General features: G+C 35.4%; 46 protein-coding genes (1 of these 46 running past the window's edge). 12 read left to right on the top strand and 34 right to left on the bottom strand.

Translation table 11 applies throughout. The annotated features are described in order from the left end of the window. The 18 genes from EQG68_RS09620 to EQG68_RS09530 form a co-directional block, all read right to left on the bottom strand. Positions 1 to 588: the 5' portion of a helix-turn-helix transcriptional regulator gene (locus tag EQG68_RS09620; RefSeq protein ID WP_129464676.1), read on the bottom strand. It extends 249 nt beyond the left edge of the window; only the first 588 of its 837 coding nucleotides appear in the window; the start codon lies at positions 586 to 588; its stop codon lies off the left edge, out of view. Positions 589 to 681: 93 nt separating this feature from the next. Further along, on the bottom strand, positions 682 to 1,293 hold the full coding sequence (locus EQG68_RS09615) for a hypothetical protein (protein WP_129464675.1): 612 nt from the start codon (positions 1,291 to 1,293) through the stop codon (positions 682 to 684). 182 nt (positions 1,294 to 1,475) lie between these two features. Beyond that, the gene (locus EQG68_RS09610; RefSeq protein WP_164975426.1) at positions 1,476 to 2,465 is read right to left on the bottom strand and encodes a hypothetical protein; all 990 of its coding nucleotides are present in this window, start codon (positions 2,463 to 2,465) and stop codon (positions 1,476 to 1,478) included. Between the two features lie 379 nt (positions 2,466 to 2,844). Beyond that, positions 2,845 to 5,517: a UvrD-helicase domain-containing protein gene (locus EQG68_RS09605; RefSeq protein WP_129464673.1), complete on the bottom strand. Its 2,673-nt coding sequence runs from the start codon at positions 5,515 to 5,517 to the stop codon at positions 2,845 to 2,847. Between the two features lie 140 nt (positions 5,518 to 5,657). After that, on the bottom strand, positions 5,658 to 6,503 hold the full coding sequence (locus EQG68_RS09600) for a competence protein CoiA (protein WP_129464672.1): 846 nt from the start codon (positions 6,501 to 6,503) through the stop codon (positions 5,658 to 5,660). Positions 6,504 to 6,578: 75 nt separating this feature from the next. Further along, a complete protein-coding gene (locus EQG68_RS09595; protein WP_129464671.1) occupies positions 6,579 to 7,118 on the bottom strand; it encodes a hypothetical protein in 540 nt (179 codons plus the stop codon). A gap of 244 nt (positions 7,119 to 7,362) precedes the next feature. After that, complete coding sequence (locus EQG68_RS09590) at positions 7,363 to 7,767, bottom strand: hypothetical protein (protein WP_129464670.1); 405 nt, start codon at positions 7,765 to 7,767, stop codon at positions 7,363 to 7,365. Beyond that, positions 7,768 to 9,828, bottom strand: coding sequence for a DUF262 domain-containing protein (locus EQG68_RS09585; RefSeq protein ID WP_129464669.1), 2,061 nt, complete (start codon positions 9,826 to 9,828; stop codon positions 7,768 to 7,770). Continuing rightward, positions 9,815 to 10,549, bottom strand: coding sequence for a hypothetical protein (locus EQG68_RS09580; protein WP_129464668.1), 735 nt, complete (start codon positions 10,547 to 10,549; stop codon positions 9,815 to 9,817). The genes EQG68_RS09585 and EQG68_RS09580 overlap by 14 nt, the downstream gene beginning before the upstream one ends. A gap of 1 nt (position 10,550) precedes the next feature. Then, positions 10,551 to 10,754 carry a hypothetical protein gene (locus tag EQG68_RS09575; protein WP_129464667.1) on the bottom strand — a complete coding sequence of 68 codons (204 nt, stop codon included), beginning with the start codon at positions 10,752 to 10,754 and terminating at the stop codon, positions 10,551 to 10,553. 7 nt (positions 10,755 to 10,761) lie between these two features. Beyond that, a complete protein-coding gene (locus EQG68_RS09570; protein WP_129464666.1) occupies positions 10,762 to 12,333 on the bottom strand; it encodes a hypothetical protein in 1,572 nt (523 codons plus the stop codon). Next, a complete protein-coding gene (locus EQG68_RS09565) occupies positions 12,330 to 13,121 on the bottom strand; it encodes a RipA family octameric membrane protein (RefSeq protein WP_129464665.1) in 792 nt (263 codons plus the stop codon). The genes EQG68_RS09570 and EQG68_RS09565 overlap by 4 nt, the downstream gene beginning before the upstream one ends. 30 nt (positions 13,122 to 13,151) lie before the next feature. Further along, the gene (locus EQG68_RS09560) at positions 13,152 to 13,631 is read right to left on the bottom strand and encodes a hypothetical protein (protein ID WP_129464664.1); all 480 of its coding nucleotides are present in this window, start codon (positions 13,629 to 13,631) and stop codon (positions 13,152 to 13,154) included. 3 nt (positions 13,632 to 13,634) lie between these two features. After that, entirely contained in the window at positions 13,635 to 14,978 is a 1,344-nt protein-coding gene (locus EQG68_RS09555) for a restriction endonuclease subunit S (RefSeq protein ID WP_129464663.1), read from the bottom strand. Then, positions 14,965 to 17,289 (bottom strand): restriction endonuclease subunit M, encoded by a 2,325-nt coding sequence (locus tag EQG68_RS09550; RefSeq protein WP_129464662.1) that lies wholly within the window; start codon positions 17,287 to 17,289, stop codon positions 14,965 to 14,967. The genes EQG68_RS09555 and EQG68_RS09550 overlap by 14 nt, the downstream gene beginning before the upstream one ends. A gap of 136 nt (positions 17,290 to 17,425) precedes the next feature. Continuing rightward, entirely contained in the window at positions 17,426 to 17,815 is a 390-nt protein-coding gene (locus EQG68_RS09545; RefSeq protein ID WP_129464661.1) for a hypothetical protein, read from the bottom strand. Between the two features lie 405 nt (positions 17,816 to 18,220). Continuing rightward, entirely contained in the window at positions 18,221 to 18,862 is a 642-nt protein-coding gene (locus EQG68_RS09535; RefSeq protein WP_129464659.1) for a DUF6266 family protein, read from the bottom strand. Positions 18,863 to 19,497: 635 nt separating this feature from the next. Next, the gene (locus EQG68_RS09530; RefSeq protein WP_129464658.1) at positions 19,498 to 19,782 is read right to left on the bottom strand and encodes a helix-turn-helix domain-containing protein; all 285 of its coding nucleotides are present in this window, start codon (positions 19,780 to 19,782) and stop codon (positions 19,498 to 19,500) included. A 450-nt stretch (positions 19,783 to 20,232) separates the two neighbouring features. On the opposite strand from EQG68_RS09530, the gene EQG68_RS09525 reads away from it, so the two are divergent. Then, positions 20,233 to 21,954 carry an SEL1-like repeat protein gene (locus EQG68_RS09525; protein ID WP_129464657.1) on the top strand — a complete coding sequence of 574 codons (1,722 nt, stop codon included), beginning with the start codon at positions 20,233 to 20,235 and terminating at the stop codon, positions 21,952 to 21,954. A 611-nt stretch (positions 21,955 to 22,565) separates the two neighbouring features. On the opposite strand, the gene EQG68_RS09520 is transcribed toward EQG68_RS09525, so the two are convergent. The 9 genes from EQG68_RS09520 to EQG68_RS09485 form a co-directional block, all read right to left on the bottom strand. Beyond that, complete coding sequence (locus tag EQG68_RS09520) at positions 22,566 to 23,960, bottom strand: hypothetical protein (protein WP_129464656.1); 1,395 nt, start codon at positions 23,958 to 23,960, stop codon at positions 22,566 to 22,568. 15 nt (positions 23,961 to 23,975) lie between these two features. Beyond that, positions 23,976 to 25,094, bottom strand: coding sequence for a hypothetical protein (locus EQG68_RS09515; protein WP_129464655.1), 1,119 nt, complete (start codon positions 25,092 to 25,094; stop codon positions 23,976 to 23,978). 2 nt (positions 25,095 to 25,096) lie between these two features. Then, positions 25,097 to 26,374, bottom strand: a complete 1,278-nt coding sequence (locus EQG68_RS09510; protein ID WP_129464654.1) for an OmpA family protein — start codon at positions 26,372 to 26,374, stop codon at positions 25,097 to 25,099. Positions 26,375 to 26,386: 12 nt separating this feature from the next. After that, entirely contained in the window at positions 26,387 to 27,550 is a 1,164-nt protein-coding gene (locus EQG68_RS09505) for a C39 family peptidase (protein WP_129464653.1), read from the bottom strand. Positions 27,551 to 27,552: 2 nt separating this feature from the next. Further along, positions 27,553 to 27,711 carry a hypothetical protein gene (locus tag EQG68_RS15050; protein ID WP_164975425.1) on the bottom strand — a complete coding sequence of 53 codons (159 nt, stop codon included), beginning with the start codon at positions 27,709 to 27,711 and terminating at the stop codon, positions 27,553 to 27,555. 142 nt (positions 27,712 to 27,853) lie between these two features. Beyond that, a complete protein-coding gene (locus EQG68_RS09500; RefSeq protein ID WP_129464652.1) occupies positions 27,854 to 30,604 on the bottom strand; it encodes a response regulator in 2,751 nt (916 codons plus the stop codon). A 600-nt stretch (positions 30,605 to 31,204) separates the two neighbouring features. Further along, the gene (locus tag EQG68_RS09495) at positions 31,205 to 32,587 is read right to left on the bottom strand and encodes a serine hydrolase domain-containing protein (protein WP_129464651.1); all 1,383 of its coding nucleotides are present in this window, start codon (positions 32,585 to 32,587) and stop codon (positions 31,205 to 31,207) included. Between the two features lie 33 nt (positions 32,588 to 32,620). Further along, positions 32,621 to 33,514 (bottom strand): tetratricopeptide repeat protein, encoded by an 894-nt coding sequence (locus EQG68_RS09490; RefSeq protein ID WP_129464650.1) that lies wholly within the window; start codon positions 33,512 to 33,514, stop codon positions 32,621 to 32,623. A gap of 32 nt (positions 33,515 to 33,546) precedes the next feature. Then, a complete protein-coding gene (locus EQG68_RS09485; RefSeq protein ID WP_129464649.1) occupies positions 33,547 to 34,137 on the bottom strand; it encodes a hypothetical protein in 591 nt (196 codons plus the stop codon). A gap of 495 nt (positions 34,138 to 34,632) precedes the next feature. On the opposite strand from EQG68_RS09485, the gene EQG68_RS09480 reads away from it, so the two are divergent. The 6 genes from EQG68_RS09480 to era all read left to right on the top strand — a co-directional run bounded on the left by EQG68_RS09480 (position 34,633) and on the right by era (position 42,899). Continuing rightward, on the top strand, positions 34,633 to 35,085 hold the full coding sequence (locus EQG68_RS09480; protein WP_129464648.1) for a KTSC domain-containing protein: 453 nt from the start codon (positions 34,633 to 34,635) through the stop codon (positions 35,083 to 35,085). 208 nt (positions 35,086 to 35,293) lie between these two features. Then, positions 35,294 to 36,739 (top strand): hypothetical protein, encoded by a 1,446-nt coding sequence (locus tag EQG68_RS09475; protein ID WP_129464647.1) that lies wholly within the window; start codon positions 35,294 to 35,296, stop codon positions 36,737 to 36,739. A 99-nt stretch (positions 36,740 to 36,838) separates the two neighbouring features. Beyond that, positions 36,839 to 38,191, top strand: coding sequence for a T9SS type A sorting domain-containing protein (locus EQG68_RS09470; RefSeq protein ID WP_129464646.1), 1,353 nt, complete (start codon positions 36,839 to 36,841; stop codon positions 38,189 to 38,191). 120 nt (positions 38,192 to 38,311) lie between these two features. Then, positions 38,312 to 39,055, top strand: a complete 744-nt coding sequence (locus EQG68_RS09465; RefSeq protein ID WP_129464645.1) for an MORN repeat-containing protein — start codon at positions 38,312 to 38,314, stop codon at positions 39,053 to 39,055. A gap of 3 nt (positions 39,056 to 39,058) precedes the next feature. Next, positions 39,059 to 41,902 carry a CHAT domain-containing protein gene (locus EQG68_RS09460; RefSeq protein ID WP_129464644.1) on the top strand — a complete coding sequence of 948 codons (2,844 nt, stop codon included), beginning with the start codon at positions 39,059 to 39,061 and terminating at the stop codon, positions 41,900 to 41,902. Positions 41,903 to 42,014: 112 nt separating this feature from the next. Then, the gene (era, locus tag EQG68_RS09455; protein WP_129464643.1) at positions 42,015 to 42,899 is read left to right on the top strand and encodes a GTPase Era; all 885 of its coding nucleotides are present in this window, start codon (positions 42,015 to 42,017) and stop codon (positions 42,897 to 42,899) included. A gap of 437 nt (positions 42,900 to 43,336) precedes the next feature. Here era and EQG68_RS09450 read toward each other — a convergent pair whose 3' ends face one another. After that, entirely contained in the window at positions 43,337 to 43,831 is a 495-nt protein-coding gene (locus tag EQG68_RS09450; protein ID WP_246011708.1) for a hypothetical protein, read from the bottom strand. Between the two features lie 161 nt (positions 43,832 to 43,992). On the opposite strand from EQG68_RS09450, the gene der reads away from it, so the two are divergent. After that, positions 43,993 to 45,303 (top strand): ribosome biogenesis GTPase Der, encoded by a 1,311-nt coding sequence (gene der, locus EQG68_RS09445; RefSeq protein WP_129464642.1) that lies wholly within the window; start codon positions 43,993 to 43,995, stop codon positions 45,301 to 45,303. Between the two features lie 222 nt (positions 45,304 to 45,525). After that, entirely contained in the window at positions 45,526 to 48,315 is a 2,790-nt protein-coding gene (locus EQG68_RS09440; protein ID WP_129464641.1) for a TonB-dependent receptor, read from the top strand. Positions 48,316 to 48,366: 51 nt separating this feature from the next. Here EQG68_RS09440 and EQG68_RS09435 read toward each other — a convergent pair whose 3' ends face one another. The 5 genes from EQG68_RS09435 to EQG68_RS09415 all read right to left on the bottom strand — a co-directional run bounded on the left by EQG68_RS09435 (position 48,367) and on the right by EQG68_RS09415 (position 51,553). After that, complete coding sequence (locus EQG68_RS09435) at positions 48,367 to 49,146, bottom strand: TPM domain-containing protein (RefSeq protein ID WP_129464640.1); 780 nt, start codon at positions 49,144 to 49,146, stop codon at positions 48,367 to 48,369. Beyond that, positions 49,147 to 49,584: a TPM domain-containing protein gene (locus EQG68_RS09430; RefSeq protein ID WP_129464639.1), complete on the bottom strand. Its 438-nt coding sequence runs from the start codon at positions 49,582 to 49,584 to the stop codon at positions 49,147 to 49,149. A 3-nt stretch (positions 49,585 to 49,587) separates the two neighbouring features. Next, on the bottom strand, positions 49,588 to 50,172 hold the full coding sequence (locus EQG68_RS09425) for a LemA family protein (RefSeq protein WP_129464638.1): 585 nt from the start codon (positions 50,170 to 50,172) through the stop codon (positions 49,588 to 49,590). A 71-nt stretch (positions 50,173 to 50,243) separates the two neighbouring features. Next, positions 50,244 to 50,573, bottom strand: coding sequence for a MerR family transcriptional regulator (locus tag EQG68_RS09420; RefSeq protein WP_129464636.1), 330 nt, complete (start codon positions 50,571 to 50,573; stop codon positions 50,244 to 50,246). Continuing rightward, complete coding sequence (locus EQG68_RS09415) at positions 50,573 to 51,553, bottom strand: M23 family metallopeptidase (protein WP_129464634.1); 981 nt, start codon at positions 51,551 to 51,553, stop codon at positions 50,573 to 50,575. Before EQG68_RS09415 ends, EQG68_RS09420 begins: the two co-directional genes overlap by 1 nt. Before the next feature lie 180 nt (positions 51,554 to 51,733). On the opposite strand from EQG68_RS09415, the gene alaS reads away from it, so the two are divergent. From alaS to EQG68_RS09400, 3 genes are read left to right on the top strand one after another with little or no spacing between them, the layout of a single operon-like run. After that, positions 51,734 to 54,370, top strand: a complete 2,637-nt coding sequence (gene alaS / locus EQG68_RS09410) for an alanine--tRNA ligase (RefSeq protein WP_129464632.1) — start codon at positions 51,734 to 51,736, stop codon at positions 54,368 to 54,370. A gap of 19 nt (positions 54,371 to 54,389) precedes the next feature. After that, the gene (locus EQG68_RS09405) at positions 54,390 to 54,824 is read left to right on the top strand and encodes a lipocalin family protein (protein WP_129464630.1); all 435 of its coding nucleotides are present in this window, start codon (positions 54,390 to 54,392) and stop codon (positions 54,822 to 54,824) included. 35 nt (positions 54,825 to 54,859) lie between these two features. Then, positions 54,860 to 55,810 carry a GSCFA domain-containing protein gene (locus EQG68_RS09400; RefSeq protein WP_129464628.1) on the top strand — a complete coding sequence of 317 codons (951 nt, stop codon included), beginning with the start codon at positions 54,860 to 54,862 and terminating at the stop codon, positions 55,808 to 55,810. A 146-nt stretch (positions 55,811 to 55,956) separates the two neighbouring features. Here EQG68_RS09400 and EQG68_RS09395 read toward each other — a convergent pair. Further along, positions 55,957 to 57,671: Ig-like domain-containing protein (locus EQG68_RS09395; RefSeq protein WP_129464626.1), on the bottom strand; the 1,715-nt coding region annotated here is incomplete at its 5' end.

Below are 57,671 nucleotides of genomic sequence, written 5' to 3'. Positions count from 1 at the left end.
GATAGGGTCGAGGTAATGGGCATCAATATAATATTTGCTTTGCAATAGATTGCGGAATACTTCTTCCTGCACCTCTTGTTTTTTGTAGTTCAGTTTTGAAAATTGCTCAAAAATCAGCGACTGGTCATGCACAATTTGTTCACCGATACTGTAAAACAATTCGGTTGTAAAGAGGGTAGGTGTAGTCTCGTTGAGCAATGAATTTGCCACTTGGTGCAAACTGTGTCCCAAGCCGGTATGTTGGGCATGGTATTTATTGACCAAAAACTTATCCGTAATCATAAACTCTTCCAAGTCGGTATTGTCAAATTTATCTTGAATGATTTCAGAAATAATATCGGTCGAAATATCTACACACAAACCTTTGGTCTTGCTTTGAATGGTGACTTCTGAAAGCAAATTATTGTTGCCGATGATGTATTCCCCTTGTTTGACCTGAAACTTTTTACCGTTTACATAATAGGTTTCCTGACCGCTCACCACAAATTTGGCGGCTACGTGTTGAAAGGTAGTTTCCCCTTCAAAGCGTTCAAATTCCGATACCCGAACGGCATTGTGTTGTGGGTCATGGTAAAGGTTGTTCTTCATCAGGAATTGAATTCTTTCTTTAAAAGGACTAAGATAAGAAAATGGTGGGAAATTTCAACCTTCTTAGGGTTCCAATCCCTTCGAGGGTTGAAATCATTCAACAATAAAGTCAATAATTTCAGTCGAATGATGATTAATACTATGATATTCGATAAAGTTTTCTTTATCGCTAAATAGCTCTAAAACTTTCGCTCGTTTAATCATGGTCGGTTTTTCAGAAATAATCGATTCATACGATGACCAAGGATACAAACTCATTTGTTTTACCAAACCATGATGAACAGGATTGTTGTGAATATAGAAAATCAATTGTTGAAAATACCGTTCAGAAGTAACCAACTTTCGTTCAAAGCGGCCTTCAAATAAACTGCCGGTTCGGTGGTGTCGTTTATTTACAGCTTGTGTGTACGCATTAAACAAATGCGAAAACTGTCGGTACGGTTCAATAACTTTTGGTTTTTCAGTTGTATTATAGGTCAATTTATTTTCATTAATCGCTGTTTTTTCCTTGATTCTAACCAGAAAGTGAAAGTGATTTTTAAGTAAACACCAAGCATACGTATCGGCTATCGGATCTACATATTTGGCATATAAATTTAGGAAGTGATAATAGTTATCCGTTTCGAAGAAAATAGGCGAACTGTTATTACCACGGTTGTAAATGTGATAATAATGCCCATGCAGTAAATGGGTTTTGGTTTCCATAATTGATTTTGTTTGGCTTATACATTTCAAAAGTTAGTAACGCTCAAAGCGTTTGCTTAACTACTTAATTAATTCATAATTCAAAAATAAAAAAGAGGGTTAACAAAACCAAAAAAATTCTTCTTTCTTCCTCACCCCAACCCTCGAAGGGTTCCAAACCCTTCGAGGGTTGGGGCGGAAGCTTACTTCTTTTCCTTCAATTGAAACACATGCGAATAGACAACACTGGCCGGTTTATTCTTAATCATTCCCGGTTTTAGTTTTGGGATTTTTTTAACTATGCGTTGAAGTTCCGCTTCAATGGAGGGGTGTGAAACACGAATGCCTTTTGTCTGTACTGAACCATCTTTTTCAAAAAGGAATTGTACAAAGATTTTTTTGTTTTTATCCGCCGGTGGAGCTTCTTTCGGATACTTAAAATGTTGATCAAAAAAAGCATTAATCCCTTTGATTAAGCAGGCTTTGATTTCTTCTTCAGTAGTCAGCTTTTCGCAACCCGGAAATACAGGTGACTTTTCGATTACTACAAAAGGCACTTCGGTATACAACCCTTCTTCAGATTCTTCTCGAGGAACCTTTACAACCGGAATCACTTCTGAATAAGCAACATAACCGTCCTCTCCGGGAAGATAGCTGTTATAATTTCGAACAAATTCTGTAATAGCCGCTATGGTAAAAGGAAGTTGCTGCAAATCTTTATCTTTATATAAGGCACTTTTAAAATCGGCTCTGATTTGGTCTCTATAGTCCAATGCTTTGCCGTTTGGGGTGTCAGCAGATGAAGGAGGAACCAATTCGATAAACCGATTGGACTTTATTTGGTAAACAATCCGTTGGGTTGTTCCTTCGTAATAGCTAAAAAGACTGGCTTTTCCATAGCCAATCACTTGTAAAAAAGCGGTTTCTTTTTGAGTATAATTCAATTGCGAAGCGTTGGCAACCCGAACAGGTGCTTTCCAAATCATTTCACGCACAAATGTATAGTGTGGCGAAATAGTCAATTGCTTCAATTGAGCGGTTGACAAGGTTGTAGGCTTATCATTTAGGTTTGTTTTCACTCGAATCGATTCAAAAGGGGAGTTCCAATTACCATCCGTTTCAATGTAGGCATCTTTGGTAATGCCATCAAGTGTGGTGTAGCTCCCTTTGCCATAACCGGTTTGGGCTTGCATAAGGGTCGTACAGCATAAAAAGTAAACAAACAACAGTCGTTTCATAATCGAAATATATTGGAAAAAACAAAGGTAGTAAATTAAAGACCAACCACAACCCACCCGGCATTCCAAACCCTTCAAGTGTTGATTCCACTTCCATTGTCATGCTGACGCAGGAAACATCTCAACCCAACCCTTAAACTTTTAAACTCTTAAACTTCTCAACATTTTTCCATCCCCTTTGTCATGCTGACGCAGGAAGCATCTCATTGACAAGTTATTCAATTATAAAAACCAACTCTCTTCCCCGGCACAACCCAACCCTTAAACTTTTAAACCCTTAAACTTCTAAACATTTTTCCACCCCCTTTGTCATGCTGACGCAGGAAGCATCTCCTCACCCCAAATCAATCGTATTCCTACACTTCGGATAATTAGTACACCCTAAAAAATCGCCATAGTGACCTTTTCGCTTGGTCATAAAACCACTTTCGCAACTCGAACAAAGCAGTGTGTTTTCTAAAATGGTAATATCGTTGAACGTTTGGTTACAACTCGGATAATGAGAGCAACCCAAAAAGTGATTGTTCTTGATTGGGTTTTGTCGGACAACGAGGTACCCTGTTTGACAATAAGGACAATTAGTTTTATTTACCTTTTCATCGTTTGCACTAAATAAAAAAGCATTGTCGGTGAGTAATTCTTCCGCAAAAAGGGAAACATCAGTCGGAATCAACAAAACCACTTCGTTTTTGGTTCGTGTTAAGGCGACATAAAACAAGCGACGTTCTTCCGCAAAGCGATATTCCTCATCATCACTTAACAATAAGGCCAACATGGGATCATCCGTCATTTTATTTGGAAAGCCTAATAAGTGATTCTTTAGGTTAAGAACGATTACATTGTCGGCTTCCAGTCCTTTTGATTTGTGCACCGTGATGTAGTTGATGTCGAGGTCTTCCAACCCTTTTATGGTTATGGTATCGTTGCGTTCATTGTATTTTATTCTGCTGTTGGGGGTGAGCTTGATAAATTCATTGATGTCAAAACTATGTCGACCCAAAACCAAAATAGGCTTATGACCCATTTTCTGGATGAGTTGTTCAACCGCTCTGATAAAAACGTCATCGGCGTTATGGGGAGAATAATAGACAAATTGAATCGGATTTTCCAACGATTCCTTTTGAGAGGTTGGGTTTTTAGGAATTTGTTTCTTGTTTTTTTGAATGTACTTCGAAGTAATATCAATCAGCGATTGGGAATTGCGATAGGTTTGTTCAATAAATAATTTTTCATGTTTGCCCACGTACTTTTCAAAATGACTGAACAATGAAATATCACTTCCGGCAAAGCGATAAATGGATTGCCAATCATCACCCACACAAATCAATCTTGCTCCCGATAGTTCCCGAATGGTTTTGATAAGATGAAACCGCGAATACGAAATGTCTTGGTATTCATCAATAATGATATACTGATAAGTAAGAGTGGGTTGGTTGTGTTGAATGAGCTGGGTAGCCAAATTAATCATGTCGTTAAAATCAATTTCATTGGCATCATTCAACGCTTGGTCGTATTTTTTTAGAACGGGAAGGGCAAACTGTAAAAAAAGTTGTTGCCTTTGAAGCATGTAATCATTTTTAGTTTTGTTTTTATCCAAAAACAATTGTGTGATAGACGCATAATCCAACTGTCTTGACTTGCTCAGGTTGATAAAAGTCTCAACCAGTTTAGTGATTTCTTGACCAAAATTCTTTTCATTTTCGGTGACTTTTGTATAAATACTTTTGACATCCCTGGGCTTAAAAATGACCTGTTCCTTCTCTAAAAGCTCTTTGAGTTTGTCGAGCAAAACCTTATCGCGATTGTAATAAGAATACGTTTCTATCAGTTTGGTGTGATAAGTTTTGTGCGTCTCCCTTTTTAGCTCCATTTCAGCAATATATTTTTGCTCATTATACGGAGTAAGCCATTTGGCAGTATTATCCTCATTCACCCCAAAATGTTCCAGGTAAATGTCGTAGTCCTTTAAATAAAAATCAGGTTGATAAACTACATCGCCATAAGGGTAGCGTTTCTCATAGTCGTATTCAATACCGTTTAAGTATAAAAAATTGGCAATCGTAAGTTCTTCCACACTTCTCACTTTTTCTCCTTGCATGGTGTCCAGAGAAGCCTTTGTCACTTTATTCAGCGGTTCCGGTTCACATTTTGATTTTAAGGTCTGAAAATCTATCCCTTTTTCAGTATCCAGTTTTTCCCCTAACGAATCATAGCTGTCATGTTCCTCCGGAATATTCATAAAACAGGCAACATATTCCACGAAGGCTTGTAAGGCTTCGGGATGGTCTAAGAGTTCTTTTTCAAAAAACGACTTGATGAGTTTACCGGCAGTATTCTCATTGGTCACCGCCGGAACAGCAGATTGAAATCGCTTGATACTATCATAACCCAATTTATGAAAAGTAGTGGCACGTGTTGCAAGCCCTATTTTTTGCAATCGTTCATTGAGTTCCTCCACCGTTTTTTTGGTAAACGAAAGCAATAATATGTTTTCAAGTTTCACCTTTTTCTGTTCCAAGAGGTATTTTACTTTACCCAAAATAGTCAAGGTTTTTCCCGAACCGGCTCCGGCAATGATTAAGTTGGAATATTCATCAGTGAGGATAGCGGTTCGTTGTTGGTCGTCTAATTTTTTGCCTTCTACCTCATCAAAATAATCACGTAGTTTTTCTTTTTGCGACTGCACATAGTTTGTATTGTAATGGACAATGTAGTGGTCAAAATCCTGAAAAAGCTCATTAAACGCCTTTACTTTGGACTCTTTTTTATAATAGGATGTTTTGGATTTAAAGTACTTCCCAACTGCTTCAAACTGTTTTTTGAGGGCATCCCGATGCACCCAGGTGACATAGTCATCCAATTGGTCGAGGGTGTCAAAAAACAATGAAATTTGTGCTAAGTGAGTAAGGTATGTAGGGTTTTGGTATTTTTTCTGTTTTAACCAAGGCAGAAAAATTACAAAGTACAGTAAGGCAATAATCAATAAAATACCAAGTATAAATATCATAGTTGCTTTTTAATAGTTTGCAATAGGTTTTAAGTTGTCACCGGAAGGAGAAGTTTGTGATGTGAGGAAAAAAACTTAATGTGCTTAATCAACGATTGAAAAATTAATTAAGATACATATAAACTAAAGATAATAAACTGTTATCTTCTTTTATTCCAAAAAATGCGTTTTTTGTATTCTTTATTGCCTCCAAAAAGTGGAATTCCTCTCCATGTATATATTACTCTATTGATTGAGTGAGATACTGTTTGATGTTGTTCTATTTTATTTTGTTTTATATAGTCATTCATAAATCCTTGTACACGCAATGACCATTCTCCATTGGTAGTTGTATTAATAAAAGCCTTACGTGAAATCTCAGCAACTCTGGCATTTCTTCCAACTTGTGGAAACAAACAATAAAGTTTTTTTCTCATACCTTTCGGGTCTTCCATTGTGCCATCACCCAGAAAATCAAATATAACAGGGACTGAGCTTTTTAGCCAAGCTTCTTGGAAACAAAACTCAGGAAAAGACACTTTAAATATACCCGATTTTTCAGTTTGGCTAACTTCACTAATCTCTCCTTTTTTCCACTCTTTAAAAAAACGTGGATAATCTCTTTTGAGGCGAGTGCCGTCAACTACCCAAACCATATTTTTATAAAACTTTTCTCGTAAGTATCGTTCTTGTGGGGTAATATGAGAATGTTGAAACTCAATAACTAGTCCATTTTCAGTGCGAACATCGGCAATATGTTTTTCTTTAGTTTGAGTATCAAACAAAATAAATTCTTGCCATTCAATTGGAAAATTATTTTTCCAAGATCGGTGCCATTCGGTTTCAGATTCCCACCATGAATCGCAAGTACGAGTGTTTTTATGTGCCCAATGGTTTATTTTTTGCACACCACATTTTGCAATCAGCTCTGAGCCGCAACTTGGACAAATACCTTTAATTCCTTTTAAAGCTTCTGATTTAATACCATTAACTATCGCAAACTTCATCTCTAAGTTTTTTTGTAGTATTAATTTTTAGGTTTTTTTTAAAGTTTAATAAATTTAATTAAAAATATTAACTATTTATAGTTCTCTCCATTCCTTTTCTTTATAAACAAAACCTTTCCAGCAAAAATCATCTTCAAAACCTAAAATCAACAAAAAATTTTCCTTTTCTGAAATTTCATTTTGATTTGTTACTCCTTTTATAATTTCATGCAAATATTCTAATATTTTTTCCTCATTTTGATTAGGATAGGTTACTAAAACTTTTAAATGACTATTTGTAATTAATAAATGTGAAACTTCTTGAAATAAGTTTTTATTGAAATTATTTTCATGTTCAAATGCAACTTCTATTTCTCTAAACCAAAAGGTATTTGTTTTAATATTTGGAACTAAAAATTCTTCTTTATAGAGAATTGCATCTAGAGAATAATAATTACGTTCATAACATTTCAAATTTAATTCTTGTGCTACTTGAATAAGAATCGAATCATCATCAGAAATTATTGCACTAGTATATTTTGACCACTTATGCCAATTTTGAAGTAATTTATTTTTATTATTTGGCTTATCTACAATTGATAACCAATGATTAAAAAAAACGCTTGAATTAGTCATTGAAAATTTTTTAATTAATTAATTCTTTTGAAATTTCAAATGATCTGAACTATTTATAAATAAACTAATATTTACCAAACAAAGGCTTTAATAGTAAGGATAAAAACTTTTCAATTAGGTTCAAGTAAATATCTGCATTCTTTGGTAATGCAATCACTTTTACTTTAATTTTATGCTTACACCAATGTGCAAAATTTACACCTTGTGTAGTTTTTATTTTATAATATCCAAAATGGATTGCCAATCAACCGGCAATTTTTGAAAAACTATCTTTCTTTCGTATACCACCTTGACGAACTCCAACATAATTGCAATCACTAATTTGATATTTAAATTTATTAAAATTAATAGGAGGGAGCGACACTGTCGGATTGGATATTTTAAACCGTTCAAAATCTGCTATTACCTCTTTTGCATCTTCTTTGTTTTCTAATTCAAACCAATAAATGCATGGTTTGTCAATTTTCATTATTTCATGAATCATTGGTAATATTTCAGATACATACCCTAATGATTCAATCGAATAATCGGGTTTTGCTAAATTATTACAGTCTATTGAATACTCAAAATAGTCAACATTACTCTTAAAAAGTTGCTCTAAGGTAGGATTTGGTTTTTTTACAATTTTATTTAGTTGGATAGTTTTCATTTATTCATATTTAAACGTTAATTCATCCTCTAACTCCAAAGCGGTTAAAACTTTTTTTAAACGAACAAACTTAGTATTACTATCGTTATTGGTTTCCAAAAAGTAATTTTCTGTTATTGCGTAAGCACTTCGTAACGACTCTTTATTGGTCGTAATTTGTAAAATATCTTTCAATTCACTCATTAAAAACTGAGATGGATTTTCATTAAACAATTGAGTCAAAACAAAATGATACATTTTAGAAAATTCAGAAGTAAAAATCATTTCTTCTCGAAAAGTAAAGTACTCTAATTTTCGGTTTTTAGGTTCCGGTGCATCATAAAGATTGTATTCGTTTTCATCTTCTTCAGAAATAACAATGGTTGGATATTTCCAAATTTCAATAAACTTGTTATAAAGTAATTTGAATCTCTTTTCATAGGCATCTACATTCCAAGTGTCAATGACTTTTAAATATTCATTTAACCATAAGTTGCTGTATTTATAACCTTGCCTACCTTCTTCTTTATTCATGTCCCTTTTTTCAATAAATATTTTATTGCCCAAAGAACCATTATTACCTGATAAAGTTAAATTGGCTACTGTATTTAAGTATTTATCCATAAATAATTTATATTCAGTTTCGCTTAAATCAGATTTCCATTTTATATCCGGATTTTGAGGGAAAATGTGTTCAATAGTTATAGAAGTATTAGATAAATCTACTCGTTCAGGATTTTTGAAATGCTCTATTTGCTCAAAATAATACAGCCTATTTTTGGCTTGGGAATTATAAAGGTCTTTATCCTTTAATGATACTTCAATTTCAGTATCAGAAGGAAAACGTTGAATCCCTTTTTTCTTTAAAAGTGATATTTCAAGTGAAGGATAATAATTTTCTTTTTTAATATCTGAATACAAAGTCATGAAGATTTTATTTAAAGCATTAGTAGGTAATCCCACAATAAAACGTCTCCAAACATAAGACTGAATCAACCTTAAAATAGCAATTAATGTATTTTTATCTATGATATGTTCTAAAAAGTCTTTATAAACCGGAAGTAAAAAGGGGTAGGAAACATTAATTTCCATTTGCTTTATACTTCGTAATTCTATACTAATTTCTTTGTCCGATTCATGAGAGGTGTTCAAAAACTTATGATAAATACCGGAATATAATTTTATTTCTTGTAGAGTAGTAGAATAGAATGTCTCATCCCTATTTTTAAATCTGTTTTTAAACTCTTCATAGACCTTGCTTTTATTTGGTATTTTTTTGTTTACAATAGTCAGATAATCTCTTATAAATTCTGACACCTTGCTTTCATGTGAGTTTTCTACTTTAGCATTATTTTCAATAATTTCCCAATAAGTTTCAAATATTCTTACTTGCTCTTTAGGTGCCAACCCCATCAATATATAATTGCGAATCAAATCGGCTTGCGAAAGCTCTAAACCGGTTGAATTCAAACTTTCAAATATACGTTGAGGGTCATCTTTACCACGTTCTAATGATATCTCCACAAAGAGTAATCGATTTAGTCCTTCTGTAATAATCGAAAAATTATCCACATTAATAGTGTTTAAAAAGAAACTATAATTTTCAATTACTTTTGAATATTCTGTATAATCACTTGGGGTATTATTGTTCATCAAAAACCGAAATGCTTTTGCATTTACATCTGTTTGCTTGAGCTTTAATTTACTATTTTCTTCTTTTACAAAACGATTAATTAAAATGGTTTCATTAATCTCAGCCGCTTTTTCATCTAACCCATTAGCATTAGCAAAGTGATATAATGCTAAATAAAGCAGAGTCATAGTAGTTAAACGTTGTTGACCATCTATGATAACCAATTGCTTTACATCTGACGAAGTATATACCCCGTCATGAATAAATACTATACTACCAATAAAATGGGTATCTTCATTATGTTTTTTATTCCCTACTTCAATTATGTCTGTCAATAACTGTTTGCACTGTGTGGTAGTCCAGTCATAATTGCGTTGATAAACCGGAATAACAAACTGGGTTTTGTTTTGGGTTAAAAAGTTTTTAAAAACGGTTTCAGTGGCTTTCATGATTCTTATTTTTATCTTTAGAATTATTTATAGGAACTACTACATTTTTTATATAGGATTCAAATTCACTACTGTCAATAGTTGGATTGTCGTAAAAAATTAGCAACTCTTGAACTTCTCTTTGTGTCTTTGAATCTAATCTGGATGTAATTGAATGTATAACTTCATCAATTTCCATTATAATTTTATGTTCAAAATGGGGAACAAATAATTGTTCAAACAAATAAAAATCTACTTCATTTTTATATTCTGTCAGAACTTTTTCTAAAAACATTGTTTTTATTTCACTGTTGTAGTCTTTTAACGATAATGAAAAAAGTGGGTCAAATTCAATGTAATCAGTCAATATTACTTCAATACTTTTTTTTGAATTTTCGGCTTCATTTTTTAGTTTATTAAATAAAGACTCACTTATTAAACTAAATTGTTTTTCAACTATTTCTTTTGTATTCATATTTGAAAATTCTTCTATTGAATAACCTGTTAGTTCTCTTAAAAATTTTTCTTGTGCTTCATTAATTTGATTTAATCTTTTTTTAAAATTTAATTTGTCACTTGATGTTTTTCTTACAATTAACAAATGATATAATAACTTTCTAAGTTTCTTTTTCTTTTCATCTTTTTCCTTTGAACGAATAGATTGAATACCAAAATAGTAAGCTAAATAAGCAGAAAGAAAAAGGGTAACTATACTTATTGTTATTTGTAAATAGATATTCATTTTATAAAAGCTTAAAACAAATCACTTTTTCATCGTTTGCAATTAAAGTAAATCCATGATTTAAAACTAATAACCTATTTACCTCCATTGGAGTATTTGGAATTCCATTTTCAAAATAATTTGGCTTTTGTTGTGCAAATTCCAAAGTTGGTATTTCAGCAATAATACCAAATTGATTTCTGTAAATTACGTAATGACTTCTCATCTTATATTTAAATTAATTCGTAATATTCTATAATTGATTTTTTTAACATATTAACCAATTCCAAATCTGATTTAAAACGTAGTTGTTGAAATGGTCTTATGTTGAAACCTATGTCAGAATCTTTTGATTTTTTATCTTGTTTCTTAATCAATATAAAATTTTCCTGTTTTAAACCTTTACCTTGATTTAATCCCATTAGATAACCTAATTCTTGATAAACATTTATATTTTTTGAAGATAAATCAGCTATTAACAATCCACTTTCTTCAATTAATCTTAATATTTCATCATCAATTTTATAGGAATGTCCAATATTAAAATGATCAATTCTGATTTCTCTTAATTTTATTTCTAAATTATACTCATTGTTCACCTCATTTACAGCTTTAACAATCGCATTATAATGTGGCTTAGTTTCTTCATCAAATTGCATGGAAACAAAAACCTGTTTACTTTTAGCTTCCCTTATTTTTTGATAGATTTTAATTAGTGATTTAGAAGTAAGACCTTCAATTTCATCAATATGATTTTTAAATAACCATTTTATAAAAAGTTCAATATCATTTTCTTTGCTAATATGTAAATAAGTTGCTGCTACAACAAATGCAATTCCTTTAGTCTTTTTTAATCTTGGGTGATTTCCAAAAACTTGATTAACATTTTTTAATGCCTCATTTACTAAACTAATGCTTCTTTCACTACGATTTACTTTTTTATTATCAACTAAAAGTTTTACAATGTCTTTAGAAACACTTCTAGGTTTTTCTAAAAAATCTTTCCCTAAGTTTGGATAAACATTCACTAAATCTTTAGGTAACTTTTTAAAAACCTTTCTGATAGCATAGTATTCCCATCCAAACTTTTCTTTTAAGTATTCATCAGTAAAATTTTTTTCATCATCAAGTATTACTCTTAAATTCTCTTCAGATGTTAATGGAATTGTTTTGGTATTAATGTTATGAAAAACAACTCTCTCAAATTTCTCTCCCAAATACTCGTGTGTTTTGTTAGTTGAACCATCTTTAAACTCTTCATAAATCAATTCTTCAGATAAAATAATACAAAACGGTATAGTCATTCTGTTTACTTTTTCAGATTTTGCTACTTCACCAGCTTTTAACCTATGATTTCCATCTACTCTGCTAAATGGCTCTTGATTTTTTTTAATTAAATCATTTAATATTGTATCATCAAGATTCAACTCAACTACAATGATATTTTCTACTCCTCTAAGATCAGATGAATTCTTATATGTAACTTTTTTAGTTTTTATTGATGTATTATCTACATTAGATTTAAAAAAACCTTTAGCCTCAAGTTCTTGTAAAGGGGAAAAACGATTTGTAGTTTTTAATTTTGAATAATCAATTTTTACTTTATAATTAAGGATAACTTCAGGGAAAAATAAATAATCTTCATTGTCTAAAAATGTTGAAATTACCTCTTGTTGCTCGTAAATAGGATTTCTTTGATAGGAGTAATCAGCTTTTGAAATCCGAGCCAATTCTTTTATAGGAGCAAATCCTCTAATACATAATTGACTACTTAATGACCTATCTAAAATACCTCTAATTATCATAAATCTTTTGTGCTAAAATTACGTTTGAAAAATTTAACTTTTCTTTCGCCAAATCTTCCTCTGCCATACCCAAAAAACATTGTGCCAATAAAATAGAGGGTTACAATTATTGAAATAAAGATTAACCAATTAAAACCATTATTATCTATTGGGTTTAAAGTCAAATGGTCTGTAAAATATTTAATGCTAAGTAAAGCCCAGATGAAAACAAAAAATCTACTAACCAAATCATTAATTTTTGATACTGAAAATGTTTTTGAAGTAGTTGCAATTTTATACAGAGGACCTGTTATTTTTTCTTCTAACATATCAACATGAATTTCCCAATGTCTTTGCCAAACCTTACTACCTTGATTTATTAGAGCCCAAGCTAAAGATGTAATTAAACCAATACAAACAACAAAAAATAATACTTCGGGATGTTTTGGAATATCAGCAGTATAGTTATTAGAATTTAATACTCCAAAGTAACCTGCAAAAGCAGCAATTTGAAATGCCCAAAAATATTGAGCTCTTTTCCAGTATAGTTCTATTTCAAAATTTTTTGCATTCCATGCTTGTTGATAACTCAATTTCAATTCATCAACACTTCTATCTTTGATAAAAAGATTATGATATTCTTTCTCAGACATTTTTGTTAAACCATCTTTGTCTTTTTCAATAAGAAAAAAAATAAGGTCCTGCAACCAATATGAGTTTCTAATCGAATCACAAGAACTTTTATAGATTTCACCTATGGCCTCTTTGGTATCTTTACGTTTTTGTTTGTATATTTCTTTCTTATCCATCAATTAAGATTTACTTTCAAATGTATAAATTCAATCCACTTCATTTTGTGTAAAATACATAACAAGTTCATCCGTGCCAGTATTTTCAGACTTATTATGTTTGATATCAAAAAAATCTAAAAATAACTGTTCTACATATTTTGCTTTCCTATTTTCTAATTCATAATACGTGAAATACACTATCATTTCTTCAGAAAAGTTTTTGTGCTTAAAATGCTCCTGTATGCGTTTGAATACATTACCCTTTCCAATATACAAAGCCCGCATAATAAACAAATCGTGAACAGAGCAATAATCTTCCTTATGCCATAAGAAATAAACACCAAAAGAAGCATCCTGAGACCATTGGTTTAACATTGATTCTTTACAGATCTCTTTATCTGTAAACCAACCAATATTGGCATGGCATAATTCAGTAATTGTAACAGGTATGTTTACTTCATTTTTAAGTATGTTATTGAAATGGTCATACTTTTGTTGGCAATTATATTCACACTTAAATATTTCCATAACTTACCCGATTATCATCTTTTCAACCTCTCTCTTCGCTTCCTCCAAAACCAATTTAGCTTCCTCTTGCAATTGTTTAGCTTGTGTTCTAATGGCTTGTATAAAATTGGTGATTTCTGTTTGCTTTTCTGGAGGAGGGAGAGGGATATTTAATTTTTCTAGATCTTTGGCATAGACATGAGGTTGTCCTGCACCTTGTTGCAAATGATAAATTTCCTTTTGTTTTGTTTTCAATATCTCTGACAAGTATATAGTGGTAACTTCTTTTTCATTTTTTGATTGTATTACGGTACAGTCTGAGGCAAAAATAGGAGTAGTGTGATACCATACATAACCTGAGTAAGCACCAGAGGCACTAATAGTTATTACATTACCTTGATAATTGAAAACATTATGATTATATGGACTAGTTTGTCCCCCAGCAATAACAGGATATTCTCCTTCAATTATATTTTCAGAAGTTATACTTTGTCCTTTATCTAGACTAGCAATCTTCTTTAATCTCTTATTTGGATATTTACCTCCATCAATTCTATAATCTTTATTTATTATTGCAAATACATCAAACCTACCACCACTCACCTCACTAAACATCGTTGTAAAAATCCTACTCTGTAAACTCGTATCTTTCTCTGGCAAAGTAATACCCAACTCGTTTAGTAAATAAGTATCTATACTTGCTAATAATGCTGCTGCTTGGGCTTCTTTTTGTTGTTTTTGGGTGTAGGCGGTTTGGTATAAATCTATGATTTCTTTTTGGATATGTTTTGGTGGTAGTGGAATTTTTAAGGTTTTCAATGCTTCTTGTGAAAGACTTCCCATAATAGCACCAATAGATACACGATTAAATTGCTTTTGTCCAATATTTGAATTAAAAAAGATTTCCAAATATTTTGAATCAATCAGATCTGTTTTTAATTCTATATAAAATACTTCTGAACTAATCACATAATTATATTCTTTATCAAGTGACAATGCATTCCCGTAAGTGCCTTTTCTGGTTAATAATATATTACCTTTTTTTAACTGTATATTTTTAGTTATTTCTTCTGATGAAAAATCAATATATTGTATTTTGTTAAAATCAAATTCACCTTGTTTTACATTTGCAACTTTAATATAGGGAATACCATCATCTTTATAATCTCTAAAATCAAATCCATTATTGATTGACTTAATTATTTTTTTAAATGGTACAGTTTCAAATTTTGAATTATTAAGACTTTGAATCATTAATTGAAAATCATACTTATAAAAATATGAATCAAAGCGTCCTTCGAGATTCGATTGATTAACTAAAAATACTTTATTCTTATCAGCGTTATTTGATAAACTAAATCCTTCCATTTTCCACAGCTGTTATAAAGTTTCTCAATTCTTTTAAAATACCCGCTTCCACAATTTCTTTTTTGGTAGAAAGTTCTTCTTTATCATCATGCAAGTCGTATTTTTTGGTAATCTTTTCGTCATACAAATCATGGCTTAATTCTTCGGTTACCAATTTGTAATTGCCTTCTATGATTTCATTTTTACTTAATAACTTAGCAGAGGTTTTACCTGTAGCATCGTACCCAATATTTTCTGCAATGGCCATAAAAATAGGATAATCAGGTAATTGTTTGGCACGCTCTTCTTGATAGCGAGTGGTCATTTCTTCTTGTAGCTCACTTATTTTATCACTGTAAAATTGGTTTACTTCTGTTTTCCACTTTTTGTATTCTTCACTGGCTTTTATTTCTTTTATATTAGTTAAACCCGCAGGATGGGTAAAACCATCCATTTTATCTAACTTGGTTTTCTTTTCTTTTTCCCATTTGGCAATGGTATTTAAATAATCAAACTTGGTTTTAATATCATTTTGTATTGTTTCTTTCAATGTTTGTAGGTATTCAGTGTGTATTTTAGAATGTTTTTTAACAAATAATACCGAGCTTTTTACACCAGCACCCGTAGCAGAAAAAGCCGTTTGAGGCATACTTATTACAGCTACTAATCGATACCAATCTTCAATAACATCACGTACATATTGCAAACTGCTATTAGTTAAAATACCATCAGGAATAACTACAGCCAAGTAGCCACCTTCACGTAAATAGTTGTAGCATTGTTCTATAAACAATACTTCCGTGCTTTGGTTGTTTCGATAAGTTTCCTTGCTGTTTTTATAATCCAACCAATCTACTTGTTTGGTTCCTAAAAAATACCTTCTCAAATAATGTTTTTCATTATCTTTCACATTGCTACCGAAAGGAGGATTGGTAATGATATAATCAAAACGGTTGTACTGAAATCCTTGATTTCCTGTAGTTAAATAGGTTTCTTTATCACTCAATAAACCATCTACAGAAATTACATTGGTATGTCCGTCATCATGAATAATCATGTTCATTTTAGCGGTACGGGCAATTTGCTCGTTAATTTCTATGCCATACAAATTGTTTTCCGCAAAGCTATGCCAGTAATCATGCCATGCTTTGTGGTCTTCAATATCGGTTTTGTAATCAGGATATTCTTTATCAGCTTGTCGCCTTACTTTATCTAATGCATGTAATAAGAAACCACCACTACCACAAGAGGTATCTAATACTAAAGAATTATTGTCTATTGGTAAAGCTTCAACTATGAACTGCACTATCACACGAGGGGTAAAATATTGACCGAATTCACCTCTAAAGAAACTACCCATAAAGGTTTCAAATGCACGGCCTTTGCTATCTAAATCGGTAGACGATAAATTAATTTCTTGCAAATAGTTAACAATAGTTCTGATGCGTTCGTTACTCAAACGAATATCATCTTTAAAAACCTCTTTGTCAAAGCTTTTTCCGGCTGCATAAATAGCTTTAATTCTTTTAGCAAGTGAATCATTTGTTTTAGCATCTGTAGCTTCTTTGATGACTTGAAAGTCATAAATCTCTCCTTTTTTGCGTGGTTTTAATTTACCATCTACAATATTATATTTTTCATCCCAAATTTTACAGAAAATCAATTTATCTAATTCATCAAATGCTTCAGAAGGGTTTAATTGTCCACCAGCCCAAAGGGCATCATGAGCTTGCTTAAAACGTCGAGTTAATTCTTCTTCTGATACCGTTCTAATATCTTTAAATATTTGAACTTGTTTGTTACCTTTACTATCAACAAATGGATGATTACCACCACCTTTTACATAGTTATACGGTGCTACAGAATCAGTACCATAATGTGGTAAATCTGATAAACCTTCTCTAAAGTCTTTTTCTTTATCAAATCGAAAAATGGAGCTTAGTACCTCAGAATAAACCCAAACATATTTAATTGTACCAGAAAGTGCATTTGCATAACTAAAAGCTTGATTGATAGCCTGATTGAATTCTTGTTGTGTAACCTCTTGCTTTTTACATTCAACTATAATTTTAGGTTTTACGTGTTTTGCATCTTCATAAACAATGATATCCGCTTCACGTTTATCAGCACCCATAGTTACAGTTACAAACTGCTCAATATGTTCAACAGGATATCCATATTCTAAGACAAGTTTTAGAAAAGCTTCTAATTGAACTTTTTCCTCCGGATTCCCTAGGTTTCTAGATTTATTTTGATGTAAATATTTTACAGTCTTATTATCTTCACTAATGCTAATAAGCCCTTTATCAATACCTTGTTGAAGTAAACTCATCTTTAAAATTAAAATTTATATATAATTCTCAAACCTACCAATTTTTACCCACATTATCAATCCCAACAGGCAAATAATTCCACAAAATAAACACACATTTTATTGCCTATTTTACGGATTCCCGTATTCTTAATAATCAATGCATCATCTTCATCGCCTCTTCCAAATACAACACGGCTTGTCGAATCCGGTTATTTTTTCGGCGGATATAGCCCAAAAACAAACCAACAGCCAGAAAACTTAGGGGTATTAAAAACAAAATAGCTTTTAAACCCACCATGATATTAAATAGTTTTTTAGATTCCACAACGGTATGTAAAGTCGTGTCATGGTTGAGGCTCTCATCATAAGCTATGGGGTTGTTGGGAATGGAAAAAATACCAATCATTAAAACGAAAAATAGTACATAACTCAGTAATTCAAATAAAAGTAACAATCCCTTTTTAAAGTAGTAGTAATAGTTGTTTTGCTTCAATAAAGTATGAGCAGAACCAATAGATGATTTAAGCTGAAAGTTAGATTCCATAAAACAAAAAAAAGATGAATTAGATTTCCGTAGTCAATACAGGAAAATGCATAATAATTTCCCACCACCCGGCAGGTTTTTGTTTTTGGAAATGCTAAGATAGTGAAAAAAGTTGGAGTTGGGAGAAAAAAGTTGGGAGTATGGAGTATGGAGTTGGGAGTTGGGAGTTTGGAGTATGGAGTAGAATCAACCGACAACCGACAACAGACAACCACCAACTGAAAACAAAATAACCGCGAACAAAACTCAGCCACTCAGCTACTCAGCCACTCAGCCCCTCAGCAAAAAAAAAAATCCCCCACCATAGCAGCAGGGGAAAAAACAAGAAATCTAGAATATTGTTTTTACCTATGTAGGTACCATACACAGGAGATTTGAGGAGAAAGGGTTTTCAACCCTCAGCACTTAATCCAACGTAATGGTGTTGAGGTACTGGCTGGTGGCATATTTCTTGCCGTCTGCGGCTACTACCGCAATCCAAACATGTACCGCCAAACCACTCCAGTAGGCAGGAAGTGGTAAGGTCACCGTTTCCGTGTCGCGAGTCGCAATCGCCTCTGCCGACCAGATTAATCCTGAGGTTTCCTCATAGGCTACGGCCAAAACCGTGTCCGTGGCATCGGCATTGCCTTGTCCGCTGTTGTTGGTCCAGTTCACCGTTACCGTTTGGTTGGTGTCGGCTACTCCGGTCAACGAAGGCAATCCCAATAAATCACCACGGGTCAACAGAATCTTCGGGAAATCCCAATAGGCTTCTGTACCGTTGTGTAAGGCGGCTTGCTTCATCAAGTAAGACATCGCCTGGTTCTTCTGGGTCTTTAACCCACCTTTTGCTCCAAAATACCGCCCCGGTATCGTGGAAATCGGCAAAAGGAAATTAGCAACTAACGTGAACTTGTCACGTTGGATTTGTTGGAGCAGGGTTGCTGCTCGATTCGAACGACGAGGTAAACTACGCATCACGTCTTTTCCTCGCCAAGTGGAACCAATAACAGTTCCTACTTTTCCATAGAAGGCACCTAATATGCCCTTGTTGTATGTCCCCATAATTAAAATTTTTTAGGGTTTGACAATAATAGAATTTGTTGCTTCGCCGTGCACTGCTCATTCAACGAGGTCAAAGATAGAAAAGTAAAATGAATAAATTTTGTAAGTGCTAGAATATCAGGTTAATGAAGTTAAAAAATGCCATTTAATGTCAACTAAAAATTTCTGCCAATTTGAGACGAGTAGAGGAGAAAAATAACGCTTCATAAAGGTTATTTTTTATCAAAAAAGAGTGTTGAAGACAATTGACGTCTGACGCCGTTCCTGACAGGTTTTGACGTGTATTGAAACAGAATGAAGGCATCATCGATAAAAATAGGGGTTTTGTTCGGGTCAAATGGCACATTTGTTCGAACGCTCTTCGGAAAAAGGGGGTGTTTTCCGAAGGATTTCCGAACAAATATCGAACGAAACCCGAAGCAAACCCCTATAAAAGTAGATTTTTTATAAGCGAATACCTACAAAATGAGTAATTGCCGTACAAAAACGGAAATAGAAAAATGATAAAATTGTGAAAAATAAAAGGGGATAAAAGGGTAGCGGGAGTAACAAATACTCTCGAGAGGGAAATTTTCAGGCTAAAATGAACTGAGTTAGTAAGTTTTTTTGGGGACTAACGAGGTGCCTATGTTCTTTTATTTATAGGAATCATCTTGATTGATGCTCTTAAAATAACTTTCCGGATAAAAATATTTTTTGCCTATTTTTTTAAATGGAATTTGCTTATTTTTCCTCAGTCGATACAACGTACTTTCACTTATGTGGAGCATTTGCATGGCATCATAATTATCATATAAAATAGGAAGTTTGCGTTCCAGTTTTTCCGGTTTTTTAGGTCTTCCTTTTCGTTGTTTTTTTTCCGGTGTCGATTGGTTTTCGGTACTAAGCCCCTTCTGCTCGATGTCTTGTTCTTTTATCATAGCCTAAAATTTTTAATAATGGATTAGTGAGGATTTCCATAAAATTTAATTTTAATTAATTAATTGTTATTATTTTAACTTTTATACTACAAATTTTATAAATTGAAATGGTAAATGAAAGTCAAACTTATTCACAATTGAGCATAGTTTTTAACAACGGTTAGTTTTTTTCCTACTTTTAAAAAGGGAATGTAAATACCTGTAAAACAGTATTTTAAATGAGGTTTACTTGACGTCACATTGAAAAAAGTGTCACTTTTTCTGAAATCATGACAAGGAAATTTTCCTTCCTGTCAAGCTAAGAAACATCACAAAAGCACAAGCCTTAGTTCCAAAGGTTTCCTTTCTATTCTTAATTCATTCCAAAATAGGGCATTTTACGTATTGACCACAAAAAGGGAAAGTATTACTTTTAAAACTTTATTTTATAATCACTAAACCGTTAAAAAGATGAAGAACAAGTTTATACTCCTACTGCTTGTTGTGGTACTGCTCGTTCCACCATTAGCCATTGGTCAAACAGACGATGGTACAGCAGAATATACCAAAGCAAAAAAATACCAATACCAACCGCAATTGCGGTTAGAACTATTGCAAACAGCCATTGCTAAAGGAAACTCTGACGCCATGGTAGACATGGGCATTATCTATTATAACGGTTATGCCCATATAAAAAAAGGGAACTATGCCGAAGCACTGAACTATTGGACAAGGGCAGCCAAGCAAGAGAATCCGGACGGTTATTTTAATCTTGGGTTGCTCTATTTGTATGGCTATGGTGTAGAAAAAGATGTACAAAAAACAATTGCAAATTGGACACTTGCAGCAAACAACGGGAATACCAATGCCATGGCTCAGTTAGGACATCTCTTTTTACAAGGAAAATATGTACCAAAAGAAGTAGTCAAAGCCCACGAATGGTTTAAAAAAGCTGTGGATAACGGAAACACCAAAGTAATTCCGGAAATGCTGACCTCAGAAATAATGGTTAAGGCAACCAAAACACTACAAAATCCAAATGCAACCGATTTTGAAAAAGGGGTAGCTCATTTTGAGTTAGAAAATAAAAAAGAAGCCTTTAGTTGGCTGGAAAAAGCAGCCAAAAGCGGAAATCATCAGGCGATGACTGCCTTGGGTTTAACCCACGAAAAATGGGGCGATTTTCGCAAGTACGAAGACGCGGCACGTTGGTATAAAAAAGCAGCTAAAAAAGGAAATGAAAAGGCAATGTATCATTTGGGTAAATTAATTGAAAGAGGAAAAATAGGCAATGGAATGATTGATTTTACCGATGCCATGGAATGGTATCAAAAAGCAGCTGAAAAAGAGGATACCGATGCCCTTATTGCCATGGGCTGGCTTTATAACAGCGGTAAACACGATGTGAAACCAAACAACATTTACAGCCGAAAAGGACCTAATCAATACAAAGCATGGGATGCTTTTTATAAAGCGGCACAATTAGGAGACCCCGAAGGCTATTTTAACTTGGGCTACCTGCTGGAATTTGGCTTAACAATTTTTAAAAACCAACAAAAATACAGCTTTGAACATGCCGGTGAATGGTATGAAAAGGCAGCCGACTTGGGATACAGTGAAGCCGAAGTTGCTCTAGAAAGATACAACAAAACCTTTGACTTTAAAATGGGTGAAAAAATGTATAAAAACAAAGACTACAAAGCAGCTCACCAATGGTTTGAAAAAGCATATGAAAAAACAAAATCCATTGTAACGGCTATGTATTTGGGTGAACTTTATGAAAAAGGAATGGGTGTTGAAACGGATAGAGAGAAAGCATTTCACTATTACCTCTACGCAGCAAGGTTAGGAGACGTTAGAGCTAAATCAAAAGTAACGCAATTGTATGATAATAATCCTAAATACAAATCATTGGTAGAAGAATTCAAAAAAGATGTAGCCAAATCTGTCGAAGATTTAACCAAAAAGAGAATGGCTGAACTAGAGAAGATAAAAAAAGAAGAAGCGGCCTACCAGGAAATGCTCTATCAACAAAGCCTGAACAGAGGCCGAGGGTACTCTCGTTCGCAATGGGAAGGATTTTCGTATGATGCGGCAACCAAAAACAGCTATAACCGAACCAGTGCCCAGAACAAAGCAAAAGTGGAAACAGCAAACTACAAAAGGTACCTGGATTATAAATTCGGGCAATAATTGAACCTTTAAAATGATTCAACAACCCTCGAAGGATTTCGCTCCTTTCGAGGGTTAACCTTCTTTGCTCCCGAAACTTCAGGACTGCGAGAAACCCAACCAAGCGAAGCGTCCATTCCGTGTTTTCCGTGCTTTCTGTGAGAGAACTAAATCCATTTTTCATTTCCCCATCCCTGTATTCCATTGACACATTTCCGAATTGATCCATTGCCCCATTGATGGATGAGATTCCTCCTGCGTCGGAATGACACAGTCGGGGAAGGGAGCCGTTGATATAACAGAAAATGATAACCCAAACGAATCCGTTTCCATCCGCTTTCGCAAGGCGAATCCATAAAAAAATCCGCGTTCATCTTTTCCATCCGCGGCATCCGTGTTCCATTGACACATTTCCGAATTGACCCATTGCCCCATTGATGGATGAGATGTCTCCTCTTGTCGACATGACACAGCCGGGGAAGGGAGCTTTTGAAATAAGAGAAATATTTACGTCAAAGCAAAGCATCTCTGCGTTCTTTGTGCCTCCTTAGTGCCCTTTGCGGTTAAAAAAAAGAAATACTACCTCTCCCTAAAGCAATGTATGTAATTTCAAACCCAATGAGAAAAGCCTATTAATTAATGCGATAAGCGATAATGGTATTTTCCTGCCACCAATTGCCCCCAAAATTCTCAAGGGTGTTGGTCGAATTAACAATTTCAACCGCACCGGCAATGTAATAATAGGTTCGGTTGCCGGCAGTGGTGTTATTGATGACCACTGTTCCTTGCACCAACGAATAGAGCGATGAACCCGGGTAATTGCCACTTACATAATAACTTCCCACAATATCACCTGTGATTAGCGGATTTGCAAAGGGAGAAGTTGAAAAGGATGTACGAAGCCAAAAAGAGGAGTTGTTGGGTGTAAAAACGCCCGTACCGCCTGTTCTTCGCATCAGCATGGTCACGTTTACGGCCCACCTTCCGGGTGGTAAGACAATGTAGGAACCTGTTTGTAAAAAATTAGCCGTGGAAGAGGGTATATTGATACCATTCGTAGGCAATACCCCCACCACGTTGTTGATGGAGATGGGTTGCCAACTGGCAATTCCAGTGGCATCAGAAGTAAGTACTCGTCCATTTGCTTGCGTACCGTCTACAATACGTACCGTACCATTCACATGCAGGGGTTGGGTTGGGTTAGTAGTGCGAATTCCCACATTCCCTCCCAGCGGTTGTAAACTCAACGGGTCTGCCAAACCACTAAAACCGGATTGAATCCATGCCGCAAAATTATCGGCAGCCAATGCCTTCCCAATGTCTAAACCTTCTGTGCCGCTTACCCCCAAACGCAAAATACCGTTGCTGGTTGCGTTGGGAAAGGCCGGAGCATTCCGAACGCCTAGTACCGAGAGTCTGGCCGGTGCAGCGGTGGTACTTAACCCTACGTTGCCGGTATCAAAAATGCGTATTCGCGAAACCCCGCCGGTTGACATATCCAACACATTGGCTGCCGGACGCCAAAGGCCCGTATCTTCATCGCCCATCCAAGAAAAGGTAGGTTGAGTTGCCAAACCGTTATCGTAGGCCCTGAGCCTGCCGTTATTGGAAAAGTTAAATCGTAAGGCATTGTTGGTGCGTAAACGAAAATCGACATTGTCAGTGGTGCCAATAAAATGGGTGTTTGCATCGGTACCGTTATTTCCGGTAATGCTCCAATCCCTGCCATCTGCCCCTACTGCCACCCATCGTGAACCGTTCCAATAATAAAAACCGGCGACCACATCATTCGGACTAACGCCAGCCGGAGTAGTGTTATAGACCAAGGTAGAAGTGACCAAAGCACCCCCTTGCGGATTGACAACCGTAGTATTGTCGGTGGCAGAAAGCAACGCCACACGGGGAATCAACATACCCTGGTCGGTAGAAGTGATGTCGATCATGGCATTGGGGTTGGTGGTATTTACACCCACTTGTGAAAAGGAGACAAAAGGGTAAATGAACAATAAAACCAGTATTTTTTTCATAAGGAAAGGTGTTGATTAGTTAGTAGTGATTGGAGGCATGTAGCGTTTCCCTAATTCGGTTGCTTGGGTTGCTATTTCCTCTTTGAGTTGTTTAATTCGTTGGTCAATTTCTGTCCGACAGGCTCTTCCGGCTTGGTATTTTGGACAGTTTTTGCGTTGGGCACGCAATGCTAAAATTTCATTTTGCTTGTTTTGATACCATGTCATGATTTCATCCACTTTGGCTTTTCCACTCGGCAAATGATAATCAAAGACAATGGGACGGTAGTTTTTGGTTTGAATGCCCCACGTATCTATTTTTTCAAGATGCAATAATTTCATCACCCCATCTTGGGTTTCCGTAACGGCTAAAAATTGCTGTCTTTGTTCCGGTACATTTTTGAATATGCCTACGCCAAACCCCATGAGCGGCACCCCGGTAGCAATTTGGGCTTCTTCTTTGGCCATCCAAAGGGTGATGTCTTTTTTTTGCCCATTTTCGTCCGTAAATTGGCCTTTGTAGGCTTCCAATGGGGCATTGTTGATTCCTTCAGCGGCATTTGCTTTGGCGGAGTTCAATACCTCCAAGTTTTTTAGATGATGGTCAGCTACTACGCTTGAAAAACTAAATCCGGAAGGCATTTTGACAAATAATTTGCCTTCTTCCGAATGCGTCATGAAACACATCCAATCGTTTTGAGCATTGCGGATGAGAAATTCAAATTTGTATTTTCGTAAGTGTGGATTCGAACGCAAAGGGCTAAAGAGTGGATTTTCGGTAATATCGCTCCCGTGGATGTACATGGAATTATCGTTGCTGTTCACTTTATACCGAAGGTTGCCGGATTTTCCATCGATGGAAAAATACTGTTCGATTTCATAATCAAATTGAAAAACCCCGTCTGTTTCAATCGGATTGGGAGTAATCGTGGGTTGCATCGAAAAGTATTTTGCATCATCAAAAGGAATTCCTTGCTCAATAATGGGCAGTGTTTCTACTTTTCCATCGTGATTCCAACGTACTTTCATTTCATGTACCCGATGGCTAGCTGCCGCTTCGTGTTGATCAGGAAAAGGATTAGGAATTACCCCAAATACCATTCCGGCTGCTGTAGCGGTGGCCAATCCGATGATGATTTTAACGGAGGTTTTCATCGTTACAAGGTTTTGAATTCAACACGTCGGTTTTGAGCTTTTCCATCGGCAGTAGCATTGGAAGCAATCGGTTCGTTTTCGCCTCTTCCTTGCGACTGTAATCGTTTTTTGTCTATGCCCATTTCATCAATAAAATAGTTCATCACCGCAAATGCACGTGCTTTTGATAAAGTCATGTTTTTCACTTCGTCACCGTCACTATCGGTATGCCCGATGATCATGATGCGAAGCGACGCATCGTCTTGCAACACTTTTCCGATTTTCTGAAGCATTTCAAACGATGCCGTTTTCAATTGATCGGAACCGGAATCAAACAAAATTTGATTGGTACTGAATCCGCCTTTCAAGATTTTGGAGCGAATGTCTTCGCCTTCCTCAGTGATGACGATGTTGGAAAGTGCTACGATATGGTTTTGCTTGGGGTCTGTTCCTTTGAGATAGAATTGGATGTAATTGCCAAAGGAGTTGCTCAAAAAGGACGGCAAGTCAATCGCTTTTTCATCTTCTATAAAAACACGCAATCTGTTTTTGTTGACCACGATGGTAAAATGTATTTTTCCGTTTAGCTTTTCTTGTAGGTTAAAAGGTATGGTGTTGTCTATTTTTCCATTGTTCTTTCCCCAGTTTTGTACGTTGATTTGGTTAGAGATGTTAGAGCCTTTCCACAGTGAAAAACCAAATTTACCTCCGTTTTTGGGTTTGTTTAGTGTTGATTCTCCTGAAAAAACCAAACCGAAGTTTGAACCGGCAAGCCCTTTGTAGTCTAAGTTTTCAGTGATTAAATCAAATTCTAAGGCATAATTTTCCGGAAGTTTTCCGTGTTTGGCAACATAGTTACCATTCGGATTCATTTTTAGGGCTTTAGTACCATTAATGCTGATGATTTCACCACCGGAATTGGTCTCCCAATTGGCAGGAAAGTCACCGAGAGCATCTGCTGAAAAATCCTCAGCAAAAAGTAGTTGTCCATTGGGAAAGAATGCACTGGCCGTTTGAATAGACATGCCTTCACTAGGTTCATTAGAGGAAGATGTAGTTTCAGCCTCTGAATCTTTCTCCTTTTTATTCTTTTTTCGCTGATTGTTTACTTTTTTAGGTGCGTTAAAGATGCTGTCAACCGCTTTTTCAGTCTGTTGTTCAGTCTTTTCTTCTACTTTGCGTTCAAGGGTTCGTTCGGCAGAAGCTTTCGCCTTTTTACCCAATTTTTCAATGAACTGTGCTTGTATTTGTATGGAATTCAGAAGCAATGCCAAAACAAAGAGTATTTTATAATTTTTCATATGGGTATGTTTTTATCGTTTTATCCAAATTAAACTAGGGTCACTTTCTTTAATTTCTGCATAGCTACACTGGCAATGCGATAGATTTTGACTTTGATGTGCTTCCGGACCGGAAGTAGTGGATTTGTCCGCTTCACGCCATCCCGGCATCACATAAAATACTTTTTTATGGTCGTCAAATCCATTCACTACAATGTAATGATCACCAAAAACTTTGGTTGCATTGACCCATTTTCCTTTTAAACACGGAGGCATTTTTTTGAGTAATAAAATCAACGGACTCCCTTGTTTGAGTTCTGATTTGATTTTGTTTTTTCGCTCTTCCCATCTTCTGATGCTCCACATCATGTCCACTTTCAGTTTTGGTTTACCGGGAGAAGCTTCGTTTGCTTTTTTGGCAAAGTGAGCCAAAGCCTCTTCCATTTTCATTTTGCGGGTTGCACTTTGTTCTTGGTCGCCCCAAGCCTTGGTATCGGCTTTATCTCTAAAATCCTCAATGGTTTTCCAAGGGTGCTTGGTTCCGTTAAAATTATCGTTTGGATGCATTATTTTATAACCGTGTTCGGTTTGCCAATAGCCCATAATCATAGCCGCCGCAACAGGGCCGCATCCTTCTAACACTTTCTTTTTAGGAGGTACCAATTCTTGGTCAATGGGTTTAATGAATTTGATATAGGCTTTTTCACCGGCAGCCGCTACTCCGTCCAGGTGTTCAACCATGATAGTAAATTCCACTCCGTTGATTTCATCTTTGAGTAAATAATCCGATTTTTTTCCGTTTCGGACCACGATTTGCCAACTGAGGGGAATTCGCTTGGAAATCACTTCATCTTTGTTATTACGAACGGCTCCGTCTTTATCATGGTCTAAGAGTTCCAAATAGTAAGATTCATTTTGTTCTATTCGAAACGGCATGTCTTTTCCGGAAAAGACATAAAGATTATTTTTCTTGCAATTATCTTTTACTTCGCTTTTACCGATAACCTTGTCGTCTTTGTAGAATTTAAAATACAAATCGGGAAAACCGTCTTTGTCGATTTTCTTTCCGTTTTTTTCGATTGGGAATTTTGCAACAATGATTTTGGTAATCATCATCCCATCTCCTTGCAAGGCAAAAGAGGAGGTAACGCTGAGCAGAAGCAATAAACAGATGCTGTGTTGAATAAATTGTTTCATGTTTACTTTTTATTAAAGGTTGTTTTTTTAATGATTTTGTTTTTGTGTATAATATTTAATTCATAATCGCCCTTTTCCAGGTGATTGATGTTGAGTAAAATTTTTTGTGATGGAGGATGCTCCAAATAGGTTTCGTAATGAAATTTCTTTTTTGCAGGCATAGTTGATTGTTTTGGATAAACAAAATTAGAAGCAAGTAATAAAAGGGAATAGGAGTAATGTAACCATTACTTGGAATTATGTAACATCACAAAAAAAGCCTCTAAAACAGAGGCTTTACAAGGGTATAAAAATAATTACAACTTATTTTTTTTGAAAGTCAGAAGGCGATACATGATACATTTCTTTGAAGCATTTAGAAAAATACCCCAAGTCATTAAACCCAACATTATATGCAATTTCTGAGATGCTGAGTTTGTTGTTTTGTAGTAAATCGGCAGCCATTTTCAATCGTTCATTCCGAATAAATTCGGTAGCCGATACCCCAAAGAGGGATTTTAATTTTCGGTGCAATTGCATACGGCTCATGTGCATTTGTACTGCAAATGTTTCGGCATTAAATTCAGAATTAGAAATGGCACTATCTACTACTGTTTCTAATTTGGCAATAAATTTTTCATCGACTGAATTGATAATAATTTCCGTAGGTTTTAAAACTAATTCCTGACTGTAGCGTTCCTGTAATTTTTTGCGTTCCTGAATTTGTTGCCAAACGGTTGCTTTTAGCACCTCGTGATGGAAAGGTTTGGTTAAAAAAGCATCGGCTGTGTTTTGTAAAGCTTGTAAATGTGTTTCATCTGATGATTTTGCCGTGACCAAAATAACCGGAATAAAAGAGGTAAGTTCATTCGTTTTGATTTGGTTTGTAAACGTAAACCCATCCATTTCCGGCATCATCACATCTGAAATAATACCATCCGGAATTTCTTTTTGAGCCAACTGTAAAGCTTCTATTCCGTTAGAAGCTTCCAGAATTTGGTAATCGTTTTTAAATAAATCTTTGTACACTTCGCGAATCGACGCGTTATCATCAACAACCAAAAGAATGGGTAATTCCACAGCACCGCTAACTTCGGTGACGTTTTCGGATTTGTATTCAGAATTCTCAGCCATGACAATGGCATGAGTGAGTTCTTTTTGGAGTGGAAGTTCAACGGTAAAACTAATTTTTCCTTGGTTAAAATCGGTTGTAATGGTTCCTTCGTACAATTCAACCAAGTCTTTCACTAAGGCCAACCCAATTCCGAAACCTGAAACAGCATTGTTTTTTTGGTAGAAACGGTCAAATAGTCTTTGATAATCAGATTCGTTGAGTTGAGGGTTAAAATTACTCACTTTAATTAGTAAATGCTGGTTTTTTTGGGTGGCATTAAATTCAATAGGTTTTCCTTCTTCGTTGTATTTCAGAGCATTGTCTACTAGGTTGGAGGTGATTTTAGTGATAATATCGCGGTCAAAATATGTTTCAAAATCTAAGTTTTCGGTGGTAAAAGTAAAGTGTTGATGGTCTTCTTTTGCTTTAAACGAAAAGGGTTCCAGTATCGTTTGAAAGAAATGTTGCAGATTGCCTTTTTTCAAAATGATTTTCAGTTTACCACTGTCAATTTTGGATAATTCCAATAATTGGTCTACCAATTCCAGCATTCGATTGGCATTATTATCTATCAAACGAAGTTGTTTCTTTTGATCTTCCTCCGATAACGTATTTTGTAACTGTTGAACCGGACTTTTAATCAGGGTTAACGGTGTTCTGAATTCGTGGGAGATGTTGGCAAAAAAACGCGACTTCAGTTCGTTTAATTCATTGAGTTTTTGAGCTGTTTTGATTTTGTTTCTGTACCCGAAAAACAAAAATAAACCCGTAAAAAGCAAAAGACCTGCAATGGCTATATAAATGTATTTTTGTTTCTCGGCCACCTCGTTTTTGGCGGTTAAAAGTTCAATTTCCTGCTCCTTTTTTTGGGTTTGGTATTTGGTTTCTAAGTCATTAAATGCAATTTGGTTTTGCTTGATGTCCACACTGTCTTTGTAAACCAAATAGTCTATTAAGTAGAGATAGGCTTTTTTGTCTTGGTTGAGTTTGGCATGTGCTTCTGCACAATAATAATAACAGGAAGCCAAAATACCATAATCTTTGTCTTGTACTTTGTTTAGGTTTTCAATAGCTTTTTGGTAATTTTCAATGGCATCGCGATAAAGTTGGCGGTCCATAAAAAACCCGGCAAAACTCCAATACGATGTGCCAATAGCGTGATAATTTCCGCTTTTGAGCATATTGTTTATTTTTTTTTGATGGTAAAATGCCGCTTTTTCATAGGCTTTGGTTTGGGTATACAAGGAGGCATAAGCCCAATACACTTGGTTGAGATCGTCCACGAGTTGGTTTTTTTCAAAATAAGCTTCAGCTTCCTGATACAAAGCCAATGTTTTGGAGACAGCTGGAATGGAATCACTCAAATAGGTTGCTCCCAAGTTCAAACCGGCCATGTGTTTTTCTACGTGAAAATTTCCTTGGTCAGCTTTCTCATATGCGGCAATAAAAAAGTCTCTGGCTCTCAGGTGTTTCGGTTTTTTTCCGTCTTCATAACCTCTCAAAAACATTAAACCTATATTTTGTAATGCTTTGATTTGCGTTTCACTGATATGGTTGTATTGCGTACAAATAGAATCAATTTGTAAGTATTTTTTAATGGCAAACTCGTCTTCGTAATTCGAATAATGAATGTTTGCTCTGATATTCAAGGCTCGTAAATAGTTTTCTAAGGCAGCTTTGTCTTGAGGATTCGATAGTTTGATTTGTTCAAGTGTTTGTATTGCCAAGTCAAATTGTCTTAGTTTGGTGTAACAGGCTGCTTTTTTTGTGGCGAGTAAATGGAGTCGGTTGGTGTTGTTTTGAGTCAATTGCTCCGCTTTTTTTACTTTTTCTAAAGCACATTTATAATTCATTTCCTTGAAACAAGAATCGGATTGTGCCACGAGCAAGTCAGCCTCTTTGTTCTTCTTTTGAGCAAAAAGGAAAAAAGGAATAATAAAAACGAATAAGAGTTTTTTCATAATTGAAAAATTTGTTCTCAATATAGAGAATTAAACAGTAGGAAGTTACGATAAATGTAACAAAATTCAAAATCCCTATTCCGAATAAATCTGAAGGACAAGTGAAACAAAATGGTTTGAAGGAATGGAGAAATCTCCTGAAAAATAAGGATTCTAAAACGAAGTAACAAACGTTTAGGTAATAAAACAAACTGCAAAAGTTTTACCAATTATGTATCATTTACCAAAGGAGTCAAAAAATACAGATGTAATTTTATCCTGTGGTATGGAATAATTTTTTACAGTGTGTTCGATGCCTTATTATCTGATAATTGAATCCAACTCTAAAAAAACGTTAAGCAACACTTTGCCGATGTAAAGGATGTCTTCGATTTAAAAAGTGAATCATACAGGAAATTTTGAGCCATTTATTTTGAGGGAGTTCGTGTTAGAGAACAATATTCGTGCTAATTTTTGGAAGGATTTACCCCAAAAAATCACTTTTAGTTTAAATATAGTAAGCCCAAAGATTTAGAAGCATGAGTAATAAGCATAAACTTCAAACTTCTTCCAAACCGGAAATTGTCAACTATTATCCATTCATTTGAGTTTGAATTGTACTTACTCCTCGCGTTGAAATATCACTTCCATTTTTCCTTGTTGCAAAAGAACGGACTTTTGTTTTTTATTGAATTTAAGTTTGATATTGGCGGGTTCAAACGTAAACGTATCGTTTTCATGAGCCGTCATGGGAATGGCAGATTGGCCGGTGGCTTGTGTCATTAAGGTGTTTTCGTTTTTAAAGATTGTCAGTTTCAACGGAAAACCTTCACTGGCGTACACGCCCAAATAGGGGTCTAAGTCTTCTGATTGCAACGTTATCACTTTCAAGGCATTGTTTTCGATTTTTTCATTGTAAAGAATTTTTCGAACTTGACTGATCGGCAACACCGTTAAGACGGATTCATTATTTTGCAAAAGAATGATTGTTTTATCTTGATCCAAATGCCTTTCGATAAACGTAATATAGCCCGCCCATCCTCCGGAATGATTCACGATTTTACCATATTTTTCGTGTTTGTTCACTGTCCAGCCAAAGCCATAATTGGTTTCTTCCCCCTTGGTGGTTTTCACAGAATTGAAAATAAGTGCTTTGTCTGCCGCATTAACTAATTTGTCAGTATATAACGCTCTATCCCAAAGCAATAAATCACCAAGGGTGGAGTTGACCATACCATCGCCCACAATCCCATCGAGGTAGTAGGTGTAAAATGATTTTCCAAAACTGTCTGTGAGTACTTTTTTACCCACGCTGTCTTGCACATAGCCTAAGGCATAATTATCAATTTTTTGAGGAGCATAACGACTTCTGTACACCAAGGTGTTTTTCATTTGTAAGGGAGAAAAAATGTTATCCTTCAAATAGGAAGGAAAGGATTTTTTGGATGCTTTTTCAATAATTAGTCCCAGTAGGGCATAACCGGTATTGCTGTATTCGTATTTTTCATTGGGTTGAAAAAGCACCGCCGGTTGGTGTGTTGCCATCAGATTTACAATATCTTGATTCACGGCAAACTTAGTTTTGTCCCAATGTTGTTCAAACAAAGCCATATAATCGGGAAGTCCTGCGGTATGGTGGAGAAGATGTCTAATGGTAATATCGCCATAAAAACTCAACTCCGGAATATATTTTGACATCTTGTCGTCGTAGTTTAATTTTCCTTGTTTTGCTAATAACACAATGCCCATGGCCGTAAATTGTTTGGAAACCGAGGCTAATTCAAAAACAGTTTGCGTATTCAACTTTTGTTGAGTGGCTTCGTTGGCCAGGCCGTAGCTTTTTTCGAAGAGTACATTCCCTTGTTCGGCAATTAAAACATTCCCGTTAAACGCTTTTTTTTGGTGAAGAGCGGTAAATAAACTGTCTAACCGTTCGCTTTTACTTTTTTGAGCGAAAGCAAAGAGTGGAAAAGTTAAAATAAAGAGGAGTGTTATTTTTTTCATGGGTAGTTTTTTTGTTGCTAAAATAAACGCAGTTTAGTTTTGTAATTGAATGATTTGTTTTTTTGCTATTTCTTTTGCCTCATCATCGCCAAACGCTATTACTTTTTCATAATAAGTAATTGCTTTTTGTTTATCGCCTTTTAGTTTGTATCCTTGGGCGATATTAGCCAAAACTATAGCGTCAGTTGGTTTGATTTTTTCTGCTTTTAATAATGCTTCGATGCCTTTGTCGTAGTCCCCGGTTATCAAATAGGTGATTGACATATTTGAAAGACTCTCAATATTATCCGGATAAAAGGAAAGAATTTCGTTTGCAATGTTTCGCATGTTGAGTAAAAGATTATCATTCCCAGTATTGTATAGTTGCACTTGGTAGTTTTGTAATGAAGACAGAAAAAATTCTTTACCGTCATTGCGTTTTTCGTTGTTTGTCCATGTCCATTCGTTCTTGTTTGTAGCAGAATGTTTCACGGTTTTAATTATTTCAGCGGTAAATTCCTCCCAATTCTCTACTAAGCCCAACACATAAATCTTACCAAATCGCATATCCAACCTGTCTGGAAAATTCGAAATGCCTTCGTCAATTTTTTTAAAGGCTTTCTGAAGTTCTTTCTCAACATAATAGCTATTACTTCCTATAAAGCCGGCAGTTTGGTTTAGGCTGTCTTTCAGTTCAAGGCTTTCTCCATCGGGTTGTTGGGGCGTTAAACTGATTATTTCTTGTTTAGCCATTTTAACGTGATAATTAAAATAACTAGTGTATAGTTCTGCCTCTTTTGGATTTGATTTTTCCCATTCCAATAATACTTTTAATAAATTGATTGTGTCATTCGACCGGAAATAGTTGTTAAATTCCGCTTGATGGTTTTGAGTAAAACCAAATTGTGTCACAATTATTAAAAAAAGTAAACTTATTATTCTGATCATTTTAGTGTTGTTTTAAATAAAATTAAATTGCTCTACAGTACACGTTTTAATTGCATGACCATGTTTTTGGCTAGTTTTTCATACGCTTTTGCTATCCGATCACCTTGATCAAAATCAAAAGTGCCCACCTCTAAGCCAATGGATTTATTAAATTCAACTTCTAGCAGAATTTGGGAAGGATTATCCGTTTCCATGATGGTGATGATCGCACTGATTTTTGCAGGTTCGGTGCCGGCCACAACATTGTATCCCGGATATATCCACGTGGTTTTGACATGCAAGGTATGTTTTGCCTGAATGTCTTTCCCAAAGGTGATTTCGCCATTCTCAAAACGCTTGTTGAGGTATTCGATAAATTGGGGTTCATATTTTTCTGAACGATCGGCATACCAATCCAATTTGAATTTTTCTGCTTCATCTTCTTTATGGGCTCTTTTTTCCATTTTTTCTTTGAGGTAATCTTCTTCCGAATCAAAACCGTGCACCTGCAAACCGGAATAATCAAAAGTGACCGTATACGAAGTAATCCCTTTTAAGTTTTTAAAATTCCCTTGCCTTATTTTTTGTTGTGCATGGGTTAACCCCATTCCCAAAAGTAATATAAAAAGAAAAAAATGTTTCATGGTTTTGTTCGCTTGTTTTTTAATTTCTCCGGCTACTTTAGTTAAATCCTTTGTTATTTTTCCCTTTCAACCCTATTCTTTTAAATTGTTTATAGTTCATTTCATTTTCCAAATCAGTTCTGTAAAAAGAAAGTAAATAATTAAAGAAAGGGTTATTTCTTTCTAAAACCTTATAGATTTATAAAAATACATTTTTATTTTGATTGTAAATTGCAAATGTTTTTATTTTTTTGGTTTAGCCGACACTGTGTTTTGGATAACGTTGAAAAACAAAACGAGAAGTGCTTTTTCAACCGTCGGAATACCTCTTTGAATGATTCAAAATATACTTTGAAAGTGGTCTGATTGATGTAATTCAAGTTTTTAAGTTGTTAATTCATAAAAGGATAGGATAAGTTAATTTTTCATTAAAACCCAACGGAAGTTGCATTGATAAAAAAATAGACTACTTTTGCCGAAAATTAAAACGTGTCCACACGTTTGTAAAAAACACTTATGAACTCAAAAAAAATTGCGGAATACCGAAAACTATTGAATGTGACCAAAATGGCAACGTTAAAAGAATTGAAAACGGTTTACCGCAACAGTATGAAGGAAGATCACCCGGATACGATTGCTGATGCGGCGGAGCGTTTGGTAGCAGAAGAACGCAGTAAAGCCATTATTGAAGCCTATCATTTTTTGGTGAGCATTGCCTCGGAAACGCAAGAAAAAGTAAAAGAAGAATATTTAAAAACGACATCTACTTCCGGTATTTTAGAATTTTATTATGAAGAAGGAGTGTTAAACATACACTTTTTAGACGGGAATAAATTTGAATATTTTGGTGTGCCTAAAGTGACTTACATCAAAATGGTTAATGCTGAATCACCGGCTCGTTTTGCCCGTAGACATGTTTATCATGAGTTTTTATACCGCAGTGCCAGCAAATTGGTTGCAGCAGAATAATACTTAGAGCGAAATAAAAATGGGAGTGCCGAATTTTCGGCACTTTTTTATTTTAAATAAACACAAACTCCCAATCAAAATTGGACAACATAAACTCAGTTTAAGAAATGGTTGAGTTTTTGTTGTTTTATTAAAATACGGCACTTGCCTTATTTTTTACTGGTATTAAAATTACTTGTTTTGGAAAATTAAAAAAAAACAGTAAACCATGCGAATCATTTCACTTTTCCTTTTGCTCTTTTCAAATTTTGTTTTTGCACAAAACGGCTATTTAATAAATTCAAGCTACCCTAAAGATTTTAAAATTCATTTAAACAAATCGCAGACTCATGGTCTAATATGGTATTATAAAGCCAGTAATTATGGATTAGTGTATGATTTGAAAACCGGAGAACAAGTTAAGGAAATTATATTAGCCGGTTATACAACTAATAGTAGTTTTGAACCCCATGTTTTTGATTATAAAGAGGACAATGTGATTTTGGCCGGTTGGGACAACGAAGACCTTAAACCGGAGCATTATTTTATTTGGGACGAAGCATCCAATAAATTTTATACAGGGAAAGAGTTGCCTTTCCAACACGGAAAAATTCAAGATATCATAGGCGATGAGCTTGTTTATGCGTTTACCATTTATCAAAAAGACGGCAAAGGACGTTTGAACTTAAAAAAACCATCACACAGTTTTGTTCAATTTTATAATTGGAAAACCAAAAAATGGCGAGAATTTAAACAGCCTTATGAGTTCAAAGAAAATTTAACTTCCAGAAGTTTATTGTTGTTTGAAGACGGCAATAAAATGAAATTTTTCGATTTAAAAACGGCTCAGTTTTTGGCACAAACTACTCCTGCTTTTGATGTAGTTGTTTCTAATTATGCCGATGGAATTACTTATGCCGCTAAATATGACAAAGGAATCGATAAGGTGGCATTGTTTGATATCAACACATTAACTTTAGGTTCGTTTAAAAAAGCACCAACACACAATAACCTAGATTATTATTGGGGTGAAATGGTGAATTATCACGTGAAATTTGAACAAAACAATACTGATATTGATTTAGTAATTACCGATAAATTTTCCAAAGCAACTAAAAAAGTAACCATTACAACATCGGATAAAGAAAAAGCAGATTTAATTAAAGCAAGAATCGCTACTTTAAAAGAAATAAGACAAAATAAAATCAAAGGCGATTTAGACAAAAAATATGCTTCTCAGAAACCAGACTTTGTTGAATTTGAAGCTAATTTTGAGCCCTTGCCCAAAACCTTTACCTATGATTATAATAACGCAAGAGGTCGAGATATAACCCAATTAAAATTGTCGAGGAAATTATTTCTAACACCCAACACCACAGTTTTTTCGGTTGGAAAAGTTTTTGAATGCAAAGAGTCAAAAGTGTTTTTGGTCATGCTTCGAGGTCCGCAAGCAGAAGGGACAGAATCGGTGTATGCCATTTTAAAAACGGATCATTATGGTAATCGTCTGCAATACCAAATTATCGCAAGAGCTATTCGCAATCATATAGGTTACCTTCAAAGGGATGAATTTTCAATTACTACAAATTCAAACAGCAATTCTGTCATTAAAGTGAAAGAAAACTACATGGGAGAAGAAAAAAGTAAAGAATTTAAAATTTATTGTTTGAATTAATTGAACTGCTTTATAGAAATACGGCACTTGCCGTATTTCCCTAAACACTTCATAAATTTATTTTTACAAAAAATCGTACAACTTTAAAATAATCTGAAAATGAAGAAAATTATACTTTCTCTAGCGTTCGTGACAATGACAACTTTTACAGTTAAGGCACAATGGGAAATAGTAGGAACTGCAGGATTTACAACTGCAGGAGTGGATCACATATCGCTGGCAATCAACAGCAATAATGAACCTTATGTAGCTTTTAGAGATGGTGCAAATGTAAACAAAGCATCGGTTATGAAATTTGATGGAACCAATTGGGTAACAGTTGGTAACGCAGGATTTTCAGACGGTTTTGCCGGTTTTACTTCGCTAACATTCAACAGCAATGATGAGCCGTATGTAGTTTATCGGGATGTTGCAAATGGAGAAAAAGTTACCGTGAAGATGTATAATGGTTCCAATTGGGTTACAGTAGGAAATGCAGGTTTTTCCGGTGGCGGTGGTGTTGTTCAACAAGAAGCCATGGACATTGCATTCAACAGTAACAATGAGCCTTATGTTACTTTTACGGAATATAACGCGGTAAGTATTGTGAATAAAGCAACTGTTATGAAGTTTGACGGCACCAACTGGACAACTGTAGGTCCTGCTGGTATTGAATTTGCAAGAAGCATTTCACTTGCGTTTAATAGTAACAACGAACCCTACATTGCCTTTAGGGCGGGAAGCTACGCCAACAAAGCTTCCGTAATGAAATATGACGGAACCGATTGGGTAACTGTTGGAACAGCCGGTTTTTCTGCAGCCGGTGCAGATTATCTTTCATTAGCTTTCAATAGTAATGACGAACCTTATATAGCGTATAGAGATGCCGGTAATGCTCAAAAAGCAACTGTCAAAAAATTTGACGGTTCTAATTGGGTTACAGTTGGAACAGTCGGCTTTTCTTCCGGACAAGTGTTTTATACTTCACTGGCATTCAATAGCAATGACGAACCTTATGTGGCTTATAGAGATTTAGCCAGTTCCCATAAAGCTTCGGTTATGAAGTTTGATGGAACAAATTGGATAAATGTCGGGGCGAGTGGATTTTCTACTGGATATGCAGACATAACTTCCCTCGCAATTAATAGTAATAATATTCCTTTTGTCGCTTTTGTTGATTTAACGCAGTTGTATAAAGCTACTGTAATGAAATTTGATGATGGTGCTTTAGGTGTGGCAAACAATTACACAGAGGATGATAAAATAGTAGTTTATCCAAACCCAACCAGCAATACTGTAAATTTTTCTGAACAAACCAATGTGTTAGTAACTAACGGAATAGGTCAAATTATCGCTACGATGTCAAATGTAAATACATTAGACCTTTCCAACCATCCAACTGGGATTTATTTCATTACTCTTACAGATAATAATGGGCAGATTGTCCAACGAAGTAAAGTAATGAAACAATAATACGATGAAAAGGCATACCAAAGAGGCTTAAATTTCAGAACCAATAAAATACGGCACTTGCCTTATTTTTTCGCTTGTCAATCGCACCTATTTTTACACAAATCTTAAAACTATAAAAAAATGAAAAAAGCAACTCAAATTCTATTGTTATTAACCGTTACAATGAGTTTTTCTCAACAAAACTTTGGCAACCAAGCCGGGAAAAAAGAAGTTAAAAAAGGCCTGATTACTTTTGAAACGTTTACCAATAGCGACGGTGCTGTTTCGCACGGTTTCAGAATGGACGGATTGATAGTAGGTCCCAATATGGTCATGCATGCAGATGGAAAAACAACGTTTGTAAACTACAATAAAGACCATCAAAAAGACGGTACTTTAATTGAAATGGACAAAGAAAAAGGTACAATTGAATTATATACCTATCGAAAAGATAAAAAAGAAGGACCCGCTTTTAAAATGGCAAATGGAAAGGTGGAGTGGCAAAAGCAATTTGACAACGACAAAGAGGATTTAAAAGGGTATAAAGCCAATGTGGTGGATTATGGATACGGTCAAAACCCGAATGGATTTAATGGGTTCAACATAGAGAAGTATGACAATGGCTCTTATGCGGTGGGTTACTTTTTATTTTCAAAAAGATCATTTCCGGCAATTCAAGTTTGGAAGAGTGGGGAACAATATATGGGGCAACATATTCAAGGTTTACGAAAAGAGTTTGGCGTATATTTTTATGAAGATGGTTCCAAGTACGTTGGTAGTTGGGATAAAAATAAAAAAGAAGGATTAGGTTTTAAAATAGATAAAAACGGAAACATAACCGAAAAAGGATACTATGAAGATAACGTTTTAAAAACGGCATTATAGGGTATGAAAAGTATTTTGACATTTTTTTTCGTTTGTGTTGGTGTTTTCTCTTTTGCTCAATCCAAAAGTTTCAATGATTATTACAACCTCTATATTGAAGGCTACAAATCAAACGATCTAGTAAAAATGAAAGAAGGAAGCGAAGGCTTAATGATTAACTTTTCAGATGAATTTGCCGGGTATTATCTTCATTCGTATTATCAAATTCTGAAAGGGGATTTACAAGCTGCACAACTAGCTTCTACGCAAGCTTTAAACATACAGCCACTAATGCCCTATCCCTATTTTACGGAAGCTTACATTAATTTATTGAATGGGAATACTGAAAAAGCATTTCAAAATTTGGAGTGGGCGATGCAAGTAACAACAGCTCAAAGTGCTCAAGATATTATAGACGATATTATAAAGATTGAAACATTTACTAAAAAGGATTTATCTCCCTTAAAAAACAAATGGCTTTCTTATTATCAAAATAAAACCCTAAACATCAACAAAGCAATTGAATTAGACAATTGTGTAATTGGAATTCTTACCCAAGGGAAAAAATGTGCCAATTTAGATGCTCAATTTGCGTATTATTCCGGACAAAGAAACGCCAATCCTTTGTTTCAAAAAATGTTGCCATTGCTCAAAGCAGTTACGTTTTATTATGGGGGCAATACCAATGAAAGCATCAATCAATTTGACTATTTTTTAGAAATCAGTAAAAATGATACTGCTTTAGTAGGAAAAAGAGCATATGCAATGTATTTTTTGTCAGTTATTAAAAATAATTCCTTTAATAAACCGGGAGCATTAGTGACGATTAACGAAGGAATAAACGAAAAACTTAAATTGCCTTTTGCCACATTAGCTTTAGCCAATATGCAACTGCATAAAATTCATGTGTTGGTTAAAATGGAAAATAAGCAACAGGAAAAATTGCAAACGGCTTATCAATTAGAACAAACGGCAACCAAAATAAACAACGATTATTTTAAAGCAAAAGCTTATAATTCGATTGGTGCTTATCATGTTTTTGATGGACCACAAGCCGAAAGAGGAAAGGCCGGAACCTATTTAACTAAAGCCTATAATTTGGCTAAAAAAATGAATGATGCCAATTTAATGAATGAAATCAGTGGCAATTTGGTCATTATCAAAGCCAAACAAGGGTTGCATGAGGAAGCCAAAAAACTCACTGAAGAAGCGGTGGCCAATAGCTTAAAAGAAAATGATTTTTCAGGAGCTCAAAACCTGTATAATAATTTAGGATTTCTCTATTACAACCAAAAGGACTATACAAATGCCATTTCACAATTTGAGAAAAGTATAGCGTTAGCCGATAAAGTAAAAGAAAACCTAACGGCAAAACAAAAATTAGAATATAACAATACAATTGCTGGGGTTTATAAGGGAATGATTATGAGCTGTCAAAACACAAAAGATGTAGCCAAATTATTCGCTGTTCAAGAACAAAGCAGAAGCGGTTATTTAAAAGAGCAATTGAATAAAAACATTCCTTTAGCAACAATCAGTGATGCTCAGCAACTTTTACAAAAGGAGGAGGTGTTAATTAATTATTCCGTAGGTCAACCGGGTGAAATCATCATGAGTGTGATTACGAAAGACAAAGCTGAAATACGATACCATTATCCCATTGATGAATTGCTGAGTTTTAAAAAGGCCTATACCAACAAAGCCAAAAAAATTCCGGCTACCATTAATCCCTATTTAAGTGACTTACAAGTTGACTATACGGATGGTGAATTAGTGCGGTATGCAACCAAACAGGCAGCTTATAAAAAAGAAGATTTTGTGACACTTATTGAGTGGACCAGACAACTTTTAAAAGAAGCTAATCCACAACTTCAAACTATTCAAAATGATTTTCTTCATTTTTGGTACAATCTAACGTTGCAACCTATTCAAGATATTTTAGCAACTCATCCAAAAGTGATTATAAGTGCAACAGAAGAGCTTAATTACTTGCCTTTTGAAACCTTTTTGTCGCCAAAAAATCAATATTTTGTGAGTACGCATGATGTAAAATACATTCCAAACACAACCATTTGGAAAATCATGGCCAATCGAAAATACCCAGAAAACAGAAAGTCTGTCATCGCTTTTGGGGGAGCTTTATATCAGCCGTCGGGAAATGTTAAGCCTACTGCTCGTGGGATTGAAGATTTTTATAAAATTTCTGATGCTATCAATAAAAAAATAGGTAAAGGCATTTATAATTTCAAACCGGAATTGGAAGCCATTGGTTTTGGCGGAGCCAATTATTTAGCAGGAACGCTCAAAGAAGTACAGTTTGTCGGAACACTTTCAAACGACATCAAAGTGTTTACCGGATTGGGTATGAGCGAAAGTAATTTTAAAAAACTAAACGCAACCGGCGAACTCAAACAATATAAAAACTTACTGATTTCTACACACGGTTTTACCGGTGATGTCATTCCGGAATTTAGTGGCGTCATGTTTTCGCAACCCAACGGAGGCGATGGTAACGAAGACACCTTTTTATTAGCCCCGGAAATTGTTAAGTTAAATTTGAACGCCGACTTAGTGGTTCTCAGTGCTTGTGACACAGGGTTGGGAAAACTCTATGGCGGTGAAGGGATCAACGGATTAAACTCTTCCTTCTTAGTAGCAGGTTCCAATGCAACCTTGCTTTCCCTTTGGCCGGTGGATGATGCCGGTACGGCCTTAACCATGCAAAATTTATTCAAGAAAATTGTGCAACAAAATGCAAAAGCACCTGAAACGTTAAATCAAATTAAACGTTCATTTATTAATGGTGATTTTGGTGAGCGGTATATGCATCCTCAATTTTGGGCCCCTTTCCTTTACAACGGGATATAAGTAGTTTGAAGTCAGAAAATGAATAAACTGTTCCGATGGTTTATTCATTTTTTTGACTTTAACTAAATAGGACGCATCCCATAAATTAGTTACCTTTGCAAAAATTATTTGCATGACTCACAAAGCAGGATTCGTCAACATCATCGGAAATCCCAACGTAGGAAAATCAACTTTAATGAATGCTTTCGTAGGCGAAAAGCTTTCCATTATCACCTCCAAAGCTCAAACCACCAGACACCGAATTTTGGGGATTGTGAATGGGGAAGATTTTCAGATGGTTTTGTCCGATACTCCCGGAATCATCAAACCGGCGTATGAAATGCAGGAATCGATGATGCAATTTGTAAAATCTGCTTTTGAAGATGCCGATGTATTAATTTACATGGTTGAAATCGGTGAAAAAGAACTCAAAGACGAAGCGTTTTTTAACCGAATCATCCACAGCGAAATCCCGGTTTTACTGTTATTAAACAAAATTGACAAATCCAATCAGGAACAATTAGAGGAACAAGTTGCTTTGTGGAAAGAAAAAGTACCGAATGCGGAGATTTTCGCTATTTCAGCCTTAGAAAATTTCAATGTGAAAGAAGTATTTGACCGTATTATTTCATTATTACCGGAATCACCTCCTTATTATCCAAAAGACACCTTGACCGATAAACCGGAACGATTTTTTGTTAACGAAACCATCCGTGAAAAAATCCTGATCAATTACGATAAAGAAATTCCGTATGCCGTAGAGGTAGAAACGGAAGAATTTATCGAAGACGACAACATTATTCGTATTCGTTCCATTATTATGGTGGAACGCGACACGCAAAAAGGAATCATCATCGGTCACAAAGGAGCAGCATTAAAAAGAGTAGGTATACAAGCACGAGAAGATTTAGAAAAATTCTTCGGTAAACAAATTCACATCGAACTTTTTGTGAAAGTCAGTAAAGATTGGCGTAGTAATGCGTTTCAGCTGAGGAGATTGGGGTATAATCAGAAGTAAAGGTTGCGGGTTTAAAGTTTCAGGTTTCAGGTTTCAAGTTGGGAGTTGATAGTTGGGAGTTGATAGTTGGGAGTTGGGAGTTTTTCTCTGCAATTTTGTCATTGCTTCGCCAGTTCGAGCAAAGCTCTCGTGTCTGACAAAGGAAGAATCTCATCATAACTCTGTGAAAAGAACTCCTTTCTACGTACAATTAAAAAAGCTTTTTAATCCTCACCCCTTCCCGAAGCTTCGGGACTCTCCAAAGGAGAGGGGAGACGAGACGTTGAAAAAACTACTAAATTAGCAGTTATAAATCCTTTAATATCTATTATAGCAAAGCTATCAAATCAGCGAAAATCCAATTAATCTATCCAATCCGTGTTCCATTAAAAAAGGAGCGAAGCGACTTTGTGTTCCTTGTGCCTTCCTCGTAATCTTCGTGGTTAAAAGAAAAAAAATCACTCCAAAATTTTCTCCATCAACACTTCCAATTCCCTTGCTTGTTTCAACCCTTTTTTTCGGTTTAAACGGGCAATAAAATAGAGTAAAAACCAGGCATTCACCATGGCAAACATGACTAGTAAATCAAATTTATAGGATTGGTCCAGCGACCATTTTGAAAACGCGATGACTGTAAAAATTACAAAAATACCGCCCACCACAAAGTGAAGAAACATAAATAATGTCCACAACACCGGGTCCGGACCAAACAAACCCCGAATATAAGTGTTTCCATCCTCCATTTTTTCAATCTCCAAATGCAAATGAGGGGAATGTTTTTCTCGTTGCAATAAGCCAATATGCAACCAAATGTGATGACCCGAAATTTTGATTTTATAATCCGGTTCCACCGTTTCTTTCAATTTTTCGCAACTGGCCATAATCGATTCATAGGACTTGGTTACCACTTTATCAAATCGATACCGCAACGGCAATTGGTCATCTAAATTCATACAAATGGGGTAAAATTGAATACTAATTTACAAAATAATAGTTTTAAACGTAAAACAAAGGCGTTTATTTTTTGTGGAGTTTACTAAATTGTTTCCCCAAGGGAGCATTTAAACTTCAAACAAAAAAGACTACCTTTGCAAAATATTTAGAATTTAGAACTATGAGTACTATTGTTGCCATTGTAGGGAGGCCAAACGTCGGGAAATCAACACTTTTTAATCGTTTAATCAAGCGAAGAGAAGCCATTGTTGATTCCGTGAGTGGGGTTACCCGTGATCGAAATTATGGAAAGAGTGAATGGAACGGAAAAGAATTTTCGGTTATTGACACCGGTGGTTATATCAAAGGATCCGATGATATTTTTGAAGCAGAAATACGCAAACAAGTGGAATTAGCCATCGATGAAGCCGATGTTATCATGTTTGTGGTTGATGTTGAAGAAGGCATTACACCTATGGATGATGAGGTGGCAAAATTACTTCGCAAAATTACCAAGCCGGTAATTGTTGTAGTCAACAAAGTAGATAACGCTATGCGTGAAAAAGATGCCTATGAATTCTACAACCTTGGTTTAGGCGATTATATCACGATTTCCAGTACATCCGGTAGCGGAACTGGGGAATTGTTGGACGAATTAATAAAAGTATTTCCAGACAAACCGGAACCTACGCAGGAAGAATTAGAACTTCCTCGATTCGCTGTTGTGGGTCGTCCTAATGCCGGAAAATCAAGTTTTATTAATGCTTTGATTGGTGTTGACCGTTATATTGTGACTGATATTGCCGGCACAACACGTGACTCCATTGATACGAAGTACAACCGTTTCGGGTTTGAATTTAATCTGGTTGACACCGCCGGAATCCGAAGAAAAGCCAAAGTGAAAGAAGATTTAGAATTCTATTCGGTGATGCGTTCCGTGCGGGCCATTGAGCATGCCGATGTTTGTATTTTGATGATTGATGCTACTCGTGGTTTTGAAGGACAAGACCAAAGTATCTTCTGGTTAGCGGCTAAAAACAGAAAAGGAATTATCATCTTGGTCAACAAATGGGATTTAGTTGAAAAAGACACGATGTCCACCCGCGATTATGAGTCGAAAATCAGAAAAGAATTGGAACCTTTTACCGATGTAACGATTTTATTTGTTTCTGCTTTAACCAAACAACGTTTGTTGAAAGCATTAGAAGAAACTGTAAAAGTATACGAGAACAGAAAGCAACGGATTGCGACATCCAAGTTCAATGACCACATGTTGAAATTGATCGAAGCTTATCCGCCTCCGGCATTAAAAGGGAAATATGTAAAAATTAAATACTGTATGCAATTGCCAACGCCAACGCCTCAGTTTGTGTTTTTTGCCAATTTACCACAGTATGTGAAAGAACCCTACAAACGTTTCTTAGAAAATAAAATCCGTGAAAATTGGGATTTTTCAGGAGTGCCGATTGATATTTATATTCGAGAAAAATAGAAATTAGACTACTATGATAGTTTATTAAGTAACTAAGGTTTATTCAGTTTTATTAACTTAATGAACATTGGTTGTTTAATGGTGTTTTTTGTTTTCCCGTTATTAAGTTCTATTTTCTACAAAATTAAATGTTAAACTTTCTGTAAGAAATTTTAACTTTACATACTAAAATTGTTAATTCGCTGTTATAGAATTTTCTCACAACTAATTTTAATACATTCTATGTTTAAACATTTTCTATCAGCAGTACTATTTTTATTTTTATTTAGTTCATATGGTCAAAATTTTGTCACGGTAAAAGGAAAAATTATTGACGAAAAAACCAAATTGCCGCTGGAGTCGGCTACAGTTTACCTCACTTCCAAAAAAGACTCCACCGTGATTGATTATACCATTTCAGAAAAAAACGGAAATTTTGAAATCAGAACCCGAAAAAGTAACGAGGCAGTTGATTTAAAAGCATCTTTTCTAGGTTATCAAAACTATAAAAAGGAAATTAGCAAATTAGCAGAAAACCTTGAATTGGGAATAATTTCGCTTGTTGAAAGTGGAACTTCATTGGATGAAGTAGTTTTAAAAGGTGAAGCTCCACCGATTCGGATCAAAAATGATACGTTGGAATTTGATGCCGCCTCTTTTAAAGTAGGAGCCGATGCCAATGTAGAAAAATTAATTAAACAATTACCAGGCGTTGAAATTTCTCCGGAAGGGAAAATTACGGTCAACGGTAAAGAAGTCAATCAAATCCTAGTCAACGGAAAACCGTTTTTTGGCAAAGACGGTAAGATAGCCACACAAAATCTTCCTGCTGAAATCATTGAGAAAATTCAAGTGGTGGATACAAAAACAAAAGCAGAGGAACTTTCCGGTGATACGGCTTCCGGAGAGGAAAAAACCATCAATCTTACCATTCAGGAAGATAAAAACAAAGGTTTTTTTGGAAAAATTATGGGTGGCTACGGTTCCGATGAACGGTATGAATCCAGTTTGTTGCTCAATTGGTTTAAAGGCGATCAAAAAATCAGTGTTTTAGCTTCGGCCAACAATATCAATTCGGTCGGGTTCTCGATGAATGAGATTTTTGATAACATGGGTGGCGGTCGAAATGTCTCGGTTTATTCCAACGATGAAGACGGTTCATTTGGAATAAACGGAATGAATTTCGGCGGAAATAACGGATTAACCACTTCTAATTTAGTGGGAATCAATTATGCGGACAAATGGTTTAAAAAAGTAGAAGTCAATAACAATTATTTTTTCACGAACAATGAAACGGATAATGTAACGCGTTCTTCCCGTACGAATTTATTGCCTACGGAAACCACGTTTACAGAAACGGTTTCCAATTCCAATCGATTAGGAAATTCACATAATTTGAATATGAATTTTGAAGTTAAGCTGGATTCGTTGACTAGTATTTATGTTGAACCAAAGTTGGTAAGAAGTATAAATAAAGATCGTTTTTCCAATCAACAGGAAACCCGAAATCAAGCCGATTTATTGACTAACGAAAGTACAAACGATACGTATTCAGATGTTGATAATACTTCCTTTGAAAATTATATGTTGTATTATCAGCAGTCCAAAAAGAAAAAAAATAGAGGTTGGAGTGTTTCTTTGCAAAATGAGCATCGAAATTCAGCGACATTTTCGAATGTAAATTCTTCTACGTTCTATTATCTGACGGACGAACCGGATGATATTCGAAATCAAAATTTAAAACGTGATTCGAAGTTTAATAAAATTGCCAGTGAAATCCGCTTTGGCGAACCGTTAACCGATTCGTTGAAGTTGAGTGTCACCGCTGAAATCGATTATTATGCTTCAAACGATGAAGAAGCTACCTTTGATTTTGATGCCATTACGGGAAGCTATGATAATTTTAATGCTCTATTATCCAATGAAATCAATTCGAGTGTTTTAAAGATTCATCCTTCTGCGGGTTTAAATTGGAACAAAAAGAATTTGCGTGCCCGTTTCAATGTTGGGCCGGAGTTTGTTACCTTTAAAAATGAATCTGATTATCTCAGCGTTCGAACCAATTTAGATAAAAATTATGTTTTCCCGAGGGCGACGGCTAATTTGTATTATTCCATTACAAAAAGTAAATCGGTGTATGCCAATTATAATTTCAGAATGGAATTGCCATTGGCGAATCAAATTTTGCCGGTTACGAATTTGTCCAATCCTTTGAATACGATTGTTGGAAATGGTGATTTGAATCCAACCCAACAGCATAATATGTATATGAATTTTAACAACTATGATTGGCAATCGCGTAGTGGTTTTTTCTTTTACAGTGGGATGACTCTTTACAAAGACCAAATTGTTTCTTCGACTGTTTTTGATGAAAGTTTTCGTGCTCAAACCACCTATGAAAATGTGGATAAAGGATTTAACAGTTATTTGGGTGCTTCTTGGAGTAAAACCTTCAAAAAAGAGAAAAGGAGTTTGCGGTTGAGTGTAGGAATTGACGGAGGTTATAATCTGAATCAAGGATTAACGAATGCTGAATTATATGAAGCAAAAGGGTGGCGAATGGAGCCTCGCATGAGTCTAAATTGGTCCATTGAAGAGTTGATTACCATTGCACCGTCTTACAGTTACGTTTTCAATTCAACTGATTTTACCAATTATGTAATTGATAATGCCAATAATTTTGTACACCGATTCAAAATGGAATTCACGAGTTATTGGCCAAAGAAAGTGGTTTTTGGAAATGACTTTGGCTACACCTATAATTCCAACATAGCCGATGGTTTTCAAAAAGATTTTTATTTGTGGAATACCAGTTTAGGGTATAATTTTTACAAAGACCGATTGCTGGTCAAAGTAAAGGTTTATGATGTTTTAAATCAAAATGTAGGGGTGCGAAGAACCATTACACCAACGGCCATTACCGATGCAGAAAATTTAGTTTTGCAACAATACGTCATGTTTTCATTAACCTATAAACTCGATAAATTTGGTGGGAAGAAAGATAATGAAGGCGGAATGTTCTTTATAGATTAAACAAAAAAGCGACTTGAATTTCAGGTCGCTTTTTTTATACTTAAAATTATTTTACCAACTTCCACCGGCACCGCCGCCACTGAATCCGCCGCCACCGAATCCTCCGCCGAAACCGCCACCACCGGATGAACCGCCACCAAAACTTCCTCCTCCTCCTCGACCTAAACTGCTTAAAATGATTATATCGGCTAAATCGGGTCCGGAAAAACGTCCTGAACCGCCATTTCGGTTATTTTTTGAACCTTTTGAAATAATAATAAAGAGAATCACAATAAATAACAGAATAAATATTACCGGAATTCCTCCTTTGTCATTTTTTCGTTTGCCTTTGTATTTCCCTTTTAAAACATCAAAAATAGCATCGGCACCTTTATCTAAACCACGATAGTAGCTGCCGGCTTTAAATTCGGGAAGAATTATATTTCGAATTAATTCGCCTGTAATTCCGGCAGTAAGTCGGTCTTCTACCCCATAACCGGGTGAAATATGAATGCGTCGGTCGTTTTTAGAAAGTAAAATGACAACACCGTTGTCCTGTTCTTGGCTTCCGCCTATTCCCCATTCCTGTCCCCATTTTGGGGCTAATAACCCGATGTTTTCGCCTTTTAGATCTTCAATGGTAATGACTACAATTTGTGTGGTAGTACTGTCGGAATAGCGTAAGAGTTTTTCTTCCAGTGCTTTTTTTTCACTATCGGATAACACTTTAGCATAATCATACACACTGGTTTGAAAACTGGGAACTTCGGGAATGTTAAATTGAGCAAAGCTTACCTGAAACGGTAAAATTATCAACACTACAATCCAGCATAAATTGGTAGTTAATTTCATTTATCCTTTGGATATTTCGTTAGAAAGTTCATTAGTGTCCAAAGAATCATACGGGAAAAATTCCTTCAAACGTTCACCGGCTCTTTTGATTCCTTCCACCAAACCGTCTTTAAATTTTTTGTTTCTAAAGTTTTCTAACACGATGTCTTTGGTACATTCCCAAAAGTCACTTTCCACTACATCGTCAATCCCACTATCACCAATAATGGCAAAAGTATGATCGGCTACACCCACGTAAAACAAAACACCATTTCGGGCTTGGGTTTTATACATTTTTAGTGTATCAAACACCTCCCGTGCTCTCGCAATAGGAGGTGTGTCTGAATGATTTTCAATATGCACACGGATTTCTCCGGACGTGTTTTTTTCTGCCAAAGCAATTGCTTGAACAATTTCTTGTTCCTCTGCCGGGGTTAGAAAATCTTCTACTTTAGACATGAATTAGAATTTTACTTCAGGAGCTTTTTCTGCACCCGGTTCTGCATCAAAGAATGGTTTTTCTTTGTATTGTCCTAAAAATAAATTGTTTGGAAATTTTAGGATATGGTTGTTATATGCTTCAATCGTTTCATTGAATCGAACGCGAGCGGTTTGAATCGTATTTTCTGTACTTGCCAATTCATCTTGTAATTTCAAAAAGTTTTGATTGGCTTTTAATTCAGGATACGCTTCCACTGTTACCAATAATCTTGACAAAGCGGATGAAACACCACTTTGGGCTTGGTTAAATTGTGCCAATTGTTCCGGCGTAACATTGGTGGGGTCAATGGTGGTTTGCGTTGCTTTTGCACGAGCAGCTGTTACCGCTTCAAAGGTGCTTTTTTCAAATTCAGCAGCACCTTTTACGGTTTCTACTAAGTTCCCAATTAAATCATTTCTTCTTTGGTAAGACGTTTGCACATCACCCCACGATTTGTTTACGGCTTGACTTTTAGTAATTGCCGTGTTTTGGATTCCTACAATGTAAAATCCGATGACAACAATTAGTCCTACTATAATCCCGACAGGTAATAACCATTTTTTCATTTTGTTTATTTTTAAGGTTCTAAGTTACTGAGTTTTTTTATTTTCTAAATTCTAAATTCGGATTTCTCATCCTACAATCCTTCTTTAATTTGCATCAATTGTGCTTTTATTCCCTCTAATTTGCTAATGATCTCAAATTTATCCAACGTTTTTTTCTGTCCTTCTTTCAAATGCGTTTTGGCACCTTCTAAGGTAAAGCCGCGTTCTTTTACCAAATGATAGATTAATTGAAGATTTTTGACATCTTCAGGAGTAAACATTCGGTTGCCTTTGGCGTTCTTTTTCGGTTTAAGAATATCGAATTCTTTATCCCAAAAACGAATCAACGAAGCGTTCACGTCAAATGCTTTGGCCAATTCGCCAATGCTGTAATATCGTTTTTCTGGTAAGTTCAAATGCATTAGTCGAGTGCTTGGTTTTCTTGGTTAGCTATTTTTGAAATGGCAATGTATTCTTCGGCGGAAATGCTACCGTAATAGAAATTAATCGGATTAATCGGTTCCCCGTCTTTATGTACTTCGTAGTGTAAATGTGGAGCTTCACTTCGTCCTGTGCTGCCTACTAATCCGATGATGTCTCCCCGTTTCACTTTTTGACCGGCTCTTACTTTATATTTGCTCAAATGGGCATAATACGTTTCATAACCAAATCCGTGCTTGATAATGATTAAATTTCCGTAACCTGACATTGAATTGTCGGCTTTGTAAACAACACCGTCTCCGGAAGCATAAACAGGAGTCCCCGTTTTGGCGGTAAAATCCATTCCGTAATGAAATTTTCTGATTTTGGTAAAAGGGTCATTTCGGTACCCAAAACCGGAGGCCATTCGTTTTAAATCTTCATTTTTTACAGGTTGAATAGCGGGAATAGCCGCTAAAAGCTTTTCTTTGCCTTTGGCCAAGGTTAAAATTTCGTCTAACGATTTAGATTGTATAGCCAATTGTTTTGAAATCATGTCCACCCGTTTAGTGGTATTGATCACTAACTCCGAATTATCGTAACCTTCCAATTCTTTATAACGATTCACACCACCAAATCCGGCTTTTCTTTGTTCGGATGGAATAGGTGAAGAGTTAAAATATACGCGGTACAAGTTGTTATCTCGTTCTTCTAAACTCACTAAAACTTCATCCAATTGATCCATTTTTTTATTTAGAATTTCGTAACGCAACTTTAAATTTTCAATTTCTCGGGCTTGCAATCGGTCTTTTGGGGTTTCGAAATAGGGAGTGTTCAATAAAATCACAAAACACAAAAAACCAAAAAGGGCAGAAGAGAGTAAAAACAGAGCCGCATAACCAAACTTCCTCCCTTTTTTGGGTTTGATTTTTTTGTAGGCTAAACTTTCTGTGTCGTAATAATACTTTACTTTCTTCGACATTTCTTAAATTATACTATTTTTGTGCTTTCAAAACTGATTAGTCGAACAAATTTAAGAAATGTTTCATTCTAATGCTAATTTAATTTTTTTCTAAAAGCGTTGGTATTTTAACTGTATAAACGATTCTTTATTGTATCGAAGTCTAATCAATTGAAAATTAAACACCGAACAATTTTTACAATGAAATCACACGATATCCGTAAACAGTTTTTGCAATTTTTTGAAAGTAAAGGACATTTAATCGTTCCTTCAGCTCCTATTGTTTTAAAAGATGACCCAACCTTGATGTTCAACAATTCCGGTATGGCTCAGTTTAAAGAATATTTTTTAGGAAATGCTGAACCTAAAAGCAAACGAATTGCCGATACGCAAAAATGTTTACGCGTTTCCGGAAAGCACAATGATTTAGAAGATGTTGGGTTTGACACCTATCATCACACGATGTTTGAAATGCTTGGAAACTGGTCGTTTGGGGATTATTTTAAGAAAGATGCTATTAATTGGGCTTGGGAATTGTTGACGGAAGTCTATAAAATTCCGAAAGAGAATTTATATGTTTCTGTATTTGAAGGTAATCCTGATGAAAATGTGCCTTTTGACCAAGAAGCGTGGGATATTTGGAAGGAATTAATCGATGAAGACCGAATCATTTTAGGAAATAAAAAAGATAATTTCTGGGAAATGGGCGATCAAGGACCCTGCGGACCGTGTTCAGAAATTCATGTTGATTTGCGTTCGGAGGAAGAAAAAGCAAAAGTTTCCGGAAAAAGTTTGGTCAATAATGACCATCCACAAGTGGTGGAAATTTGGAACAACGTATTCATGGAATTCAATCGTAAAGCGGATGGAAGTCTGGAAAAATTACCTGCACAACATGTTGATACCGGAATGGGATTTGAGCGTTTGTGCATGGCGTTACAAGGAAAAACTTCTAATTATGACACCGATGTTTTTACTCCGTTGATTGAAAAAGTAGAGCAAATTACAGGGTTAAACTATACTTCCAACGATGTAAAAAACATATCAGAGGAGCAAAATAAAATCAACATAGCCATTCGAGTAATTGTTGACCACATCAGAGCCGTTGCTTTTGCGATTGCGGATGGTCAATTGCCTTCCAATACCGGAGCCGGTTATGTAATTCGTAGAATTTTACGAAGAGCGATTCGTTACGGATTTACGTTTTTGAATACCAAAGAGCCTTTTATTTATGAATTGGTCGCTGTTTTATCCAATCAAATGGGCGAGTTTTTTCCGGAGATTAAATCGCAGCAGCATTTGGTTACGAATGTGATTCGAGAAGAAGAAGCTTCGTTTTTAAGAACGTTGGAGCAAGGGTTGCAATTATTGGAAAATGTAGTGACTGAAACCAAAGGAAATGAAGTTTCCGGAGCCAAAGTGTTTGAATTGTATGATACGTTTGGTTTTCCAAAAGATTTGACGGCTTTAATTTTAAAAGAAAAAGGATTTACCTATAACGAAGCTGATTTTGAAACGGAATTGCAAAAACAAAAAGCCCGTTCACGTGCAGCATCAGAGGTTACCACAGACGATTGGAAAATCTTAATTGATGGGAATGTGGAAACGTTTGTAGGATACGACCAAACGGAAAATGAAGTGAAAATCACTCGCATTCGTAAAGTAGATTCTAAGAAAGACGGTGTTTTATATCAAATTGTGTTAGATGCTACTCCGTTTTACCCGGAAGGTGGTGGACAAGTAGGTGACAAAGGCATTTTAGTTTCAGCCAATGAAACCATTGAAATCATCGACACTAAAAAAGAAAATAACTTGATTTTGCATTTTGCCAAGCAACTTCCTGAAAAGGTGGAAGCCGGTTTTGTAGCAAAAGTGAATACCGATTTAAGAACGTCAACATCAAAAAATCACTCGGCTACGCATTTAATGCATTTGGCGTTGCGAACCATTTTAGGAACGCACGTGGAACAAAAAGGTTCATTGGTGCATCCGAATTATTTGCGTTTTGACTTTTCACATTTTTCGAAAGTAACGGATGAGGAAATTAGACAAGTGGAAGCATTTGTCAATCAACGAATTGAAGAACAATTACAGTTGGTTGAACACCGAAATATTCCGATTCAGCAAGCGATGGCTCAAGGTGCAATGGCTTTGTTTGGGGAAAAATACGGTGATACGGTTCGTATGATTGAATTTGGCAACAGTAAAGAATTATGTGGAGGAATTCACGTGAAAAACACAGCCGACATTTGGCATTTCAAAATCATTTCAGAAGGAGCTGTGGCAGCCGGAATTCGCAGAATTGAAGCGATTACAGGCGATGCTGTGAAAGATTATTACAAAAATCAAGAAAACACGTTAGCAGAGTTGAAAGAAACCCTCAAAAACCCGCAAGATATTTTAAAATCAGTAGTTTCATTACAAGACGATAATGCCAAATTGAAAAAACAAATTGAGCAATTATTACGTGAAAAAGCCAAGAGTTTAAAAGGTGAATTAGCTTCAGCATTACAAGTAATCAACGGCATACAATTCTTGGCCAAACAAGTCGATTTGAATCCGGAAGGAGCCAAAGATTTGGCCTATGAATTAGGAAATTTGGGTACTAATATATTTTTAGTTTTGGCTACAGCCGAAGAAAATAAACCGATGTTAACCTGTTATATTTCAAAAGAATTGGTTGCTTCACACAATTTGAATGCGGGACAAGTGGTACGTGAATTAGGAAAATATATTCAAGGTGGAGGTGGCGGACAACCGTTCTTTGCTACAGCTGGTGGTAAAAATGTGGGTGGAATTAAAGAGGCGTTGGAGAGGGCAGTAGATTATATTAAATAAGAAATTATGAATTAAAGTGATGAAAAAATTTATAATATTTTTAGTTTTTGCAGGATTAACACTTTCTTGCAATTCAAATGACGATGAAAGTTCAACAATTTCTGAGCCAACTATTTTAGGCAAATGGTACATAAAAGGAGGAACTTTGAATGGAGGAGAATTTCAAAATTATAATCATGACTGTGAAACAAGTAGAGATTTTCAAGAGTTTTTTGAAAATGAAGAACTTACCTTTAATGGATACAATGCTGAATGTGTATTAAGTAATACTCAAACTTCAATTTGGGATTTGAATGGAAATATATTAACGGTATCAAGTCCACCACAAGACCCGATGATTTACCAATACACTTATATTGTTGAAAGTTTAACGAATGATGAGTTGATATTGAAACAGACGGTTAATAATCCTGAAGGTATAGTTGTGTATCGATCAACTTTTACTAGAGACTAAATTTATATACATTTCAATATTGTTTTAGTTATAGAATGAACTTCCGTACCCCAATCACCATTCCAAAAAGCAATCATCCTATCGATTATTATTCGAAGGTGGTGACGATGGGTTCTTGTTTTTCTGAAAATATCAGTGCGAAATTTGAGCAGTATAAATTTCAGCATTATAACAATCCGTTTGGGATACTTTTTCAACCGGATGCGATTGAAAACATACTCATGCGTTCTATTGAAATGCGATTATTTACCGAAGGCGATTTGTTTTTTGATAATGAATTATGGCATTGTTTTGAAGTACATTCGGAATTGAATAATGCAGACAAAGACGATATGCTCATCAATTTGAATGGGATTCTGACTTATTTAAACGGACAACTTCAAACGTGTACACATTTAATCATAACATTTGGAACGGCATGGACGTATCGTTTTTCGCATACACAAAAGAGAGTGGCCAATTGTCATAAAATTCCGCAAAGCAATTTTACAAAAGAATTGTTGACCGTTGAAGAAATTACTACTTCGTTAAACAACATCCAAACTAAATTAACTGAATTTAATCCTGAGATAAAGTTTATTTTCACCGTTTCACCCGTTCGTCACCTAAAGGATGGTTTTGTAGAAAATCAATTAAGTAAATCACATTTATTCGCCGCAGTACATTCATCCATCTCTCAATTTCCATCTACCAGCTACTTTCCAAGTTATGAAATCATGATGGATGATCTTCGAGACTATCGTTTTTATGCAGAAGACATGTTGCATCCCAATCCAACAGCAATAGATTATATTTGGAAACATTTTGTGGAATCGCATATTTCGTATCATGTATTTCCCATTATGACGGAAATAGAAAGTATTCAAAAAGGATTATTACATCGACCCTTTAATCCAAATACAGAACAACATCAGCTTTTTGTTCAAAAACTTCATGAACGGATTGAGCAATTGCAAGAGAAATATCCATTTTTAAATTTATTTTAGTTTTTTACTATAGTTGATTAATAACATAAAGTTATATTTTAAATAGCTATACAATTAATTCGAAAATGTGATTATGTAAAAAAAAATCGTTCCTAAAACATGTAGGAACGATTTCAGTCAAAAAAAAAAGAAATCCTACTTCACCATCATTCTTTCATTATTTTTTTAATTATAATTTTATCATTAATTTTAATTTTTAATACATAAACTCCGCTGCTGTAATTCACCATATTTAATTTCAGAAAAGATGAATTTGACTTAATGTTTTGGATGTTTTTTCCAAACATATCTGCAACCTCGATTGACATTTCTTCATTATAATTGGAATAAATATTTAAATAATCTTTTGTAGGGTTAGGATATATGTTTAACCTTAAACCTTCAAAATTTTCATTATCTAAAACGTTTACAGTAATACAATCTGAAATCTCAATACAACCATTTTTAGAAACAATAACTTTATAATCTCCTGACAGATCCGGTGTAAATGATTGGTCCGTTTCACCATCCAGCAAAATTTCAGGACATTGATACCATTGGTAATCAGCTTCTGTTTGAGCAACTGTTAAAGTTCCATTGTTTTCAGTAATTGTTGTATCTAAATCATTTAATGTCACTGCAACCGAAGTTCTGTTACTTTCACAACCGTTAACTGTTTGCGATACAAAATAAGTTCCGGACGTAAGTACTGTTGAAGATGTCAAAGCCGAACCACCCGTTGCTGAAGTGTACCAAGAAAGATTTGTTCCCGATGCTACTAAATCAGCTATAGTTGGATTGGTATTACTACAAAACGCTTGAGCCGATGCTGTTGGAGCAGAAGCAGTAGTTAATGTCACTGCAACCGAAGTTCTACTACTTTCACAACCGTTTACAGTTTGCGATACAAAATAAGTTCCGGAAGTAAGTACTGTTGAAGATGCCAAAGCTGAACCACCCGTTGCTGATGCATACCAAGAAAGATTTGTTCCGGTTGCTACTAAATCAGCTACGGTTGGATTGGCATTGCTACAAAACGCTTGAGCCGAAGCTGTTGGAGCCGAGACAGCAGTTACCGTCACAGCAACCGAAGTTCTGTTACTTTCACAACCATTAACTGTTTGTGAAACAAAATAAGTTCCGGACGTAAGTGCTGTTGAAGATGCCAAAGCTGAACCACCTGTTGCTGATGCATACCAAGAAAGATTTGTTCCCGAAGCTACTAAATCAGCTACGGTTGGATTGGCATTGCTACAAAACGCTTGAGCCGATGCTGTTGGATCCGAGACAGAAGTTACCGTGACAGCAACCGAAGTTCTGTTACTTTCACAACCGTTTACAGTTTGTGAAACAAAATAAGTTCCGGAAGTGAGTGCTGTTGAAGATGTCAAAGCCGAACCACCCGTTGCTGATGCATACCAAGAAAGATTTGTTCCCGATGCTACTAAATCAGCTACAGTTGGATTGGCATTGCTACAAAACGCTTGAGCCGATGCCGTTGGAGCAGAAGCAGTAGTTACCGTCACAGCAACTGAAGTTCTGTTACTTTCGCAACCGTTTACAGTTTGTGAAACAAAATAAGTTCCGGAAGTAAGAGCTGTTGAAGATGCTAAAGGCGAACCACCTGTTGCTGATGCATACCAAGAAAGATTTGTTCCCGAAGCTACTAAATCAGCTACAGTTGGATTGGTATTACTACAAAACGCTTGAGCCGAAGCGGTTGGAGCCGAGACAGCAGTTACCGTCACAGCAACTGAAGTTCTGGTACTTTCACAACCATTTACAGTTTGCGATACAAAATAAGTTCCGGACGTAAGTGCTGTTGAAGATGCCAAAGCTGAACCACCCGTTGCTGATGCATACCAAGAAAGATTTGTTCCCG

It is taken from the genome of Flavobacterium piscinae (assembly GCF_004122145.1).
GTDB classification, from domain to species: Bacteria; Bacteroidota; Bacteroidia; order Flavobacteriales; family Flavobacteriaceae; genus Flavobacterium; species Flavobacterium piscinae.
The sequence above is the reverse complement of the archived record's forward strand: the minus strand, read 5'-3'. Positions and strand labels throughout refer to the sequence as shown.

Excerpts from the sequence above, each read along its gene's own strand:
- EQG68_RS09415 (WP_129464634.1), bottom strand. The coding sequence starts at position 51,553 with ATGTCGAAGAAAGTAAAGTATTATTACGACACAGAAAGTTTAGCCTAC.
- EQG68_RS09400 (WP_129464628.1), top strand. The coding sequence starts at position 54,860 with ATGAACTTCCGTACCCCAATCACCATTCCAAAAAGCAATCATCCTATC.
- EQG68_RS09535 (WP_129464659.1), bottom strand. The coding sequence starts at position 18,862 with ATGGGGACATACAACAAGGGCATATTAGGTGCCTTCTATGGAAAAGTA.
- EQG68_RS09555 (WP_129464663.1), bottom strand. The coding sequence starts at position 14,978 with ATGGAAGGATTTAGTTTATCAAATAACGCTGATAAGAATAAAGTATTT.
- EQG68_RS09470 (WP_129464646.1), top strand. The coding sequence starts at position 36,839 with ATGAAGAAAATTATACTTTCTCTAGCGTTCGTGACAATGACAACTTTT.
- EQG68_RS09595 (WP_129464671.1), bottom strand. The coding sequence starts at position 7,118 with ATGACTAATTCAAGCGTTTTTTTTAATCATTGGTTATCAATTGTAGAT.
- EQG68_RS09580 (WP_129464668.1), bottom strand. The coding sequence starts at position 10,549 with ATGAATATCTATTTACAAATAACAATAAGTATAGTTACCCTTTTTCTT.
- EQG68_RS09590 (WP_129464670.1), bottom strand. The coding sequence starts at position 7,767 with ATGAAAACTATCCAACTAAATAAAATTGTAAAAAAACCAAATCCTACC.
- EQG68_RS09610 (WP_164975426.1), bottom strand. The coding sequence starts at position 2,465 with ATGCAAGCCCAAACCGGTTATGGCAAAGGGAGCTACACCACACTTGAT.
- EQG68_RS09585 (WP_129464669.1), bottom strand. The coding sequence starts at position 9,828 with ATGAAAGCCACTGAAACCGTTTTTAAAAACTTTTTAACCCAAAACAAA.
- EQG68_RS09490 (WP_129464650.1), bottom strand. The coding sequence starts at position 33,514 with ATGATCAGAATAATAAGTTTACTTTTTTTAATAATTGTGACACAATTT.
- EQG68_RS09480 (WP_129464648.1), top strand. The coding sequence starts at position 34,633 with ATGAACTCAAAAAAAATTGCGGAATACCGAAAACTATTGAATGTGACC.
- EQG68_RS09420 (WP_129464636.1), bottom strand. The coding sequence starts at position 50,573 with ATGCATTTGAACTTACCAGAAAAACGATATTACAGCATTGGCGAATTG.
- EQG68_RS09570 (WP_129464666.1), bottom strand. The coding sequence starts at position 12,333 with ATGATAATTAGAGGTATTTTAGATAGGTCATTAAGTAGTCAATTATGT.
- EQG68_RS09530 (WP_129464658.1), bottom strand. The coding sequence starts at position 19,782 with ATGATAAAAGAACAAGACATCGAGCAGAAGGGGCTTAGTACCGAAAAC.
- EQG68_RS09565 (WP_129464665.1), bottom strand. The coding sequence starts at position 13,121 with ATGGATAAGAAAGAAATATACAAACAAAAACGTAAAGATACCAAAGAG.
- EQG68_RS09575 (WP_129464667.1), bottom strand. The coding sequence starts at position 10,754 with ATGAGAAGTCATTACGTAATTTACAGAAATCAATTTGGTATTATTGCT.
- EQG68_RS09600 (WP_129464672.1), bottom strand. The coding sequence starts at position 6,503 with ATGAAGTTTGCGATAGTTAATGGTATTAAATCAGAAGCTTTAAAAGGA.
- EQG68_RS09495 (WP_129464651.1), bottom strand. The coding sequence starts at position 32,587 with ATGAAAAAAATAACACTCCTCTTTATTTTAACTTTTCCACTCTTTGCT.
- EQG68_RS09465 (WP_129464645.1), top strand. The coding sequence starts at position 38,312 with ATGAAAAAAGCAACTCAAATTCTATTGTTATTAACCGTTACAATGAGT.
- EQG68_RS09475 (WP_129464647.1), top strand. The coding sequence starts at position 35,294 with ATGCGAATCATTTCACTTTTCCTTTTGCTCTTTTCAAATTTTGTTTTT.
- EQG68_RS09430 (WP_129464639.1), bottom strand. The coding sequence starts at position 49,584 with ATGTCTAAAGTAGAAGATTTTCTAACCCCGGCAGAGGAACAAGAAATT.
- EQG68_RS09520 (WP_129464656.1), bottom strand. The coding sequence starts at position 23,960 with ATGAAAAAAATACTGGTTTTATTGTTCATTTACCCTTTTGTCTCCTTT.
- EQG68_RS09605 (WP_129464673.1), bottom strand. The coding sequence starts at position 5,517 with ATGATATTTATACTTGGTATTTTATTGATTATTGCCTTACTGTACTTT.
- EQG68_RS09525 (WP_129464657.1), top strand. The coding sequence starts at position 20,233 with ATGAAGAACAAGTTTATACTCCTACTGCTTGTTGTGGTACTGCTCGTT.
- EQG68_RS09425 (WP_129464638.1), bottom strand. The coding sequence starts at position 50,172 with ATGAAAAAATGGTTATTACCTGTCGGGATTATAGTAGGACTAATTGTT.
- EQG68_RS09560 (WP_129464664.1), bottom strand. The coding sequence starts at position 13,631 with ATGGAAATATTTAAGTGTGAATATAATTGCCAACAAAAGTATGACCAT.
- EQG68_RS09460 (WP_129464644.1), top strand. The coding sequence starts at position 39,059 with ATGAAAAGTATTTTGACATTTTTTTTCGTTTGTGTTGGTGTTTTCTCT.
- EQG68_RS09515 (WP_129464655.1), bottom strand. The coding sequence starts at position 25,094 with ATGAAAACCTCCGTTAAAATCATCATCGGATTGGCCACCGCTACAGCA.
- EQG68_RS09545 (WP_129464661.1), bottom strand. The coding sequence starts at position 17,815 with ATGGAATCTAACTTTCAGCTTAAATCATCTATTGGTTCTGCTCATACT.
- der (WP_129464642.1), top strand. The coding sequence starts at position 43,993 with ATGAGTACTATTGTTGCCATTGTAGGGAGGCCAAACGTCGGGAAATCA.
- EQG68_RS09510 (WP_129464654.1), bottom strand. The coding sequence starts at position 26,374 with ATGAAAAATTATAAAATACTCTTTGTTTTGGCATTGCTTCTGAATTCC.
- EQG68_RS09500 (WP_129464652.1), bottom strand. The coding sequence starts at position 30,604 with ATGAAAAAACTCTTATTCGTTTTTATTATTCCTTTTTTCCTTTTTGCT.
- EQG68_RS09550 (WP_129464662.1), bottom strand. The coding sequence starts at position 17,289 with ATGAGTTTACTTCAACAAGGTATTGATAAAGGGCTTATTAGCATTAGT.
- EQG68_RS09505 (WP_129464653.1), bottom strand. The coding sequence starts at position 27,550 with ATGAAACAATTTATTCAACACAGCATCTGTTTATTGCTTCTGCTCAGC.
- alaS (WP_129464632.1), top strand. The coding sequence starts at position 51,734 with ATGAAATCACACGATATCCGTAAACAGTTTTTGCAATTTTTTGAAAGT.
- EQG68_RS09615 (WP_129464675.1), bottom strand. The coding sequence starts at position 1,293 with ATGGAAACCAAAACCCATTTACTGCATGGGCATTATTATCACATTTAC.
- EQG68_RS09485 (WP_129464649.1), bottom strand. The coding sequence starts at position 34,137 with ATGAAACATTTTTTTCTTTTTATATTACTTTTGGGAATGGGGTTAACC.
- EQG68_RS09405 (WP_129464630.1), top strand. The coding sequence starts at position 54,390 with ATGAAAAAATTTATAATATTTTTAGTTTTTGCAGGATTAACACTTTCT.
- EQG68_RS15050 (WP_164975425.1), bottom strand. The coding sequence starts at position 27,711 with ATGCCTGCAAAAAAGAAATTTCATTACGAAACCTATTTGGAGCATCCT.
- EQG68_RS09440 (WP_129464641.1), top strand. The coding sequence starts at position 45,526 with ATGTTTAAACATTTTCTATCAGCAGTACTATTTTTATTTTTATTTAGT.
- EQG68_RS09435 (WP_129464640.1), bottom strand. The coding sequence starts at position 49,146 with ATGAAATTAACTACCAATTTATGCTGGATTGTAGTGTTGATAATTTTA.
- EQG68_RS09450 (WP_246011708.1), bottom strand. The coding sequence starts at position 43,831 with ATGAATTTAGATGACCAATTGCCGTTGCGGTATCGATTTGATAAAGTG.
- era (WP_129464643.1), top strand. The coding sequence starts at position 42,015 with ATGACTCACAAAGCAGGATTCGTCAACATCATCGGAAATCCCAACGTA.